General features: G+C 67.0%; 60 protein-coding genes and 1 pseudogene (2 of these 61 only partly in view). 24 read left to right on the top strand and 37 right to left on the bottom strand.

Annotated elements, in window-relative coordinates:
• Positions 1 to 456 carry the 5' portion of a hypothetical protein gene (locus VTA80_RS16665; protein ID WP_407342203.1) on the bottom strand. It extends 159 nt beyond the left edge of the window, so only the first 456 of its 615 coding nucleotides appear in the window; the start codon lies at positions 454 to 456; its stop codon lies beyond the left edge, outside the window.
• Positions 453 to 797 carry a PadR family transcriptional regulator gene (locus VTA80_RS16660; protein WP_407342202.1) on the bottom strand — a complete coding sequence of 115 codons (345 nt, stop codon included), beginning with the start codon at positions 795 to 797 and terminating at the stop codon, positions 453 to 455. The genes VTA80_RS16665 and VTA80_RS16660 overlap by 4 nt, the downstream gene beginning before the upstream one ends.
• A 300-nt stretch (positions 798 to 1097) precedes the next feature.
• Here VTA80_RS16660 and VTA80_RS16655 point away from each other — a divergent pair, with 300 nt between their 5' ends.
• Positions 1098 to 1730 carry a M15 family metallopeptidase gene (locus VTA80_RS16655; protein WP_407342201.1) on the top strand — a complete coding sequence of 211 codons (633 nt, stop codon included), beginning with the start codon at positions 1098 to 1100 and terminating at the stop codon, positions 1728 to 1730.
• A gap of 255 nt (positions 1731 to 1985) precedes the next feature.
• Here the strand turns inward: VTA80_RS16655 and VTA80_RS16650 are convergent, their stop codons facing one another.
• Entirely contained in the window at positions 1986 to 2318 is a 333-nt protein-coding gene (locus tag VTA80_RS16650; RefSeq protein WP_407342200.1) for a hypothetical protein, read from the bottom strand.
• Between the two features lie 801 nt (positions 2319 to 3119).
• On the opposite strand from VTA80_RS16650, the gene VTA80_RS16645 reads away from it, so the two are divergent.
• Positions 3120 to 4343, top strand: coding sequence for a hypothetical protein (locus tag VTA80_RS16645; RefSeq protein WP_407342199.1), 1224 nt, complete (start codon positions 3120 to 3122; stop codon positions 4341 to 4343).
• A gap of 437 nt (positions 4344 to 4780) precedes the next feature.
• On the opposite strand, the gene VTA80_RS16640 is transcribed toward VTA80_RS16645, so the two are convergent.
• The 8 genes from VTA80_RS16640 to VTA80_RS16605 form a co-directional block, all read right to left on the bottom strand.
• On the bottom strand, positions 4781 to 6148 hold the full coding sequence (locus VTA80_RS16640) for an ISL3 family transposase (protein WP_407341623.1): 1368 nt from the start codon (positions 6146 to 6148) through the stop codon (positions 4781 to 4783).
• A gap of 392 nt (positions 6149 to 6540) precedes the next feature.
• Positions 6541 to 7215, bottom strand: coding sequence for a response regulator (locus VTA80_RS16635; protein ID WP_407342198.1), 675 nt, complete (start codon positions 7213 to 7215; stop codon positions 6541 to 6543).
• Complete coding sequence (locus VTA80_RS16630) at positions 7212 to 8489, bottom strand: sensor histidine kinase (protein WP_407342197.1); 1278 nt, start codon at positions 8487 to 8489, stop codon at positions 7212 to 7214. The genes VTA80_RS16635 and VTA80_RS16630 overlap by 4 nt, the downstream gene beginning before the upstream one ends.
• A 1388-nt stretch (positions 8490 to 9877) precedes the next feature.
• Positions 9878 to 10060 (bottom strand): hypothetical protein, encoded by a 183-nt coding sequence (locus VTA80_RS16625; protein WP_407342196.1) that lies wholly within the window; start codon positions 10058 to 10060, stop codon positions 9878 to 9880.
• 571 nt (positions 10061 to 10631) lie between these two features.
• Positions 10632 to 10901: a hypothetical protein gene (locus VTA80_RS16620; protein ID WP_407342195.1), complete on the bottom strand. Its 270-nt coding sequence runs from the start codon at positions 10899 to 10901 to the stop codon at positions 10632 to 10634.
• A 66-nt stretch (positions 10902 to 10967) separates the two neighbouring features.
• The gene (locus VTA80_RS16615; protein ID WP_407342194.1) at positions 10968 to 11216 is read right to left on the bottom strand and encodes a hypothetical protein; all 249 of its coding nucleotides are present in this window, start codon (positions 11214 to 11216) and stop codon (positions 10968 to 10970) included.
• Between the two features lie 116 nt (positions 11217 to 11332).
• Positions 11333 to 11500 carry a hypothetical protein gene (locus VTA80_RS16610; protein ID WP_407342193.1) on the bottom strand — a complete coding sequence of 56 codons (168 nt, stop codon included), beginning with the start codon at positions 11498 to 11500 and terminating at the stop codon, positions 11333 to 11335.
• 98 nt (positions 11501 to 11598) lie between these two features.
• Entirely contained in the window at positions 11599 to 11955 is a 357-nt protein-coding gene (locus tag VTA80_RS16605) for an SdpI family protein (protein WP_407345796.1), read from the bottom strand.
• Positions 11956 to 12239: 284 nt separating this feature from the next.
• Here VTA80_RS16605 and VTA80_RS16600 point away from each other — a divergent pair, with 284 nt between their 5' ends.
• From VTA80_RS16600 to VTA80_RS16585, 4 genes are all read left to right on the top strand, one after another.
• Positions 12240 to 12821, top strand: coding sequence for a hypothetical protein (locus VTA80_RS16600; protein WP_407342192.1), 582 nt, complete (start codon positions 12240 to 12242; stop codon positions 12819 to 12821).
• Positions 12814 to 13158 carry a transcriptional regulator gene (locus VTA80_RS16595; protein WP_407342191.1) on the top strand — a complete coding sequence of 115 codons (345 nt, stop codon included), beginning with the start codon at positions 12814 to 12816 and terminating at the stop codon, positions 13156 to 13158. The genes VTA80_RS16600 and VTA80_RS16595 overlap by 8 nt, the downstream gene beginning before the upstream one ends.
• A 122-nt stretch (positions 13159 to 13280) precedes the next feature.
• Entirely contained in the window at positions 13281 to 13493 is a 213-nt protein-coding gene (locus tag VTA80_RS16590; RefSeq protein WP_407342190.1) for a hypothetical protein, read from the top strand.
• A 15-nt stretch (positions 13494 to 13508) separates the two neighbouring features.
• Positions 13509 to 14150: a hypothetical protein gene (locus VTA80_RS16585; RefSeq protein WP_407342189.1), complete on the top strand. Its 642-nt coding sequence runs from the start codon at positions 13509 to 13511 to the stop codon at positions 14148 to 14150.
• A gap of 49 nt (positions 14151 to 14199) precedes the next feature.
• Here VTA80_RS16585 and VTA80_RS16580 read toward each other — a convergent pair.
• The 4 genes from VTA80_RS16580 to VTA80_RS16565 all read right to left on the bottom strand — a co-directional run bounded on the left by VTA80_RS16580 (position 14200) and on the right by VTA80_RS16565 (position 17910).
• A protein-coding gene (locus tag VTA80_RS16580; protein ID WP_407342188.1) for an IS3 family transposase occupies positions 14200 to 15587 on the bottom strand; the annotation gives its coding sequence in 2 pieces (ribosomal slippage) (positions 14200 to 15257 and positions 15257 to 15587; 1389 coding nt in all).
• A gap of 226 nt (positions 15588 to 15813) precedes the next feature.
• Positions 15814 to 16125 (bottom strand): hypothetical protein, encoded by a 312-nt coding sequence (locus tag VTA80_RS16575; protein WP_407342187.1) that lies wholly within the window; start codon positions 16123 to 16125, stop codon positions 15814 to 15816.
• Positions 16126 to 16267: 142 nt separating this feature from the next.
• Positions 16268 to 17347: a SecDF P1 head subdomain-containing protein gene (locus tag VTA80_RS16570; RefSeq protein ID WP_407342186.1), complete on the bottom strand. Its 1080-nt coding sequence runs from the start codon at positions 17345 to 17347 to the stop codon at positions 16268 to 16270.
• Entirely contained in the window at positions 17344 to 17910 is a 567-nt protein-coding gene (locus VTA80_RS16565) for a SigE family RNA polymerase sigma factor (RefSeq protein WP_407342185.1), read from the bottom strand. The genes VTA80_RS16570 and VTA80_RS16565 overlap by 4 nt, the downstream gene beginning before the upstream one ends.
• A 540-nt stretch (positions 17911 to 18450) precedes the next feature.
• Between VTA80_RS16565 and VTA80_RS16560 the strand changes: the two genes are divergently transcribed.
• The 4 genes from VTA80_RS16560 to VTA80_RS16545 all read left to right on the top strand — a co-directional run bounded on the left by VTA80_RS16560 (position 18451) and on the right by VTA80_RS16545 (position 24145).
• Positions 18451 to 19800, top strand: a complete 1350-nt coding sequence (locus VTA80_RS16560; protein ID WP_407342184.1) for a DUF5956 family protein — start codon at positions 18451 to 18453, stop codon at positions 19798 to 19800.
• Between the two features lie 237 nt (positions 19801 to 20037).
• The gene (locus VTA80_RS16555) at positions 20038 to 20658 is read left to right on the top strand and encodes a PadR family transcriptional regulator (RefSeq protein WP_407342183.1); all 621 of its coding nucleotides are present in this window, start codon (positions 20038 to 20040) and stop codon (positions 20656 to 20658) included.
• A complete protein-coding gene (locus VTA80_RS16550) occupies positions 20655 to 21407 on the top strand; it encodes an ABC transporter ATP-binding protein (protein WP_407342182.1) in 753 nt (250 codons plus the stop codon). Before VTA80_RS16555 ends, VTA80_RS16550 begins: the two co-directional genes overlap by 4 nt.
• Positions 21407 to 24145 carry an FtsX-like permease family protein gene (locus VTA80_RS16545; RefSeq protein WP_407342181.1) on the top strand — a complete coding sequence of 913 codons (2739 nt, stop codon included), beginning with the start codon at positions 21407 to 21409 and terminating at the stop codon, positions 24143 to 24145. Before VTA80_RS16550 ends, VTA80_RS16545 begins: the two co-directional genes overlap by 1 nt.
• A 298-nt stretch (positions 24146 to 24443) precedes the next feature.
• On the opposite strand, the gene VTA80_RS16540 is transcribed toward VTA80_RS16545, so the two are convergent.
• The 4 genes from VTA80_RS16540 to VTA80_RS16525 all read right to left on the bottom strand — a co-directional run bounded on the left by VTA80_RS16540 (position 24444) and on the right by VTA80_RS16525 (position 27398).
• The gene (locus tag VTA80_RS16540) at positions 24444 to 25154 is read right to left on the bottom strand and encodes a UPF0158 family protein (protein WP_407342180.1); all 711 of its coding nucleotides are present in this window, start codon (positions 25152 to 25154) and stop codon (positions 24444 to 24446) included.
• A gap of 36 nt (positions 25155 to 25190) precedes the next feature.
• A complete protein-coding gene (locus tag VTA80_RS16535; RefSeq protein ID WP_407342179.1) occupies positions 25191 to 25541 on the bottom strand; it encodes a hypothetical protein in 351 nt (116 codons plus the stop codon).
• 271 nt (positions 25542 to 25812) lie between these two features.
• Positions 25813 to 26823 carry a hypothetical protein gene (locus VTA80_RS16530; RefSeq protein ID WP_407342178.1) on the bottom strand — a complete coding sequence of 337 codons (1011 nt, stop codon included), beginning with the start codon at positions 26821 to 26823 and terminating at the stop codon, positions 25813 to 25815.
• On the bottom strand, positions 26820 to 27398 hold the full coding sequence (locus VTA80_RS16525) for a SigE family RNA polymerase sigma factor (RefSeq protein WP_407342177.1): 579 nt from the start codon (positions 27396 to 27398) through the stop codon (positions 26820 to 26822). The genes VTA80_RS16530 and VTA80_RS16525 overlap by 4 nt, the downstream gene beginning before the upstream one ends.
• Before the next feature lie 376 nt (positions 27399 to 27774).
• On the opposite strand from VTA80_RS16525, the gene VTA80_RS16520 reads away from it, so the two are divergent.
• The gene (locus VTA80_RS16520; protein WP_407342176.1) at positions 27775 to 28317 is read left to right on the top strand and encodes a SigE family RNA polymerase sigma factor; all 543 of its coding nucleotides are present in this window, start codon (positions 27775 to 27777) and stop codon (positions 28315 to 28317) included.
• Entirely contained in the window at positions 28314 to 28943 is a 630-nt protein-coding gene (locus VTA80_RS16515; protein WP_407342175.1) for a hypothetical protein, read from the top strand. The genes VTA80_RS16520 and VTA80_RS16515 overlap by 4 nt, the downstream gene beginning before the upstream one ends.
• Positions 28944 to 29136: 193 nt before the next feature.
• Here VTA80_RS16515 and VTA80_RS16510 read toward each other — a convergent pair whose 3' ends face one another.
• On the bottom strand, positions 29137 to 29448 hold the full coding sequence (locus VTA80_RS16510) for a hypothetical protein (protein WP_407342174.1): 312 nt from the start codon (positions 29446 to 29448) through the stop codon (positions 29137 to 29139).
• 430 nt (positions 29449 to 29878) lie between these two features.
• Between VTA80_RS16510 and murJ the strand changes: the two genes are divergently transcribed.
• The gene (gene murJ, locus VTA80_RS16505) at positions 29879 to 31567 is read left to right on the top strand and encodes a murein biosynthesis integral membrane protein MurJ (protein ID WP_407342173.1); all 1689 of its coding nucleotides are present in this window, start codon (positions 29879 to 29881) and stop codon (positions 31565 to 31567) included.
• 507 nt (positions 31568 to 32074) lie between these two features.
• Here murJ and VTA80_RS16500 read toward each other — a convergent pair.
• Positions 32075 to 33274 (bottom strand): IS110 family transposase, encoded by a 1200-nt coding sequence (locus VTA80_RS16500; protein ID WP_407342172.1) that lies wholly within the window; start codon positions 33272 to 33274, stop codon positions 32075 to 32077.
• A 257-nt stretch (positions 33275 to 33531) separates the two neighbouring features.
• Positions 33532 to 33930, bottom strand: a complete 399-nt coding sequence (locus tag VTA80_RS16495) for a DUF6578 domain-containing protein (RefSeq protein WP_407342171.1) — start codon at positions 33928 to 33930, stop codon at positions 33532 to 33534.
• A 1567-nt stretch (positions 33931 to 35497) separates the two neighbouring features.
• On the opposite strand from VTA80_RS16495, the gene VTA80_RS16490 reads away from it, so the two are divergent.
• Positions 35498 to 35863, top strand: a complete 366-nt coding sequence (locus VTA80_RS16490; RefSeq protein WP_407342170.1) for a hypothetical protein — start codon at positions 35498 to 35500, stop codon at positions 35861 to 35863.
• 184 nt (positions 35864 to 36047) lie between these two features.
• Here the strand turns inward: VTA80_RS16490 and VTA80_RS16485 are convergent, their stop codons facing one another.
• The 3 genes from VTA80_RS16485 to VTA80_RS16475 all read right to left on the bottom strand — a co-directional run bounded on the left by VTA80_RS16485 (position 36048) and on the right by VTA80_RS16475 (position 38354).
• Positions 36048 to 36293, bottom strand: coding sequence for a hypothetical protein (locus VTA80_RS16485; RefSeq protein WP_407342169.1), 246 nt, complete (start codon positions 36291 to 36293; stop codon positions 36048 to 36050).
• 197 nt (positions 36294 to 36490) lie between these two features.
• Positions 36491 to 36817, bottom strand: a complete 327-nt coding sequence (locus VTA80_RS16480; RefSeq protein ID WP_407342168.1) for an antibiotic biosynthesis monooxygenase family protein — start codon at positions 36815 to 36817, stop codon at positions 36491 to 36493.
• Between the two features lie 149 nt (positions 36818 to 36966).
• Positions 36967 to 38354, bottom strand: a protein-coding gene (locus VTA80_RS16475) for an IS3 family transposase (RefSeq protein ID WP_407342167.1) whose coding sequence is annotated in 2 segments (ribosomal slippage) — positions 36967 to 38024 and positions 38024 to 38354 — 1389 coding nt in all. Because the reading frame shifts where the segments join, the coding sequence is not laid out codon by codon here.
• Positions 38355 to 38831: 477 nt separating this feature from the next.
• On the opposite strand from VTA80_RS16475, the gene VTA80_RS16470 reads away from it, so the two are divergent.
• The 4 genes and pseudogenes from VTA80_RS16470 to VTA80_RS16455 all read left to right on the top strand — a co-directional run bounded on the left by VTA80_RS16470 (position 38832) and on the right by VTA80_RS16455 (position 43279).
• Entirely contained in the window at positions 38832 to 40100 is a 1269-nt protein-coding gene (locus tag VTA80_RS16470) for an IS256 family transposase (RefSeq protein ID WP_407342166.1), read from the top strand.
• Between the two features lie 37 nt (positions 40101 to 40137).
• Positions 40138 to 40554, top strand: a pseudogene (locus tag VTA80_RS16465) (GNAT family N-acetyltransferase); the annotation flags it as partial.
• A gap of 244 nt (positions 40555 to 40798) precedes the next feature.
• Positions 40799 to 41866: an IS110 family transposase gene (locus VTA80_RS16460; protein WP_407342164.1), complete on the top strand. Its 1068-nt coding sequence runs from the start codon at positions 40799 to 40801 to the stop codon at positions 41864 to 41866.
• 126 nt (positions 41867 to 41992) lie between these two features.
• Positions 41993 to 43279, top strand: a complete 1287-nt coding sequence (locus VTA80_RS16455; protein WP_407342165.1) for an ISL3 family transposase — start codon at positions 41993 to 41995, stop codon at positions 43277 to 43279.
• Between the two features lie 55 nt (positions 43280 to 43334).
• On the opposite strand, the gene VTA80_RS16450 is transcribed toward VTA80_RS16455, so the two are convergent.
• From VTA80_RS16450 to VTA80_RS16435, 4 genes are all read right to left on the bottom strand, one after another.
• Entirely contained in the window at positions 43335 to 44402 is a 1068-nt protein-coding gene (locus tag VTA80_RS16450; RefSeq protein WP_407342164.1) for an IS110 family transposase, read from the bottom strand.
• A 499-nt stretch (positions 44403 to 44901) separates the two neighbouring features.
• Entirely contained in the window at positions 44902 to 45399 is a 498-nt protein-coding gene (locus VTA80_RS16445; RefSeq protein ID WP_407342163.1) for a hypothetical protein, read from the bottom strand.
• Positions 45400 to 45742: 343 nt separating this feature from the next.
• On the bottom strand, positions 45743 to 46357 hold the full coding sequence (locus VTA80_RS16440) for a hypothetical protein (protein WP_407342162.1): 615 nt from the start codon (positions 46355 to 46357) through the stop codon (positions 45743 to 45745).
• Positions 46354 to 46698, bottom strand: a complete 345-nt coding sequence (locus VTA80_RS16435; protein WP_407342161.1) for a PadR family transcriptional regulator — start codon at positions 46696 to 46698, stop codon at positions 46354 to 46356. Before VTA80_RS16435 ends, VTA80_RS16440 begins: the two co-directional genes overlap by 4 nt.
• 364 nt (positions 46699 to 47062) lie before the next feature.
• Here VTA80_RS16435 and VTA80_RS16430 point away from each other — a divergent pair, with 364 nt between their 5' ends.
• The gene (locus tag VTA80_RS16430) at positions 47063 to 47302 is read left to right on the top strand and encodes a hypothetical protein (RefSeq protein WP_407342160.1); all 240 of its coding nucleotides are present in this window, start codon (positions 47063 to 47065) and stop codon (positions 47300 to 47302) included.
• A 115-nt stretch (positions 47303 to 47417) separates the two neighbouring features.
• On the opposite strand, the gene VTA80_RS16425 is transcribed toward VTA80_RS16430, so the two are convergent.
• The 4 genes from VTA80_RS16425 to VTA80_RS16410 all read right to left on the bottom strand — a co-directional run bounded on the left by VTA80_RS16425 (position 47418) and on the right by VTA80_RS16410 (position 49630).
• On the bottom strand, positions 47418 to 48164 hold the full coding sequence (locus tag VTA80_RS16425) for a class I SAM-dependent methyltransferase (RefSeq protein WP_407342159.1): 747 nt from the start codon (positions 48162 to 48164) through the stop codon (positions 47418 to 47420).
• 121 nt (positions 48165 to 48285) lie between these two features.
• Entirely contained in the window at positions 48286 to 48939 is a 654-nt protein-coding gene (locus VTA80_RS16420) for a hypothetical protein (RefSeq protein ID WP_407342158.1), read from the bottom strand.
• Between the two features lie 59 nt (positions 48940 to 48998).
• Positions 48999 to 49319 carry a PadR family transcriptional regulator gene (locus VTA80_RS16415; RefSeq protein WP_407342157.1) on the bottom strand — a complete coding sequence of 107 codons (321 nt, stop codon included), beginning with the start codon at positions 49317 to 49319 and terminating at the stop codon, positions 48999 to 49001.
• A 131-nt stretch (positions 49320 to 49450) separates the two neighbouring features.
• Positions 49451 to 49630, bottom strand: a complete 180-nt coding sequence (locus tag VTA80_RS16410) for a heme biosynthesis protein HemY (protein ID WP_407342156.1) — start codon at positions 49628 to 49630, stop codon at positions 49451 to 49453.
• A 438-nt stretch (positions 49631 to 50068) separates the two neighbouring features.
• Here VTA80_RS16410 and VTA80_RS16405 point away from each other — a divergent pair, with 438 nt between their 5' ends.
• Complete coding sequence (locus VTA80_RS16405) at positions 50069 to 50479, top strand: hypothetical protein (RefSeq protein ID WP_407342155.1); 411 nt, start codon at positions 50069 to 50071, stop codon at positions 50477 to 50479.
• A gap of 220 nt (positions 50480 to 50699) precedes the next feature.
• Positions 50700 to 50933, top strand: coding sequence for a hypothetical protein (locus VTA80_RS16400; protein WP_407342154.1), 234 nt, complete (start codon positions 50700 to 50702; stop codon positions 50931 to 50933).
• 279 nt (positions 50934 to 51212) lie between these two features.
• Here VTA80_RS16400 and VTA80_RS16395 read toward each other — a convergent pair whose 3' ends face one another.
• On the bottom strand, positions 51213 to 51587 hold the full coding sequence (locus tag VTA80_RS16395; protein ID WP_407342153.1) for a VOC family protein: 375 nt from the start codon (positions 51585 to 51587) through the stop codon (positions 51213 to 51215).
• 120 nt (positions 51588 to 51707) lie between these two features.
• Positions 51708 to 52304 (bottom strand): TetR/AcrR family transcriptional regulator, encoded by a 597-nt coding sequence (locus VTA80_RS16390; RefSeq protein ID WP_407342152.1) that lies wholly within the window; start codon positions 52302 to 52304, stop codon positions 51708 to 51710.
• 65 nt (positions 52305 to 52369) lie between these two features.
• Here VTA80_RS16390 and VTA80_RS16385 point away from each other — a divergent pair, with 65 nt between their 5' ends.
• Entirely contained in the window at positions 52370 to 52633 is a 264-nt protein-coding gene (locus VTA80_RS16385) for a hypothetical protein (RefSeq protein ID WP_407342151.1), read from the top strand.
• An 81-nt stretch (positions 52634 to 52714) separates the two neighbouring features.
• Positions 52715 to 52945 (top strand): hypothetical protein, encoded by a 231-nt coding sequence (locus VTA80_RS16380; RefSeq protein WP_407342150.1) that lies wholly within the window; start codon positions 52715 to 52717, stop codon positions 52943 to 52945.
• 158 nt (positions 52946 to 53103) lie between these two features.
• Here VTA80_RS16380 and VTA80_RS16375 read toward each other — a convergent pair whose 3' ends face one another.
• The gene (locus VTA80_RS16375; RefSeq protein WP_407342149.1) at positions 53104 to 53544 is read right to left on the bottom strand and encodes a VOC family protein; all 441 of its coding nucleotides are present in this window, start codon (positions 53542 to 53544) and stop codon (positions 53104 to 53106) included.
• A gap of 313 nt (positions 53545 to 53857) precedes the next feature.
• Complete coding sequence (locus tag VTA80_RS16370; protein WP_407342148.1) at positions 53858 to 54220, bottom strand: hypothetical protein; 363 nt, start codon at positions 54218 to 54220, stop codon at positions 53858 to 53860.
• A 243-nt stretch (positions 54221 to 54463) separates the two neighbouring features.
• On the opposite strand from VTA80_RS16370, the gene VTA80_RS16365 reads away from it, so the two are divergent.
• Positions 54464 to 55437 carry the 5' portion of a serine hydrolase domain-containing protein gene (locus VTA80_RS16365; protein WP_407342147.1) on the top strand. Its footprint extends 85 nt past the window's final position, so the window shows 974 of its 1059 coding nt (coding positions 1–974); the start codon lies at positions 54464 to 54466; the stop codon falls past the right edge of the window.

Below are 55437 nucleotides of genomic sequence, written 5' to 3'. Positions count from 1 at the left end.
CGAAGTCACCAGGACGAGGACGACGGTGCGGGTCGCGAGGGTGTCGTGGGCGAACCGCAGGTAGAGACCGACTGCCACGAGGACGGGGAGCAGGAGCCACGTCGCGTCGTCAGCCAGCAGTGGCAGCCAGAGTGCAGGCGAGTCCGGCGGGGATGCCACCGAGTACCCACGCCCGATGAACATCAGCACGAAGAACGTGAGCGAGGCGTAGCCCACGACGAGGGCCGTGAGGAGGGAGCCGGCGACCAGCCAACGTGACCGGACCAAGCCCCGTGCCACGGCCCACTCTCGGGCGAGGCCGTCCGGGTCGCCGCCGACGAACGTCGTTGCGTCCAACCCGTCGAAGGCTGCCGCGTCCAGGTTGGTGCGCAGCTCGAACTCGAGGTCGGCCCGTGCCTGCGCGGGCACGCCCAGCCGCTTCCACGTGGATCGGCAGGTCGATACGACGTCCGTCATTTCGTCTCCTCTTGCCCCAGGACCACTGTCACGGCCCGGCTGAAGTCCTTCCACTGGTGGCGTCGGTGCCCCAGCAGTTCGGTCCCTGCCTCGCTCAGTCGGTAGTACTTGCGCGGCGGACCCTCAGTGCTCGGCTCCCGGAAGGACGTCACGAGGGCGGCCTTCTCCATCCGCGCCAGGGCCGGGTAGATCGAGCCCTCCGCGACCACATCCAGGCCGCTGTCGGCGAGGTACCGCGTCATCTGGTACCCGTACAACGGACCGTGTTCCAGCGCGGCCAGCAGGCACACATCCAGCAGTCCGCGCAGCCACAATGCGGTGGGACTCTCGGGTGCTGCCATGCAATGCATGATAGTCCCAAAAAGCCGGTACCTGTCAATGCAAGGTTGTGGACCCGCAGGCGAGCACTCCTGGCGAGCGGGTGTCGACCTAGGACACCTCTCAGCGCCAGGAATTGGAGGTCACGGCCGACGAACACGTGGCTGCCTGTACACGCGGGTCGTCGGCCGGGCCATCTCGTGGCGGCGCACGAACGTTCCCGCGGGAACGTCCTGCTCGTGCGGACGCCAGATACCGGTCGCCAAGGCGCAGCAGCGGCTCGAGGCGCTGGCAGTCGTTCGGCACGGTCGTAGGGTGTCGACGTGCTTCTGCTATCCGATCCCTCCGTTGCCGCCGTGCCAGTGCTCGAGTGCGGGGAGGTCTTGCTCGACCTCCAGGTGCACGGCGGTCTGCTGATCGACTCACGCAAGCAGGACGTCGACGGTGCCTGGTCTCACCTGCGGTCCGGAGTCCTCGAACGCCTGCTCGTGGCGCAGACAGCTCTACCCGACGACATGAAGCTCCTCATCATCGAATGCCACCGGCCGGCGGCACTCCAGCGGCACTACTTCGAGAGCTACCGATCGGAACTCAACGAGCTCAACCCCGGTTGGCCTGCGTCGCGCCTTGACGACGAGGCGAGCAAGCACGTCTCCCCGGTGTCCGTCGCGCCGCATCCGTGCGGTGCGGCCGTGGACCTGACGTTGTGGCAGGACGGCGTCGAGCTCGACATGGGGACCCGGGTCAACGCCACGCCGGCCGCCAGCGCGAACGCGTGCTTCACCGCTGCGACGAACATCCCGGAGTCGGCGCGGTACCGGCGCCACGTGCTCGGCGAAGCGCTCACCGGAGCGGGCTTGGTCAACTACCCGCCCGAGTGGTGGCACTGGTCCTACGGCGATCGATACTGGGCCGCAGCGACAGGCGCCGCGGCCGCCCTCTACAGCCCGGTGTGAACCGGGACGACTCCGAGCCGGGATTGGGCACCGGGTCAGGGTCGCCGCCAATCGGCTTGTGAGTTTCGCCAGTCGGCGCTTGACTGTCGCTCAGCACCGACTACTGGTGCCGCGCGCTCACTCTCGTTCAGTGACGAACGCGTCGGCACCTGCGTGGTGATGTTTGGCGGCCCGGTCAGCTCAAACGTCCGCGCATGATGGTGGCTTGCATCCAGCACGTGCGGATGCTGCCACCCAGGTGGCTTCCACTCCTGCTCACTCGACGACGTTGTCCCGGTTGACGTAGAAGACACGTTCCAGACCGTGAGCGATCTCCTCATCCGAGGAGTATTGACGCCGGTCAGCAAGGAGTCGTTCGGCATCATCTAGTTGCACCTGGCGCGGCTCCGGGTCGTTCCACGCGCCGACGAGAACTCGGATCTCGCCAGTGCGTGCGAGTTGTGCAAGGGCCCGCGCCAGCGCATCGATACCCGCCGGTCCGTCTCCGATCAGGCCAGCTGCTCGGCAGTCGCCTGCGAGTTCCGAGAGCGGTATGTCGTCCTCCAGGCCAAGCTCTAGGATCTCCCGGCGAAGGCGGTCATCAATCACATTGGGAAGCCTTGCACAGGTACGCGCCCCTGCCACGAAGTGGGCGACGCCTACCTGTCGTTCAGCGCCGGGTAGGCCAGCGCCATGCGTGGCGACCGCGCCAACGCCAGCGCCGACCCGAGTCGTCCCTGGCGGGCGCCGGTCGTATCCGAATCCAACGCTTGTGCAATCGAGCGTTTGGGCAACTTGTGATGCAACTGTCGGGACGCAACTCCGACGGGTGTCCAGGTTCGTGGCCACCGTTGGCTGCTGCTCGGACGCAGCACGCCTTCAGTGCGCCTCCAGGTTGTGGAGTACTACTTCGAGTCATCCTCAGTTCGACCCCAATGACCCCCGGAGAGTCTGCGCCTCAGCTCTGGGGAAGTGAGCAGCATGGCGCCTGTGAGCAGTATTGCGGGGATGACATAGACAGGCTCGCCATAGGACAGCACGCCAAAGGCCGAAGCAGCCGCGCCAAGAAAGAAAGTCACCGCAATGCTTATCTTCTTCGAACCAATTCTATTTCGCACCTTGGCACGGCCTCCTTGCGCGACTCGTTGAGAGGGATCGCACCTTGGTCCGGGTCGCGAACGTAACAGTGTGGTCATTATGCACGATGTTGACCTTGCGCGTGGTGGACCAATTCCAGCAAGGTGCTCGAGACGTCATCAGCTGTCGCTCAGCGGTGACCAAGCCGGCATCTGCGTGAAAGAAGTGATGGTCGGCGGCCCGGCGCTACTGATCGGAGAGACCGTTGAACTCGCACGAACACATGGGTCCGGTTCGATCGAGCGGCAGCTGGCGTCTGGCTAGGCTCGGGCCGTGAGGATGGTCCAGCCCCGGCAGCCGTGGCAGATCCTCATACCCGCCGACGCCCTGGTGTGCAGCGCCTTGGCGCACAGTCGTCAGGCGAGCCTCGGCGCCCAGGGACCGGCTCTCCGATCCGCCCTCGTCGATCGGGTCGTGGCGCTCGACGCGGACCGCGACGCCGCAGAACGCCTTGCGCGCCTTGACGCGTTGCCTGATGACGTGGGCTGGTCGCGCTGGCAGACGGTCGTCTTCGCCGGCAGGGCCTGGGACGACGACCAAGCGATCGACCTGGCGTTCGCCCTCTGGAATGTCATCGGCGAAGCGACGTACCGCGAGGTGATCCGCGACGAGCACCGGCGCCCAACGGCCGCCGAGCGGTACGCATGGCCGCGCGCGACGCGCCCGACCCCGAACGATGACCCGGGCGGCAAGCACTCGCGCGTCAGGGCCGTGGCCGTGGGCGTATGGGGCGTCCGAGATCTTCCATTGGCCCTCTACGCCGATCTGGACACCGGTTCGATGGGTGCGCGGACGAGGTTGATCGGAGCGGTGGTCCTGCTCCTCGGCATTGGAGCGGGAGTCGGAGCGGGAATCGCCGCACTCCTCGGCCGCTCTGTCGAGACCGGTGCCGGGGTCGGTGTGATTGTCGGAGTCGTCGTGGTCGTCCTCTACATGCTTCTCATGCTCAGCCTCATCGCGGGCGCGGGCTTGATGTCAATGTCGCGGACCCAGATGAAGACCGACATCGACGAGCAGACCAATTCACGCGGGAGTGCGACCGTCGCGACGCTTTGGGTATGTGCAGCGTTCGTCGGCATCGCCACCGCTTTGGCGGCCAGCACTCTGGCGGTGATGTGGTTTCAGGAACGGCCCTACCAAGGCGCAATGGCGCAGACCACCGGGACGGTCTTGTCCTGGGATGACGGCCACCGCTACCGCGTATTCCAGCTGGAGTATCAGGCGAATGACACGGTCCGAACTGGCCAGGCGAGCGTCGACCAACTAGACCTCAGGATCGACTCGAAGGTGGGCGACGAAGTCGCACTGGAGTACCCCGTCGGCAACCCGGACCGCATCCGCGGGGCTGGCCGCGCAGACGAGGGGCGCGAGACGAACACCGTCGTCGCTTGGATCAGCGCCGTCGGCGCAGGCGTCGCGCTTGGCTGCGCTGCGACGGCAGTCGCTCTCGACCGCCGGCGGCCGCGCTCGCCCGGACATGCCGCGAAGTACTGGTAGTGGCCGTTGATCGGGTGGTCTGTGTTCCCCGGATTCTGAACCGGCTTGTCCTACTTTGTCGTGGTGGCCGACTCTGATCTGGGCTGCCCTCGCGGTTCCGTCGGGGCGGACGTGCGCACCGACTCCGGGCGCCTGCCCTCCTGGGCCGCCGTGCCACGAACACACGGCCCGAGGTCCTCGCGGACCGTGCAACGAACACCTCCACCAAGAAGGCCAGGCATGGGAGGAATTGGGCCGTCACCTGGGCCGCTGTTGCGTGGAGCACTCGCCCGCTCGTGCACTTTTCCCCGGCCGCGCGGGCGTCCGCGCCCAGCTGACCGAAGGGGCCGTCCTGGTTGATCCTGGTGACGTCCGCCGGCCTGGTCGCACGCCGACGAACTGGGAGCCGCTGCGGCTGTTCCTGACTGTCAGGAGCCGTCCTTCGTGGCTCTTCGAAGTTAGCCGGGCAGCGGGGTTTTCACGGCTGCCGCCCGTCGGTGCTGACGGGTGCATGCCCAGCGTATGCGGCGGCGTTGGTTGACCGGGTTTCTGAACCCGAAAGCGTCTCTTCCCACGTGTTTGGCCAGGCGGTTGTAGCCCTCCGACCGTGAATTCGAGTACCCCGTCTCGAGGCCCGCCAGCACGGCCGGCCACCACCGGTCGACGGTCGCGGCGAGTCGGTGGACCTCGGGTGCGCTCGACGCGGCGGCGTGCTCGTAGAACGTGGTCAGCCGCCGACAGATCACGGCCCGCTCGGGATGGGTCCCGGCCAGAGCGAGCAACGCACGAAGGTCCTCCTTGACGATGTAGGCGCCCAGGATCTCCACGCCCGCCTCGCCGGTGTCGAGCAGCGCGTTCCACATCGTGGCGAACTTCGCCGGACGCAGCCGCTCGTGTGCGGTGAGCAGCTGGCGCCGGACCTGCCAGGCCGGGTCGATCTTGCGGCCCCGACGCCCGGTGGCCTCCCGCACGGTGCGTTGACGGACCGCGGTCGTGGTGTCGTTGGCGAGCTGGACCAGGTGATACCTGTCGGCGACCTGGATGGCGCCCGGCAGGCCGTCGCGGGCACCCTTGGCGAACGACGCGGACAAGTCGATGGTCACGTGCGTGATCGCGGCCCGCCACGACGCCGGCTGAGCGAGCAACCACCCCGACACGCAGGCTGCTGAGCGGCCCTCGACCTGCGCGAGGAGCCCGCCGGTGCCGTCCGCGTCCACGAACCCGGTATGCCACCGGTCGCAGGCCAGCACCCACCGGCCGGTGTCGGGGTCGTGGGCCCAGACCGGTCTGCCACGTCGGGTCTCGTCGATGCCCAGTACCCGCACGAGGGGCAGGGGCTTCGCCAGGACCGGGTCGACGCGGGCGACGAACGCGTCGTGGACCGTGGACCACCCCACCTTGTAGAACTCCGCGGCCTCGGCCACGCACCGGTGCTGGACTGCGACCGCGTCGGCGAGCTCGGCCCGCAACCGCCGCGTCAGGCGCGCCCCGGGCCGCGCGGCGGGGACCTGTTCGGTGAACGAGCCCCGCGCGCACCGCTGGTCCACGCACCGCCACCGCTGCTTGTGCCACACCAGGCGCAGCGGCCTGGTCCCATACGGGATGTCCCGCGGCCTCGTGGTCACATGGCCCTTGAGTGCGGTGGAGAACTCCCCGCACGACGGGCACGCCGACGCCGCCAGGTCCGCCGTGACCACGTGCACGACCCGACCACCGCACCCGTCCGCCGTGATCTCCCGGACCGCCAACCCCTCCAGGTCCAACAACCGCGACACCCCCGAAACCACGACCGGAGGGACCCCCTGCACATGCGTACCCTGAACCAAGCCCGTGACCTCGCTCTATGACCATGTCCTGCTCGATACAGCCATGATCACCGAGGTCACGGGCCCACTACGTCCACGACCCACCCCACCGTTGCCCGGTTAACTTCGTAGAGCCTCCTTCGTTGCTTTCATCAGACGAAAGAACCTTTCATCAGATGAAGGCCATTCGTAAACGCGCAGTTCAGAAGCCCTTCCACGGGCGCGGGAGCCCTGAGTCGAGGGCGGATCCCGTGGCTGAGTTCCGGGCCCTCCAGCGCCCTGACCTGCGGCGATGGGCCACATCGTCCGCCATGTTCCGACTGACCGCAGTAGTACATCCGGTGAAACTGCGGCTAGATCGGCCAGACAGCGCAAAGCTGTCGCTAGGTTGGGTCCGCTGGGATTGGCGAGGGTCATTTGAGGGCGGGGCGCGGTTGGGGTGGCGCACCCATGAGTCCCGATTCGTAGGCATCGATTACGAGTTGGACGCGATCGCGGCGGTTAAGTTTGCGGAGCACCTCGGAGACGTGGGTTTTGACGGTTTGCTCGGTGATGAACAGCTCGGTGGCGATCTCGGCGTTCGACAGTCCGCGCGCCACCGTCATGAGTACTTCGCGTTCGCGCGGGGTCAGGTCGCCCAGACCGGGGACTCCACGGTTTGGCGTGTGTTCGGCGAAGTCACTGATGAGGCGGCGGGTCACGGTCGGGCCTAGGAGCATCGATCCGGACGCGACCAGTCGCACGCCCTCGACGAGTCGCTCAGCGGGGGTGTCCTTGAGGAGGAACCCACTGGCTCCGGCTCGTAGCGCCTGGTAGACGTACTCGTCGAGGTCGAACGTCGTCAGGATCAGCACGCGCGTCAAGGGATACGCGGCGCAGATGCGCGCCGTGGCACTGATTCCATCGAGGACCGGCATCCGGATATCGACCACGGCAACGTCTGGATTGTGGATAGCGACGAGCTCGACGAGTGCTCCACCATCGGGTGCTGTCCCGACCACTTCGAGGTCCGGGGCGGCCGCGAGGATCGCACCGAACCCTCGAAGGACGACCGGCTGGTCGTCGGCGATGACGACGGTGGTCGTCATCGCGTCGCAACGGGCAGGGTGACCACGAGGATGAACGTACCGTCTTCGATCCCGGCGGTGAGTGTGCCGCCGAGGGAGGCGACTCGCTCTTGCATGCCGAGAAGACCCCGGCCAGAGTCGCTGTCTCTGCTGGGCATCGGCACCAGATTCGTCAACCGGAAGCCGACGAGACTCTCGCCCTGTTCAAGGGTGAGGGTCGCGAACGCTCCGGGCGCGTGACGGCGTGCATTCGTCAAACCTTCCTGGGCCGCCCGGTAGAGCACGTACCCCTGCGCGGCCGGCACACGGGACCACGTCCCGACGACGGTGACCTGCTGGCCTGCCGCCTGGGCCTCGCCAACGAGAGCTCCGACGTCGTCAGCTCCGGGCTGAGGTCCGAGCTCGGCTCCCTCGGCGCGTTGCAGGATCGTCAGGACCTGACGGAGCTCACCCAAGGCGCTCCGCGCGTCGACCGCAATTTCCCGCAGCACCTCACGGGCTTCGGCGCCCATGCCCGGGTGCAGGTACGGCGCGCTCTCTGCGCGGACCGCGACGAGGGAGACATGGTGAGCGACGACATCATGCAGATCGCGGGCCAGGCGCGCTCGCTCCGCCGCCGTGGACTCCACGACCAGCGCTCGACGCTCGGTGCGGCGGGCGTACTCGGCGCGGGTCCGCGCTCGGAACGCGATCCCAATTGCCGCACTCACCGCGACCGCGCCCCCGGAGTACGCGGAATAGCCCACCACGTATCCCCACCCTCCCGGGCCTCCGAGGGACCCTTCACCAGACGGGAACAGGGCGATGAGGTTTGCTCCGTTGAAGACCACGCTCACCGCCACCGCGAACGCGTAGGGAACCAGAGCCCACCACGGGCGGGTCAGCGCCACGCACACGGCCACCGCCGCCAGACCCAACCACCACGCCCACAAGAACGTCCCATAGACCGCAATCAGGGCGAACGGCCACGTGGTGAGAACGATGCCCAATGCCGCCGAGCGCCGCGCGAGCACGATCCCAACGATGACACTCACGTTCGCGACCAGGGCTACGGGCACGAACGCGCCATCAAGACGCGAACCAACCTCGCGCGCCACGAGAGGCCAGACACCGAACGCCGACTCTGGCAGTTCGAGCGGCGTGATCAGGAGCAACATGGCGACCATCGCGGCAAAGCCGAGGGAAAGCACCCACCCGGCCGCCCGCACGTAGTCCACAGCGCGCCAAAACACGCTCAGCCTCGTTCTCATCGAAGTGAGGGCAGGGGCAACGGTGACCGGCTCGACGACGTCCATACCCGCAATCCTGGTGGCGACACGGTGGCCGAACCACCATCGTCGGGACGACTCACCCTCCCTCTCAAGAGGGACCAGCTGAAACCCGACCAAATCCGCCAGCAGCACGTACCCAGACATCGAAATTCTCGGCTCAGTCACGACGAGCACGGCCACCAGATAACTGTCGCGAAGCGCCGGGTCGCCAGCGAGCTGAGTGGCAGTTAGTGATGTTCGTGCCGGGACACCAAACGCCTGAGCGTCGTCGACATCTTCACCTAGTCGACGGCGGCACGGTTATGCGTCAGCGATCAGTACGCACCGGACCTATGCGTCAGCGATCAGTACGCACCGGACCTATGCGTCAGCGATCAGTACGCACCGGACCTCCCCGGCATGAGGCCGCTGGATCCGTTCGATGACGGAGCCTTCCGTCCTGCGGATACGAGTCCTAGGCTGGCCGCACGCCAACTCCGAGCACGACGCCGATTTCGGATGGAACTATGAGGTCGGTCGCTCAGTAGTTTCTGCACCTCTGGCTAACAGTTCTTTGTTTCGGCGAGTTCGACTATTGCGCCAAAGCCGCACGAGAGCCTTCAATGAAAACCCGGCAATGAAGACTACAACGAGCGCCGAAAAAAGGGATCCATCAGTCAACCGAGTGACTGCTGCAGCGATCAGTACCAGCATTCCGCTGAAGAGTAGGCCGGCTATTAGATCGCGTGCCTCTTGCTTCATTCTATCCTCCCATTGCGCTATAATCACAGCGCACAGATCGCTCAGAGCTAGGGCAAATCTGGGCGGACGACCATAGGTGAGGTCATCGCCCGGGGTGCCCGCAATCGAGGCGGCGACCAACGACGCGGAGGCAGAAAACTAGCCCGCGGTTCGGAGCAGCCAGGCGAGATCGGCGTCGCGCCCCATTGTCGGGTCGGGCGGTGGGTCCGTGACTTGTGTTGCGATGGTGTCTTCAAGTTTCACGTGCTCCGGGAGGACTTGAAAACGCGTGGGGTCCTGATTGTTCGAACCAAGGGGCGGTATTGCGGTATTCGCCACGATCTTCGCTCCTTTGCGATAATTGCCCGGATGTTGCGATCCCGTGCACCAAGTTCTTCAAGTCCTTGATCCGCCACCGTACTCCGAATTCGGTGGACTCGAAGCAATTGGCAACGGCCGCCGCCCAGATACTGCCGCGGGCCCAAGCGGAACCATCACCGCCCCCGAACGCCCAGCGCAAAGCTGTCGTTCAGTGACGAGCGCGTCGGCACCTACGTGGCGATATGCGGCGGGTGGTTGGCCACCGCTGGCGTGGATCGACCTGAGACGAATGCGCGAGGCTGACCGCAGAGCGCGATCATCCAAGCGTGATCGCCAGTTCGCAGTTGCCCCGCGGCGCGCGCCTGACTCGGCTACTCCTCACATGCGATGGTGATTTCGGTTGAGAAGTCGCCGGACGAGACATGGGCATGCCAATCGGGGCCCCCCTCGGCAAGAAGGTCAACAAGAGCGTCGCGCAACTCGCTGGCCTCCTCCTTCGTCAGCCACAGGTAGGCGGCAGGGAGGGACTGACCGGGCTCACCCTCAATGCGCATGAATCCATCATGCCGCGGTGCTCCCCTTGATCGCACGCGCGCTCATCCCTCGTTGAAGGTGGCCGCCGCGAAGCGGGCAACACCACTTTGCTGTCGCTTAGCGACGATCGCGGCCGCGCCGGCATGAAGGTCACCGTGTAAACAGTCGCTGTTCGGCGAACCTGCGTCAGATTGCGCACACGTCATCTCGGAAACGCGCGGGCCCGGGTCCTTTGCCCGGGCGAGGCGTCCACGGCCTTCTGTCCGCCACCGGTTGGGCAGATTGCTGTCGGGGTGCACGGCGACTCGATGGTCAGCGTGGGTCGGTGCCCCGCCCTCCAAACCGGGAGGCGAAGCATCGGCTGACTACGTGTTCTGATCGACCGGCCGACCCGTAGCCATATTCGCTTCTCTGTGCCAGCGGAGGTTGGCGACCGTCAGCGCTACGAACGGAACCCAGGCGACCGTGGCCTGCCATCCAATCGGCGGGGCACCGGCCGTGCCCACGAGCCACAGCGCCACTCCACTCCCCAGCCCGACGACCTGGGCCAGCGTGCGGTGCCACGGAACGAACTTGGCCTTCAAGGATGTGCTAGCCATCGATCCCCCCGTTTGCTACCTGCAGCGGCCGCCGAACATGCCGCTTGTACTGGCTTACGACGGCCATCGCTACAAGGCCGAGAGCGCCGGCGCCGATCATCCATGACGTCAGGTTCAACTCCGCCGCGACGCTGCCGAGCGCGACAGCGAGGATCCGCTCAAGCCAGGGACGCATGCGCTGCCAGAACGAACGCGAAGAATCAGACTCCTCAGGACCGAGGTAGGCGTGCGCATCTACGGGCGAAGCTCTGGGCGCGTCCACGCAGTCACCGTACAGGGACACTTGGTTCGCATCCCCGCGGCGCTGCCCCGCTCCTCCACAGGGGGATCACTGTGCGAGCAGTCTTGCGAGATGCGTCGCCGGGCGCAGGCTCAACTGGGGTTCGCCGTGACGAAGAGTCTTGATGGTCAGCAGCCCGTCCTGCGCCGAGACACCCTTCGAATCGAGCACTTCCCGACCCCAGGTCATAGCCGTGTCAAGCGCGACCCGTCCGGTGGCTCCGTTGCCGAATACCTTCTCGAGCTCCAGGCTCACGTTGTCGTGGTCACCGAGGAGCAACTTCTTGATCTCTGGCATCTTCTGGTCTTACTCATCACCAAGACGGTGGGTCTATCGCAAGGTCTCGGCGTCGACACATGCCGATGAGCGAGCGCCTCTGCCTTGCTTCCTTGGCTTGCTCGCTCGTGAGGACGCTATCCCTGCGCTTGGGTTCGGTTGGCGGCCAGGAAGTCGAGCAGCTTCCAGAACGGCAGGCCGAGCGTGGTCTCGTCGATCAGTACCCCATAGTGCGACTCCAGAATCGCTGCCAGGTCGGCGACATCGAGGTAGTCGAAGTCGTGCCAAGTCGCTTCGTCGCTCACGAACGGGATGACCTCTGCATGAGTGACCTCGAAGAACTCGTTCGCTGTGACTGCACGGCGGTCCATCCTCCAGTGCTCGGCCCGAGGCGTGTCCCCGCTCATTCGGCACGCCGGGCGAGAGCCGAACTGCCGATCGTCGCGTCTCGGTCCATTGCCGCGAGCCGTCGCTCGATAGGTAGGCAGGTGCCGGCCATGACGCCAAGGCCCACCACTGCGAGGAGGAACGCGACGTTCTGCCAGGTGCTGATGTCTCGATTGCCAGAGAAGTAGAGCCCCGCGTACGTCAGGACGCACACGACCCCGAGTCGGGCGCCATACCGCAACCAGTAGCGCCCAGCCAGGAGGTTTGCCTCGCGCCAATTCCGCGTGCTCGCTATCGCCCGAGCGGTCCGGTACCCAGACCAGGGATTCGGCTCGCCCCGCGCTACGTGCTTGAAGACCGGGCTGCACGCCATCATCGCGAGCGGAATCAGCATCCCTGACAAGAACGCCCACATCATCATCTGGCCTTCGACCCCGATTCTTCGGTGACCGACGGTGGCTGGCGCCACCAGCAGGGCGGCGCCAGATGTCGCGTCCGATGACCTGACCCTAGCCAGCGGAAGCCGACATCGACTCCGCGGCCGACCTGGGTACGGCCTAGGTTTCGACGCTTGACTGTCGCGAAGGTGCTCCAGGAACCGGCGCGAGGCTGAGTAGACCCTTGACGTGGGTCACTCTGCAGAGCAGAGTTACGACCATGTCCACCGATGGCACCGTCCTGGAGCTCGCCGAGCACACACGCGAGCGCACCAGGGCCGGTCGGCACGCCCGGTCGTTGCCGCTGGTTTTCGTCGCGTGTGGGTTGCTCGTCCTGGCCTGGCTCCGGGCTGCTGTCAGCGTGGCGTTCGTCGTTGAGATCTTCGTGCCGCTAGCGGTGTTCTTAGTGCTCTATCTGGTCATGGTCGTGCGCCGTTTGGTGACGGGGCTCGGGACGGGCACGGATGGCTACGGTGTGGTCTTGGTGATCAGTGCACTCATGGCGATGATGGTCCCGATCGCGGGGTTCTTTCTCGGTGCGCTGTTCTTCCTCGGCGTCGGCTTGGCGATTCTCGGGTGGCGCGGTCAGGATCGCATGCTGTGGATCCCGGGCATCCTTCTCGCGGCCACCTCGCCACTGGTCACCTACTTTGTGCTCGACAACCACCTTCGATTCCTCGGCCCGCAACCCAGCGTCGTTGTCCTCGTTGCCGCGGCCGTCATCCTGATCGGGCTCGGCGTCCGTGCCTTCATCGCGGAACGGGCACTGACACCACCAAGCCCCGTCGCTGGCGATGAGTGAAGCGAACGTCGGCGCGATCCACCCAGCGGCCGCGCTCGACGAGGTCGTCCACCAACGGGCCCGGCTCGGTGTCTTGAGCATCCTCGCCGAGGCGGAGGATGCCGACTTCACCTACCTGCGCCGCACGCTAGGCCTCACCGACGGCAATCTCGGGCGCCACCTCGAGGTGCTCGTCGACGCCGACTACGTCAACCTCCGCAAGGGCTACGACGGCCGACGGAACCGGACCTGGGCATCGATCACGCCACGCGGTCGTCAGGCGCTACTCGCCGAGCTCACCGTCCTGCGAGCGCTAGTCGCGCAACTGGATGCAGGCGACGAGACTACTGAGCGCTAGCCGGATCGCTGCGGGTTGGGCGTTCGCAACGCCACCACGCAGCTGTCGTCATGTACTGGTCGGGTCGTTGTCTTCGTAACAGAAAGACCACGCCGCGGGTAGACGTGTGGGAGAGTCGCCGAATGGAAAACCTGCAAATCCGTGACCTTGATGTATTTGCTAATGGAATGTTTCCCGTCGAGATCTCAGCTGGCAAGCGCGTCAATGGCCGACACCGGGTGCCGGTTCGGGCGTCCGTGGATGTCTCGACCGGTGAGGTCCGCTTCTCCGTAGCTCCCGAGGCGATCAAGATCCTGGTCGACGACACCAAGAAGAGCCGACCCGCCCAGGTCTAGGGGCAGGATTGCATTGTGGCACTCGTACCGTGCACGGATCTGTCCGCGGCGGGCTGGATCGCCGACAACGACCAGCCCTGGGACAAGCTCGTCAGCTTCGGGCCCTCGGGGTTCTCGGCGTACGCGCGACTGCGGTTCATACCCGACCCGGAGCACGAAGGACAAAGCGAGAACGACGTCGACCACGACGTCGAACGGTCGCCGGAAGCACACGTGCTGTGCATGGCTGTTGACGGGTTGGCGGGCTGGACCAGCACGCCCGACGACTGTTACTTCCTCCTCTGGGATGGGTGGTACTCAGACCTCTACGGCAGCGACGGCCCTGCCCGACCGAGCCGGGCGCCCGCCTTTCCCCGGTCCGTCTTGGACGGACCGAAAGTCGTCCTACCCAATCGGGCGTTCCTTCTCTTTCGCGGGCCGCTGTCCGACTTCGGCAACTGGGGCGCGGCCGTGCAGTGGCCAGGTCAGCCCCGGTCGCACATGCCAGGTCCAGCATTCGTGTGGCCGGCCGACCATGCGTGGTGCGTCACCAAGGACGTCGACCCACATTGGGCTGGCATCGGAGCCGACGCTCTCGCGATCACCAGCTTGATGGCCGACGACCGCCTCGATGTCGTGTACGCCGACCCCTCCGAGCAGCCACCCCGTTACCGATAGGCGTCCCCGGACGGCGGAATTTGTCAAGGTGAATGAGGCCGGTGAGTGTTTAGGCGGCTAGCTCGATGCCGGTGTTGTCGGCGGGCTGGTTGATCCACGCCGTGGTCGGGATGGACAGGATCTTGGGGTCCTGGGTCGTGGCGAACCGCTCGGGGTGCCGGCCGCGTGCATCAGCCAGGACGACGGCCCGTTCGGCGGCCTTGGCCGTGGCGAGGCCGTAGTGGACGTCTGCGGGGGTGTTCAGCCCGATGCCGGTGTGATGGTGGTGATGGTTGTAGCCGTCGACGAAGTCGGCCATGAACGCTCTCGCGTCGCCCAGGGAGGCGAAGCGCTCGGGGAACACCGGGGCGAACTTCAACGTCTTGAACCACGACTCCGAGTACGGGTTGTCGTTGCTCACCCGCGGTCGGGAGTGTGACTTGGTGACCTCCAGGTCGGAGAGCAACGCCGCGACGGTCTTGGACGTCATCGACGTGCCCCGGTCGGCGTGCACCACGTTCGGGATGCCGTGGACCCCGAAGATCTCCCGCATCATCTCCGCGGCCAGGACGGCGGACTCGTGGGCATGCACGTGCGCCCCGACGATGTAGCGGGAGTAGATGTCGATCATCACGTAGGCGTCGAAGTACTTGCCCTTGACCGGACCCGCCAGCTTGGTGATATCCCACGAGTACACCTGCCCCGGACCCGTCGCCACGAGCTCAGGGATGGCCCGGGCTGGGTGCCGAGCCAGGCGTCGGCGCTCTTTGACCTGCGCGTTCGCGGTCAGGATGCGGTAGATCGTCGAGATCGACGCCAAGTACACGTGCTCGTCGAGCAGGTGCGCGTAGATCTGGATCGGAGGCAGGTCCACGAACCGGGGACAGTTCACCACCGCCAGGACCTCGGCCCGCTCGGCGTCGGTCAGCTTGTTCGCCGGCACCCTCACCTCGGTCACCGTCGGCGTGCGGGGCTTGCGGGTCGCGGTCGCGCGCGGCACCCCGACCAGCACGGCCGCGGCCCGGGTCGGGACCCCGACGCCGGTCAGTTCACGGTATGTGGCCATCAGGGCTTGGTGTGCTCGGCGTCGTCCTGCGAGCTCTTGGTAAGCACTTCCAAGAGCTCGTGCGTTTTTCCCATGATGACCAGAGCAGCCTCGGTGGTCACCAACCTCCGCTCGGTCTTGTCGAGCTGGCGGCGCAACCGAGCGATCTCGGCCTGCTCGGCCGACAGCAGCCCGATCTTCTCCCCGGGCGCCTTGCCCGCCAGGACCCCCGCATCACGGAAGCGGCGCCACTCGCTGATCAGCGACGAGTACAACCCGTGCTGGCGCAGATACGCCCCGCCCTGGCCGTTGGCGGCGGCCGCCTCGTACGCGGCCAGGTGGTCAAGCTTCTGCGCGGCGGTGAACGACCTCCTCGAGGTCGGGCCCCCCGAGCGAGGTCCGGGGCTGCTCATACGACCATCGTCGCGTACCGCGATCAAAGACGAACTCATGCTGATGGACTCCTGGTTCACGCCCCACGCTGGCGGACTTGCTATGAACCACCGGCCTCAACTCATCCTGACCCGTAGGGCGGGGCCGGTCAGGCAGCCAAGGGCGATCAGCGCCGACCGGCACCAAGCTGTCGCTTAGCGTCATCAGCTTTGAGTTTCGTTGCCGGCGGGTTGCCTCGATCTCGGGCTAGCCCTCGCGGGGCGAGCTACGAAGGTCGCCCGGATCTGGTTCGGTGCGATCGAGCGTGAGTTCCGTCGTGGGCGGGCCTGTTGAGCCGTAGACCGTCGGGCCGACGTCGGGGCGCCCCAGGTACATGTTCTGGACTTCGTCCATTCCCTGTACCGCCGGGCCTGCACCCGACTGCAACCGGTGTCCTTGTGCCCTCGGGCGCATCGCCCGCACCACGATCGAGATGAACACCACCCCCCAGAAGCCGTAGACGATCCAAGCCCCGAGCGGGCTCCGGTTCCACGAGGACCACGTCAGCAGCCCAAACACGACTGCCACCGTGTAGCCGAGCCACCACCGACGAATTCGCATCGCACCCTTTCCCGTGGAACATCCTTCAGTTTCCCGACCGCGCTGGTCCGTCGGGCCAGCGTCACAAGTGCCGGGCTGAGTTTCGTCGGTTCGACTCCCGTCAGCCGGTGGCACCCGCATTGGCGATCTGGAATGTCGCTGCCAGTGCGCCCAGGGCCAGTTCGCCGGTGAGGTTGGTCGCGTCGCTCCCGCTCGCGTCGCCGGAGATCTGGAACTCGCCGTTGGTGAGGATGGTGCCCGGTGCCAACGTTGGGGCGGTGATGACAACACCATCAAGAACCATCGCGACGCGGTTCTGCGGTGACGTGAGCCCTTGGATTCGGGCGGTCATCTCGCCGAACGCCGCAGTACCGGCCGTCGCGAACTGCAGGCGAACTGATTGAGCTTGCGGGTCCTGCGGCAGTGGGACGCCCATGGTGGTGCCGGGGACCTCGACAGGTCCGAGGATGTACTTCTCCGTTCCGGTGGCGTCACACGCGACCAAGGCAGAGTCGGTCGCTGCGTGCTTGACGGTCCGGCTCGTCGCAAGTGTGCAGTCGAGCTGCGCGTAGGCGGCTAGAACGTCGGCGGTGGCGTAGTAGGCGAGGTCGCTGGGTGAGTCGGGTGCGCCCTTCGCCGCGGGCGTGTCCCCGCCGCCGTCGCCCGGGCCCGGGGCGCCTGCGGCCAACACGGGGCGGATCGCGAGCTCGACCGGGCGTCCGACGAGGTCGACGACCCGCTGGTCGAGCTTCGTGACCAGCTCCACCCCGATGGTGCCGTCACCGTTGTCGCTCACCCGTGCGTCGGTGATGCCGGCACTGCTCAGTCGTTGCTCGGTGAGCGCGACGGCGCCGGGGAGCGCACCGACAGGCACGCCCGCCCCGGTGCTCGAGGTCGGCGTGATGGTCAGGCTCAGGCCGAGGGTGTCGCTGGCCACCTGGGGCGTCGGATCATCCTCACCCGCCACGCGCAACTGGCTGTGGCCCGCTGGCGCGACAGAGGCGGATTGCCAAATCTGTTCGTTGAGCGCCCAACCGCTCCCGCCCAGCACCACCGTCAGGGCCAGTGCGCCGGCGGTGCGGGCCATCGCGCGGCGCCTGCGCGCGTTGGAGATCACCCGGGTGGTGTCGACGGTGATGGTGGGAGCCACCGCGTCGGCCCGGGCAAGCAGGTCGCGCGAGAAGTCGTCGTCGTGCGTCATGACTTGCTCCTCGGGCCGGATGTCGGGGTCGCGTTCCAGTTGTCGTGGTCGTCCGTCAGTTGCAGCTCGGCGCGTAGGTGCGCGATCCCGCGCGACGCGGTCGACTTCACCGTGCCAATGGACACGCCTAGGTCCTCGGCGACCTCACGCTCGGAGAGCCCGTCGAGGTGGCGCAGCACGACGATGCGCCGCTGGCGGGTGCTCAGCGTCGCCAATGCCCGCACGAGCTGGTCGCGGTCAGCGTGCACCTGCGCGGGGCTGGCGCCCGCATGCTCAGGGACGTCGCGGGGGTCCATCAGAACTTCCCGTCGACGTTTACGCCACGTGTCGATCCGCAGGTTCGCCAACGTCCGGCGCGTGTAGGCCAACGGATCGCGCTGACGTGCCACCGACCACGACAGGTACGTCCGCGTGAGTGCCTGCTGCACGAGTTCCTCGGCCCGGTGCTCATCCCCGCACAGCAACCACGCCGTGCGAGCCAGCCCCGGTGCGCACTGCTCCATGAAAGCGGTGAACTCAACGTCCCGGTCGCCCGGGACCGGGGAGACCGCGATGACCTCCACGCCGCCCCCCGCCCTCGGTTCATCTTGCGGAGGTAGCCCCCCGACCATCAACACGCTCATGACCAGTACACGATCGAGCAGGCCCAAAGGTTGAGTGCCAAAGTGAACGGGTTTTCAGTTCCCCCGACGAAAAAACGCAATACCCACAAACCGGACACGGAAATTCGAGCCAGGACCTCCCGCAGTTTATGGCGCCCCCGCGCCAGCATTCGTCAACGTCAACGTCAACGTCAACGGCGCCCAGGCGCCTCACCGCCTACTTGGTGCGAAGTGCTGGGTCTGCCCGACCCGCGCGTTAACTGTCGTTATGCGCGGTTGGCGGAGCCCGGTTGGGCTTGAGGTCTTTGGAGGATGCTGCTGACCGCTTCTGTGATGTTCAGGGCCTTGGCGTGCCAGGATCGTCTGGTGCCATCAACGAGGGCTGGCGATGATGGGGCCGGACCCCGCTGGGCTCATGACCCTTGGGGTGTGGACGTACCGCCTGCTGTGGATGCCGCAGCCGAACGCGACCTCCCGCCTCGGTTGGTCGAGCTGGCATCGTTGACCGGTCCGCGGCCCGGGCGGGACAGCGACGCGTTCCCCGCCCCGTCCGAGCTTCCCGAGGTAGCTGTGCTGGAGGCGCAGGGGTGGGTCGGTCTCGACGACGCGCCGGGGCTGTGGGCGCTGCCGGCCGTGTGGCCGGCGCAGCTGAGGTGCTGGGTGCCCGATCGACGTCCGCGGATCGTCCGCATGTCTGTTCGCTCGGCTCGAGGCACGGTGGTGGACTCGACCCGTCCAGCGACAAGTGAGGAGATCGACGACCTCGAGTCCGAACGTGACGCCTTCGTGGCCGAGCTCGAGTTGCCGGCGCCGCCGCGCGGTCGGATCTGGCTGGTGCGCTCTCCCTGGCCACGCGAGCTGCCCACGGTCGCGCTGCTCGCGGTGATCAAGTCGCTGGCCTGGGGACCACGGGCGATCAGGCCGGGGCGCGGGAGCGACCCGGTGGCGCAAGCGGCGGTCGCGCTGCTGCAGGACACCTCAACGCAGGGGCTCAGTCGCGTGCGGGCCGTGGTGGTGAGCGAGCCGGTAGGTCATGCTGCCCTGGCGTGGGCCGATGGCGGTGCCGACGTCGGCGAGCACCTCGGTCCGGTCCTGGCTGGCGCCACCCCGCAGGACGTCGAGGAGGTCGAGACGGCGCTGACCACGGCGGGCCTGCCGTCGCCGTGGGGCCGCGAGATCGTCAGCGCATTCGGCGCGGACGACGCGAGGGAGTGGATCCAGTTGCTCGTCGAGCATCTCTTCTCGATCGCGGACCTGCGTGCGGTGAGCGCGGCGAACGAGGTGGCCGACCCGCACGAGGTCGAGCCACTGCTGCGTGCGGGGTGGTCCCTGCTGGACGCGCTCCTGCTTTGGCACGGGCCTGACATGCCATGGCCCGCAGCAGCGGCCTGGCATCACACCGGTCTACCCGCGGCGCAGGTCCACGCCTTGCTGAAGCAGAACCTGGCGTTGCTCCCGAGTGACCTCGAGGGCTGGACCGACAGTGGCGTCGATGTCGACGAGCTGCCGTGGATTCTGCGTGCGGACCCGCAGGTGACGCCGTCTGAGTGGGTGGCCTTCGCTCGCGCGGATCTCAGCTCCGACATCGCGCTGGACTGGCTTGCGCACGGATTCACCGCGCGCCAGGCCCTTGCTTGGGAGTCCGTCGACGTCGTGCCGGCTGAAGCAAGGTTCTGGCGGTCGCAAGGCCTCGGACCGGCGGACCTGCCACCCTCCGTCTCGGGCCAGCCCGTGCTGCCCCAGGGTGACTGGAGCTCGATGCGTGGCACGGACCGCCGATCCCGGACCTGGGCGTGCCAGGACCCGCCCGGAACTCGCGGCAGCGTTGCCCGCGACCTACGCGCGCACTGAGCATCACAGTTGAGTGAGCTCAAAGCCCACGGGGTCGGCGACCCCGACCGGCGTCATCGGAGTTCGTTGCGACGCCGCATGACTGTCGCTACCTGCCGCCTGGGGTCGGGGCGGGATCGTGGGCATCTGCGGCGCCGACACAGCCGGATTGATGGTCGGATGTCCTTGACAGCATCTGCTTACTGAGTAACCCTGTGGCTCAACAGTTACTCAGTAAGTACTCGGTCGGGGGTTGACGTGTCGGTTCGTCAGGGGATGCTTGCGCTGCTGTCGGAGCAGCCGATGCACGGGTATCAGTTGCGGCAGCAGTTCGAGCAGCGCACCGGCGGGACCTGGCCGTTGAACATCGGGCAGGTCTACACGACGGTGCAGCGCCTGGTGCGCGACGGCCTGGTCGAGCCGGTCCCGGACTCGGTCGCCTCCGAGGTGGACCAGTTCCGGCTGACGAACGAGGGTCGCGTCGCGGCCAGCGCGTGGTGGTCCACGCCGGTGACCCGGGGGGCGCCGGCCCGCGACGAGCTGGTGATCAAGTTGGCTCTGGCCGTGACTGCGCACGGGGTCGACGTCCGCCAGGTCGTCCAGGGGCAGCGGACCGAAACGATGCGCGCCCTGCGCGACTACACCCGGCTCAAGGCCACTGGGAATGGACCGCGGTCGGGAGAGCTCGGGGGCAGCGCACCGGACCTCGCGTGGTCGCTGGTGCTGGACAACTTGATCTTCACCGCGGAGGCGGAGATCCGGTGGCTCGACCATGTAGAGGCCCGCGTCGCCCGGGCGGCCTCGGAGCACACTCCAGGGGTCACCCGCGAGCCCGTCGAGACCGCTCCAGCTGGTTCGGCGCGCAAGGCTCGACGATGACCGGCGCGGTCGGGCCGGTGCTGCTGTCGATCCGTGGAGTCGGCCGAGTGCATGGCAAGGGAGACCTTGCGGTGCATGCCCTGCGTGCGGTCGATCTTGACGTGCGCCTGGGCGAGCTCGTCGCAGTGATGGGGGCGTCCGGTTCGGGCAAGTCGACTCTGCTCAACATTGCCGGCGGCCTGGACACCCCCACGTCGGGGACGGTCACCCTGGCCGGAGTTGAGCTGTCGGGCCTGGACCAGCGGGGTCGGGCGCGGTTGCGCCGGCGCAGCGTCGGGTACGTCTTTCAGGACTTCAACCTCATCCCCGCGCTGACCGCCGGCGAGAACGTGTCCCTGCCGCGCGAGCTCGATGGTGTCTCGACGCGGGTGGCCCGCCGCGAGGCACTCGCCGCCCTGACCGAGGTCGGCGTCGCCGCGCTCGCCGACCGGTTCCCCGACGAGCTGTCTGGCGGTGAGCAGCAGCGCGTTGCGATCGCCCGGGCGCTGATCGGGCCGCGCCGACTGGTGCTTGCCGACGAGCCGACCGGGGCGCTGGATTCGCTGACCGGTGAGGATGTCATGCGGGTGCTGCGCGCGCGGGTCGACGCGGGGGCGGCCGGGTTGCTCGTCACGCACGAGGCCCGGTTCGCGGCCTGGGCGGACCGGACGATCTTCCTGCGCGACGGCGTCGTGGTGGACAGCACCGGCGAGGCGTCCGGACCCGAGTCGCTCCTGGCCGCAGCCGCGCCCGGACCGGACGGACGCTGATGCGCACCTGGGGGGCTGGGATGCGCGCGGCCGGGCGGATCGCGCGTCGCGACGCGCTGCGGTCGAAGGGGCGCACCGCGCTGGTCGCGGCGATGATCGGGTTGCCGGTGCTCGCAGCTTCGACGGGGGCGGTCCTGCTCCTGTCTGGCCAGCCGACGTCCGCCCGCTACGCCCAGATGCGCCTCGGCGATCAGACCCGGGCCCGCATCGACTCGTTCGTGGCCCCCGGACTGACCCAGGATGCCCGGGGTGGCTTCTGGAGTTCGAGCGCGACCGGCACCCCCGAACCACCCACCCTGGCCGACTACCAGGACGACCTCGCGGCCGCGATACCGGCGGGCGGCGCGCTGATCCGGACCGTTCACGGCAACGCGACCGTGGCCACCGCTGACGTCGCGCCGACCGCCGCCCTGGAGATCGCGGAGCTGCCGACCGACGTGTCCGCCATCGCCTCGCTGGCCCCGGTGGTCGACGGCGTCCTGCCTGCCGGAAGCGGCCAGGTCGCCTTGAGTAGATCGTGGGCGACGCGCCTGTCGCTCGGCCTGGGCGACACCGTCGAGGTCACCCCGGTGCTGGGCGACCCGATCACGATGACCGTCACCGGGGTACTGGCCAATACCGGGACCGGCCCGGCCCTGGTTGCCACGCCCGGTTCCCTGCTCTCGCTCCCGCAGACGGCCGCGACGGGCCCGACCTGGATCCAGTGGTACGTCACCGGTCCCGCCGCGGTCACCTGGGCCGAGGTGTCCGCGATCAACGAGATCGGCTCGGTGGTGGTCAGTAGGGCTGTGATCCTCGATCCGCCGGCCGAAGCCCTGAGCAGCACCTCGCCCGTCGGCGGTGGAACGCTCGCCCTGATCGCGGCTGTGGCTGCCATGGCCCTGCTCGAGGTCGTGCTCCTGATCGGCCCCGCCTTCGCGGTTGGAACCCGCCGCAGCGAACGCCAGCTCGCCTTGATCGCCGCCAGCGGTGGTGAGCGGCGGACCCTGCGCCACGTCGTCCTGCTCGGCGCCGCAGGGATCGGCGCCACCGCGTCCCTCGCTGCAATCGTGGCCGGCATCGCTCTGGCCGCCGCGATCCGCGCCGTCGTCCTGCTTCGCGGAAGCGTCGCGTTCCCGGACTTGCGCATCCCATGGGCCTTACCGCTGCTCATCGTCCTGGGCACGGCGATCGCCGCCGCGGCCGCGTGGATCCCGGCCCGCCGGGCCGCCCGGGTCGACGTCGTCGCGGCCCTGGCTGGTCGTCGCCCCCAGACCCGCACTCGCCACGGCGTCCCGATCATCGGCCTGGTGCTCTTCGCCCTCGGTGCGGCCGCCGCGCTCCTGGGTGCGATCCGCTCCGACCGCGTCCTGCTGGTCGGCGGGGTCCTCGCCCTCGAGATCGGCCTGATCGCCGCCTCAGGCGGGCTCGTGACCCTGGTGGGCCTGCTCGCCCCGCACGCCGGGGTCGCGGGACGGATCGCGATGCGAGACGCCGCGCGGCAGCGCGGGCGCACCGCCCCGGCGATCGCTGCAGTGATCGCCGCCATTGCCGGCGTCGTGGCAGGCGCGGTCTACACCCAGTCCGGAGAGTCCCAGCGCGAAGCGCAGTACACCCCGTTCTCCGCCGTCGGCGTAGTGGCACTGGGCTTCACCTGGAACGGTGCATCGATCGACGCCATTGCCAGGCAGTACGACGCCGCCGAGCAGGCTGTGCGTGCGGGGATGCCGGTCACCGCCGTCCACCCCGTCTACGTCGCCGCGCCCTCCGACCCCTCCGAGCCGGGTTCCCTGCTTGCTGACCTTCCCCCCGAAAACTGGTGCCCGGACTCCCTAGGTGCCAATCTCAGTGCGGCGGAGCGTCGCGCGGCAGGAAACGACCCCCGATGCCAGACCGGTCGTGGCGGTCAGGTTCTGTGGGTCCAGCCCGAGAACTTCAACCCCGTGCTCGTCGACGACGGGACGGTGCTGGAGTCGCTCGAATTGCCCGCGTCAGCCACCGCCACCGAGGCCCTACGCGCCGGAAACGTGGTGGTCTCCTCACGGTACGACCTGTGGCCCGACGGGACAGTCCACCTGACCCCAAGTTCCCAGGACCCGGTGACCGGCGAAGCGGTGACCGGAAAGACGTTCATCCTTCCGGCCGTCGCCGTGGATCTACCAGCTTCCGCGCAGTACAGCGTCGTCCTGCCACCCCAGGTGCTCCCTGAGATGGGACGACAAGCCCAGCTCGCCGGGCTCGTGGCGCCGACCTCACGAATCCCCACCCAGCGCGAGCAGGACCTCACCGCACGGACCCTGTCGACCGCGGCGCCCGCCGCGTACCTCAACGTCGAACGCGGATTCACCGACCAGCAACCACTCGTGCTATGGGTCCTGCTTGCCGCAGCAGTCGTCGTCGGCCTCGGCGCGACCGGCCTGTCGGTCGCACTCGCCGCAGCAGAGTCGCGACCCGACCTGGCCACGCTCAGCGCCGTCGGTGCCAGCCCGACCGTGCGCCGACGGGTCGCGGCCGCCCAGGCCGGCGTGATCGCCATCGGCGGCGTCGGACTCGGCGGCCTCACCGGCCTGCTGCTCGGGTGGGTCCTCGTGCTGGCCGAGCGGTACCGGTACGACAACAGGGTGGATCTCGACTGGCAGGTCATCGTGCCCTGGCCCGCCATCGCGGCCATCGTCGTCGGCGTCCCTGTGCTCGCGATCGCCGGCAGCTACCTCCTGACCCGATCGCAACTGCCCATCGGCCGACGGATCGCGCGCTGACATGACCACCGACGTCGACCGCGAGCTACGGTGCGCGACCCTGCTGTACCGACTGAAACTCGCCGCCCAACTCAAGCGCCGCACCCCACGGACCGTCCCCCAGCAGGTCAGGCGAGACCGACCCTCAGCAGGCTCCCTGGAGCTGCTCGCAGCTGAATCGCGCGCCCCCGGTACAGCGCTCGCGATCGTGGCACCGTGCCTGACCGGGGCCGATAACCCCACCCGTTAGCTGTCGCGAAGTGTCGGCTGGCTCATCGTCTACTTGGTGCGCTTGCGTCGCGAGTCGCCAGAGGCTCGGTCACGATTCTTGCGGGGGCGGCGCGGGAGCGTATCCCTCTGCTGCTAACCAGGCCCGAGCCCGACCGCGTTGGCGGTCCTCGCTGAAGGCGTGCCACCGGTCGAGCAGTTCGGGCCTTGTCGACAGCTGGTCCTTGAAACGACGGAACGCACCTCGTCCGCCAATGGCACGACCGAGCTGGTCCACCTGGTCTGTGTCGTTGAGTGTGGCGATGAAGAGCTCCATGTCGCGGTACCCCGCGCGAGAGCCCTCGCACTCGACCCACAGCCACCGCTCCGCATCGTCATCGTCCTCGATGTCTCCCAGTTCCTCGGCGTACTCGATCGCCGGCTGGGGCCACACCTGTCCGGTCCGTCGATCGATGCGCCCGCCGCCGTTGACCGGGTCGCCTTCCAACACGCCCGCGAGCTCCTCGAGGTCGACCGGCAATGGGCGCAGCATCGGTATCGGCCCGGACCCCAGGGCCGCCTCGAGACTGGCCGCGAGGTCGGCGTCGCCCTCCCACCCCCGGCCCTGCAACGCGGCCACGCACCGGTGCGCCGCTTCGTCGATGCCGCCGGTCGGCGCGGGGAGCACGCGGAGCAGTCCGTCACCGATGAGTTGGAGGGCGTCTTCTGGCCATTCCTGGCGTTTGAGAATGCCAACCAAGGAGTCGGCGTCCCCGCGGTAGATCGCGACCCGCAACTCGGCCCGTTCCTCGCCGTGGTTCATGCGCACATTCTGCCGCCGCACGCTGGCGTCGGCCGCTCAACGCTCTATCGCACCGACCCCGGGTCCGTGGGCCGGTGGTCGCACCAAATGGACGATCGCCGTCAGGATTAGCAGGGCGACGGTCGTGGCGAAAACGGTGGCCATGTTGAGCAGCGACGTCGCCATACCTGGCGGGAAGAGGCCGTCACTGCCGCCCGACTGGCTCCCTGCGTGGCCCATAAACAACCCTCCGAAGAAGGTCACGCACGCGAGAATCTCGCACAGCCCCGGCGCAATCAGGAGGTACCACCACGTCATGCGTCGCCGGATGATCATCACCGCGAGCCAACCGGCGACCAGCAGCGCGGGCAGTTTCCATGCGTAGGCAAGTACGAACTGCCCAAACATGGTCATAGTCGTGCCTCTCGACAACGCGTCGACCCGGCGGCATTCCAGGATGCTGACGTCGTCGGAAGGCGGACTCTATCGCCGCCGGTCAGATACGCCGTGCCTGGCGCTCAGCATCGATCGACAGCGACTTGATGGCGCCGTGCTGTATGGCGGGTCGCCAGGGGGCACTTCGTGGTCACGACCTGGACTGGCGTGCCACGAGACTGCCAACGCCTCGGCGATCCGCAGGGCCGTCAGGTGCGTCGACGGCTGTGCGGTAGGGCGTGAACTACGGCATGTCGATACCGGCGTTGGCCAGGTATGCCCGCGACGTCACCAGCGCCAGTTTGGCCGTTGTCTGGTACGCCGCCACGAACTCAGGCGCCGAGTCGAGGTACGCCTGCTGGTCGCCCGCATCGATATCCGCCAACCTCTGCCGCAAGTCCGTCGACTCCTTGCAGTCGATGTCGATCAGGCCGATCCGCACCTGCTCCGGCAGGCTCATGCTCAACACGCCGGCCGGCTGAAGAGAGCCCTCCTCGTCCGGCGCTGCCACCTCGTGAGCTTCCAGACAAGCGGTCCACTCGGCGATCACGGCCTGGCCCTCGGGCCTGTAGATAGCGGACTCGGCCCCCACGGCCGGCTTGATGTCGTCGAACGAAGTGGGCTCAAAGATGAACCCCATCGGCCGCACCTGGTCCACGCACGACTGCATCGCCGCCTCGACCGCAGGCGAGGAGACGTGAATCTCGCTGCCCTCCCCGTCGTAGGGGTCGAGCGCCGGCTCCGCGTAGCCGCGCTGCCTGAGGTCGTCCCGGTTCCAGATCCCGTAGAGCCTCGAGGTGTCCCGTAGTGCGGTTCGCGTGACCGCGAAGACGAAGCTGTCGGCGTATCCAGCGTCGGCCATGCACCGCGACCGGGCGAGGTCCCACGCGCTCATCATGATGTCGAGGTCGTTCTGGCTGACCTGAAAGCTCGTAAAGGGCGTGGTCACCACACCGGTCACCGGGTCGATCACGGCGTGCGCGGAGCGTGGCGATGGCCCGGGGGCTGGCGCAGTCGTCGCTGTACTCGTCGCCGTCGTGGCTGGCGCAACGGCGTAGTGCGTACCCGGCAGCACGGCCACGGCCGCAGTGACCAGGCCCGCGACCGCGACCGTACTGATGACGGAGACAGCGGCCACCCGCGTCCCACGGCGACGTCGTCCGACCGCCAGGACGCGACGATGATCGACGGGCAGGGGCGGCGTCGGCCCCTCAAGGTTCTTCAGGTGAGCGACGAAGGCGTCGTCGTTGTTCATCGGGACTCCTCAGTGACCGCAGAACCAGACAGGATCGTGCGCAGCTGGTCGAGACCGCGCGACGCAGTGGACTTCACGGTGCCCACCGAGATATTCAGGTCGTCGGCGACCTCGCGCTCTGACAGGTCCAGCAGGTACCGCAACACGACCACCCGGCGCCGGCGCGGGCTGAGTTGCAGGAGGGCGCGGACCAGGACGTCCCGGTCGGCGTGCGCGTGGGTGCCCGACCCGCCGGCCGCGAGCTCAGGCATCGCCTCGGGCGACGTCAGGAACTCCCGTCGGCGCCTACGCCAGGTGTCGATGCGCAAGTTCGTGAGCGTCCTGCGGGCGTAGGCCAGCGGGTCGCCCGACCTGGCGCGAGGCCACGCCATGTACGTGCGCACAAGCGCCTGCTGAACCAGTTCCTCGGCACGGTGCACGTCGCCGCACAGCAGCCACGCCATACGGCCCAGCAGTGGCTCCGCCTCGACCATGAACGCCGTGAACTCCGCCGCCCGATCGTGCAGCGCATGGTCGACGATCACATCGACCGTGCCATCCGGCTCCACCGCCAGCCCCTCAAACAACGTCGTCATGCCCAGAACACGCAGCGGGTGGTCGAAAGGTTGCTCAGTCTGCCGCACGCCCCGGTCAGAAGGCGCCGAACTCGAGGAGTCACTCGGGCTCCACTACATAGCTCGCTACGTTCTCAGCCCCTAAGTCCACGTAGGGGCCCAAACAGCAGTGGGCCGCTGGCCTCATCCATCACTTCTCAGACAGCCCGTCGCTTTGCGGCTATCGACTCGTTGGAGAATGACTAACTTCATCAAGGATGGCCTACCCCTTTTGTGTCGAAATCGCATCCTTGCGGACCGGCACGGAAGATACGTCACTCGATCCGTGCAACCTTTTCCGGGTGCGATGCCTCTAAGTAGGTGACAGGTACTCCACCACCACCGGAGGATACGAACCGTGGCTCAAGGCAATGAGCAGTTCGAGGAGCTGGTCAGGCTGCACGGGCCCGCCCTGTTCCGCACGGCCGTGCTCTTGGCCGGCGATCGGGACAACGGCCAGGACCTGCTCCACGACGCGTTGGAGCGTGTCCTGCGGCGCGCTCCCGGAGGCGGGGTCGAGTTCCCGGCGGCGTACGTGCGGACCACGATGGTCCGGCTCGTTCAGCGGCGCCGGCTCGACCGTGTCTTGCACGGGGCGGCCCTCAACGCCCAGGCGCACCCTGCCTCGGCGACCTCGTTTGACGGTGTGGACCAGCGGGACGTGCTCCTTCCCGCGCTGCGGCGCTTACCACCGAGACAGCGCAGCGCCGTGGTGCTGCGCTACTGGGAGGGCTGCAGTGAAGCCGAAGCAGCCGAAATCCTGCGGTGCTCAGTGGGGACCGTCAAGAGTCAGGCCTCGCGCGGGCTGGCGAAGTTGCGCGTGTCCTGCGCGACTGCCTTTCCCGAACGAGGCGCTGCACCTACCCGCTTGATATCCGCGACCACAGGAGAGCCCACATGAACGGCACGCAGTTCCGCAGTGTGGCCGACGCAGCCACCACGGCCATCCCGTTCGACGCCCAGTCAGTGATCGACGGGGTGTATGCCAAGAACCGCACCAGGACGCGCGGCCGTCGGGTGCTGCTCGGGCTACCGGTCGCTGCCCTGCTCGCTGTTGGCGGGGTGACCTTGCCGTCCATCGTCTCGCCCGACCTGGCGCCGACGGCAGTTGCGGCGTACCAGTTCGCCACCGTGCCCGCCGATGCTGCCGTCGTGGCGGAGGTCGACGGCATCAAACTCCACTACCTGCCGGCGGGGATCGAGGTCATGCCCGTCTCGTTGAATACCTACCCCTACTTGGGAGGCACCTCGACCCAGGCGTGCTTCGAAGACGACTGCAGCTCCGGGCTCGGGGTGTCGGTGACCCGCAGGCCGGGTCTGACCTTGGACGAGCACGTCAAGGTGAACTGGTTTGGTGGCTCGATCACCACGACCGTTGGCGGCAAGCCCGCCCTGGCGAACGGCATCAAAGCCGATGACGCCGCCGGCCTGGTGTGGTCCCCGGAGGTCGGGGTGGTCGTCGAGGTCCACTTCGGCAAGGGCCGAGCCGCCGAACTCCGCGAGGTCGTCGAACAAATGAGCCTCTAAACATCAACAACCGGGCGGTCGCGATCACGGTGCCACCGCGTCCGGCCTCGCCGGTCAGGACGAAACGAAACTCACTCCCGGCACCCATCACGGACTCCCGCGACAGAGCTAGATCCACCGCAAAGCTGTCGCTACCTGGCGGCGATGGACGTTTCTCGCTTCTGAAGAACTTCTAGATCCCCACCTCGACCCTTCATGTACTCCATCCCCCGACCACAGAAACGGCAACAAGAAAAAACGTCGGCAAGAGTGTCGCCCCCGCACTCGCGAGCCAGTACCGCCACCTGGCCAGCACTACTCGACGCCCCAGGATGTCGTTGACGAGCCACCAGACCAGAGCGAACAGCGCCACCACAGGCCCCCCGATCAGGAACCACGGCAACATCCCGTCGTTCTCCGTTGGTTCCCCCTGTGTCCAGCCCAGGGCCGCGAGCGGCCAATTCGAGGCGAAATACCACAATAGCCAGATTGGAATGACACCAGGGATTCCCAGCAGGAGGTTCACGCTCAGGGCTGTCAGCAACCGGATCTGCCAGCGCCCCCTACTCACGCCCGCAGTCGATGTCACTTGTTGCACGAGAGCAGGTTGCAGTTCTTTAGCACGTTGAACAGGTCGATCAACTCGCGGGTTCTCCTTGCGCGCATGCGGCGACCCTACCGGCCGACGCCCCTGGAAGAGCGACGCCCTCCTCCAGCCAGGTCCGAAACGCAGACACCGGATAACTGTCGCTCAGTTGTGGCACGGTGCGCGCGACTGGTCGGTTGAGAGCCTGCAAACGAACCCGCCACTTCTGATTCGAGCGCGCACGCCTGCTGCAGCTTCAGTAGCGAGTAGCCTCGCAGGCGCCGGACTGCCGGGATGTCAGCAAGGAGTAGACGTCGTCAAGGACGAGTCCGAGAGTGCCGATCGAGATTTTCACGATAGCGGGGGCCGCATGAGCGCATTGGTGCCCGACGCGGTGGATCCGAACGTCGCGATTCCTGTAGTGCGGGCGGGGCTCGGTCGAAACACCTCGCTCATGGCGTCCGGCACGGCCCTTTCGCGGGTTCTCGGCTTGGCCCGTATCGCGCTGCTGGTGTACGCGATCGGTCCGACCGGTATTGCCGCGGACTCCTTCGCGATCGGGAACAGTCTGCCGAATGTCCTCTTCCTGTTGATCGCGGGCGGGGTGCTCAACGCGGTGCTCGTCCCGCAGGTGGTTCGGGCCTACCAGCGCCCTGGGTCCGACGGCGAGGAGTACGTCAACCGGCTGCTCACCCTTGGAACGGCTTTGCTCGTGGGGTGCGCCGCGTTGCTGACCCTTGCGGCCCCGCTGATCGTCCCGGTGTTCTCGAGCTTCAGGGATCCGCACGTGACGGGTCTTGCGGTGTTGTTCGCGTATTGGTGCTTGCCGCAGATCTTCTTCTACGGGCTCTACTCGCTCCTGGGCCAGGTCCTGAACGCGCGCGGCAGCTTCGGCCCGTTGATGTGGGCGCCAGTCGTGAACAACGTCGTCGCGATCGCCGGTCTGGGCGTGTTCATCGGCGTGTTCGGGATCTACCACGACCACAACGTCGCCCTCGGCGACCCCGGCGCCTGGACAGCAACGAAGGTTGCTCTGCTCGCAGGTACGGCGACCCTGGGTGTGGTCGCGCAAGCGTTGGTGCTGCTCGTCCCGCTGCACCGCAGCGGGTTCCGGTACCGGCCGCGGTGGGGGCTGCGGGGCGTCGGACTCGCCACGGCCGGCCGGGTCGCGCTGTGGACCTTCGCCGGGCTCGCCGTCGGGCAGGTCGGAGTAGTGGTGGTGTACAACGTGTCCAGCGCGGTGGGGAACACCACCGACGGTGGCGCGGGCTTGGCGGGCACCGCCATGTACGGCTATGCGTTCCTAGTCTTCATGCTGCCGCACTCCCTGGTCACGGTGTCCTTGCTGACCGCGCTGTTCACCGGCTTGTCCGCACGAGCCGCCGCCGGGGATCTCCCCGCGGTGCGAGCGGACCTGTCGTTCGGGCTGCGAACTGTCGGGCTATTCACCGTGATCGCTGCTGCGGTGCTCATGGTGCTCGCTTCGCCGGTCGCCCGGGTGCTGCAGCCCGGCGCGAGCGCACAGGAGGTCACCGCGCTCGCCGGGGTGATCGTCGCAATGCTCGTCGGCTTGCCCGCCTTCGGGGCGTGGTCCATGGCCCAGCGCGTGTTCTACGCCTACGCGGACGCTCGCGCCATGTTCCCGATCCAAGTCGTCATGGCAGCCGTTGTCGTCGTCGGAGCGCTGTTGGCCCAGGCCTTGACCGCTCCGCGCTACTGGGTCGTGGGCGCGGGCATCGCCATGAGCAGCTCGTACGTCGTCGGCGCGACTGTCGCTCTTTGGATGCTGGCCTACAGACTCAAAGGCATCGACGCGCGTCGGATCGCGCGTCCGCACCTCCTGGCGGGCACCGCCGCCGCCGTGGCGGCCGGGACAGGGTGGGGCATGGCCCGCCTCCTGGGTGGCTTCGACGGCGGACTCGCACACGCCGTGCTCATCAGCATTGCCATTGGGTTGGTCATGTTGGGCGTGTACGTCGCGCTCCTGAAGGTCATGCGCGTCGCCGAACTCGACGACCTACTGCGACCCCTGCTTCGACAGATGAGGCGCAGGACTTAACTGGCTGTACTACCTGTCAAGTGCGTGCTTGGGCGTGCGGGATCGTCCCGGGTCGCGGGGGCGGGTTGCGCTGTCGCCGGCGGTGCCTTCTCGCGGATCGGTGCCGGACGCCCACGCTGACTTATGCGACCTCGCCAGGCTGAGCGCGGGGCGGGTCATCTGGCGTCGTTCGGGCTGCCACATGGCGAAGGACCGGGCACCAAGCTAAAGATCCGGCATCACCTCGGGAGGTGTGCCATAGCTGTCACGGTGTCTGGTCCGGCCCTTCGTCCGGTCCAGCGTCGCACCGCCGGTGGAGGTTGTGAAGAGGGTCGTGCTCCCTTCGTTCGAGAACCAGTGCGTGGGGGGCTCGGTCGTCCTCGCCGGCCGGTCAGGGTGCGTCCAGTCGCGGTCGCCGTCAACGTCGTTCGTCCTCGCTGCGCTGCGGGCGCTCCACGTTGACCGCTCGCGCGTCTGGACGGGTGGGCCGGGACGCGGGGACGGCCTCGCTCGGGGCAAGGTGTTCGGTCAGCCCCAGCGGGCGGGGTCGTAGACGTCGTGGTCGCGGACCAGGGCGTAGGCGATCCGGTTCGCGCGGTGCGCCATCGCGCAGGCGACGATCCCGCCGGGCTTACCGCGGGCTTTGAGGCTGGCCGCGTAGGCGCGGGACGGTTTGTCGAACTGCCACAGGCCGATGCCGAGGTCGATCAGCGACCGGCGCAGTGGCACGGACCCTTCGCGGGTGATGGACCCGTCGCGGCGTTTACCCGCGGACTCGTACTGCGTCGGGGTCAGGCCCGACGCCCGGTAGAGCTCGCGGTGACCAGGCCACCGGGCCGGGTCACCCACGGCCGCCCCGTAGGTCCCGGCGCGCACCACGCCCCACCCGGGCACGGTCGTCAACGGTGCGAACGGGCTCGCCGGCACGAGCCGGGCGAGCTCGACGTCGGCCTTGTTGACCTGCACGTTCAGGTTGGCCAGCAAGGTCAGGTCCGCGGCCAGCATGCCCCGAGCCACGTCGGCGTCCGGGGTGGGCAGGGCGTCTTTGGCGGCCTGCACCAGCCGGTCGGCCATGGGCCGGTGCACCCGCAGACCGCGGCGGCCCGCCGCGAACCGGATAAACCGGGTAGCGCCCAACGCCGCCAACCGGGCCGGGTCGGCGAACTCCGCGATGATCAGATACCCGACCTGGGTGGACAACACGTCCGGCAGCGCCAACGTCAACCCGGGGAACGTCCGGTCGAGCTGACCGAGGAGTTGGTTCTTCGTCGCGGTGCGCGTCGCGATCCGGCGCCCGCGCATCCCGGCCCACGCTGCGAGCTCACCAAAGACGTGGTCCCTCGCGGTGAGGGGTATCCCGCGTCCGGCCAGGACGAGCTCGGTGATCGCCTCGAGGTCGATCGCGTCGGTCTTGACCCGACGCCGCCCCGCGACCCGGCGCTGCTCGGCGACGTGGGCCGGGTTGAGCTCGAGCACCTCCCACCCTGCCGGCCACGTCGAGGGTGCGGTCAACGGCCGGTGGTAGTGGCCGGCCGCCTCGATCCCGACCTTGACCAACCCCGCTCCGGGCACAACCTGCTGGACCCGGGTCAGAACACCGGCCAGACCGGGCCGGGTCATCGGAAAGACGACCGGGCCGAGCAACCGAGAACGTGCCGAGTCGGTCACCGACAATGCGACCGAAGTCTTGCCGACGTCGACCGCGACGACGACAGTGGAAGACGTCACAGGAGCAGCATGCTGAACGGACACGACCCACCTCCGGGGGTGCCGGAAGGCCGACGCGTCAACGTCAGACCTTCGGTTGAGGAACCTGACAGGTCCCTTCCTGGCACCTCCGGAGGTGTCCTGTGAAGGACTCCTCGAGATATATCAGCTGTCGTGAAGCGCCGGGTCCGCAGCGACCTCGCCGTCGACGATACCGGTGCAGCCCGACCGGATCCCGGGTGGGTCGAGCGCTGTGTGACAGCCAGTGGCTCGGTCGATCAAGCGCGACTTGGCAGCAGCTCCACTTCGACCACGTAGCCGTTGAAGCGTTCGCCTGACTCGTCCCGAACATCGCCGTCAGCGCGAGACACCTCTCTCAGGACGGCTGAGCCAGCGACGGGGTACAGCGTCCGCTCGTCGAGACTGGTCGGGGCGTACCGGCAGAAGGCGCCCTGGATCGCGACGACCGTCCCCTGGCGCAGCGGATGGTCGCCTGGCGGGTCGTCGTGGTGTTCCTCTGAATACGAGATTCGACGGGCGATCACGGGATCGAGCGCGGTCTCAAGCCAGTCGACGTCTGGGGCGTCGTTCAGCCGCCACTCGACGTGCGTGCCCACAGCAAAGGGCTGGCCGCAGCACTGCATCTGCCACCCGTCGACCCAGATCAGCTCCGCCATGGATCGAGTCTCTCAACACATCGCGCGCTGCCTCCCGTGAATACCCGCAGGAGAACCCGACCCATGCTCATGCGGCTTACCTGTCGTGAAGCGGTAGGTCGCTGGCGACCTTTGCGGCATCAAGCGAAACTCGGGCGGGTGCCGCTTGACCGCAATGCGGCTATGGACGACGTCGTGAGCGCCCGGCGAGATCCAGACCCACCCGGCCGAGGAATGTGGTCGGGACGCCCCCACCGTCAAGTTCATAGAACCCCGATGTCCCGCTCAAGTTCAGCCTAACTCCGACGCCGAAGGCCAAGGCCAGCACCAAGGCCGCCACCGCAGGTGGTCCGACCGCGAACAAGACCACTCCGACGATCACACCACGGCCACGATGAGCATGCTCAGGTGGCGGCGCGATCTGTCTGACGCCCAGCCAATCGGCGTATCGGTCGGCACACCTGTTTGCCGAACGGGTTCAAGGGGCTGCTCTGAGTAGATGCCTCTACCCGAGCGCTACCCAGGCGGTTCCGTCTTCTCGGAACTTGAAGTACTTGCGTTTAGCCTCATACGCTCAGCACGCACGAGATACAAACCACCAATTACTACAAATGGGATGCCTGGCCAGGGTCGATCACTCGTGATGAATATCAGACTCGACAGGCCCCAAAGCAGGGCCAGGATCGCATTGCCCTTTGGGCCAAGGCGCGTAGCCACACGGGAAAACAATCTACTTGCGATCATTCTCCACCTTCTCTCGCGCAGATCAGGTTCAGGAAGGCGACTATGGGTACGGTGGCTCGGTGCCCGACGAGATGCCGGTTCTGGACGCCCAGCGCACCTCGATCACTAGCGATCAAGATTCCGAGGCTGGACGCCAGCCGTGATGACATCCATCAAACGGTTGAGCCATTTCATGACCTGGACGATATGTCTCACGAGCAGGATCCCCATCTCTAGTTCGGTAGACCGTTTACAATCACGCCAAGGCATTCCGCGCGAATCGGGTCAATATCCCCACGCGGCGTTTCGACGGTGTGCCGAACCTCGCAGACCCAGTCTCTACCTATTATTTGGTCATGACCGGCGGCTCCTAGGACCGTCGGACTTGCGCGGCGCGGCACCGGCGCTTTTCGGCAACCCACAGCACGAAACTGGGACCGCCGAGGATCGCTCATGTCCCTCGTCTGTCCCGAACCCGCTCGGTTGTCTTTCACCTCGTTCGCGCCCTGACGAACGACGTACTCGAACACGCCGAGCAGTTCCCCGAGAGGGTCCTGACGGCGATTCACGCGGTTGGCCGAACGAACGCCAAGTAGTTGGTGCGACCCGATGTTCGCGAGTCGCCGCTTACCTGTCGTCATGCCGCGAGTTCCCTCGGGTCCGAGCCGTCGTTGCCAGCCCCACTTTCGGACGCGGACGTGAGGTCAACAGGGGAAAGCCACGGCCAGAAGCGACACGGGCCGTAGCCTGCAGGACGTGCTCAACGACGACTACAACGAACTTCGTGGACTCGGCCTGCGCTTCGAAATCGAGTCGAGCATCGATCAACTTCAGACGTCCTGGCAGCGGGCAGGAGAGTTGTCCAATGGGTGACATTCGGCCCGAAGTGGAGCGGTTGGCGCAGTGGGCGCCGCTGCCGGAGGACGACAACGACTGGACGGAGTACGACCTCGAGCGGTACACGGCGGACGCCTTCGCGATAGAGGAACCGATCACTACCGCTGAGCGACTTGCACTTATGCCGCTTCTCGATATGGCAACGGAAGAGAACGCCTTCGGGGCGACAAACGTCGTCCGCCATCTCATCGAATCCGCTCCGCATCCACCGTACTGGTGGCGAGATCTCGACGAGACTAGGCCCTGGTTTGCCTTCATCAAGATGCGGGGCTTGAACTGGGAACGGAGCAACCCGGACGAGATGCATGAGCCCGACGTAGCGGTGTCGCCGTAGACAGAGGACTTGCGCAGGGAGGCACCGCCCGCGCTCCTCGCGCCGACCCGGAGCGCGATCAGGCGACGGAGCTTTCGACGTCAACTAGGCGCCTCATGGCTGTCGCGAAGTGCTGGTTCTTGATGGCGGTCTTATGCCCGTCGATAGGCGGCGCAATACTCGGGCCAGCAGGTGGGAGCGGGGCTCATATACCCGAGCTTGGCCGCCGCACCTGGTGCTTGTGCCAATCCAAGACCTGGAAGACGAAGAGGCCAATCGCGAAGGCGCCGAGCGCCCACCACGTCAGGTGCAACGAGGCCGCGACGGCGCCGAGCGCGAACGGAACTATCGAACCGAGCCAGGAACGCGCACGCTGCCCGACCGAGCGCGCGGGCTCGTCAGGGCCGAGGTAGGCGTGCGGATCGACGGGCCGAGCCTTCGGAGTCTCCACCGAGCCACGGTAGTCGCGCCGGCGACTTGAAGGGCACGCAAACCAATGTCAAGAAGTTCGCGAGACTCCGCAACAAGGCCGCCCCTCGAGTACGGGCCCGTCGTACAGCGGTCGTCAAGTGCCGATCCGGCCGGCGGGTTGGACCTGCAGCAGTCGTCTTCGGCGCACCGAGAGAGCGAAGCCTTTCTGGCTGCGAGTCAGCGCGTCGAACCGCCGGCGATCTCGTAGGACCACAGTTCGCTGCTCATACCCGCCCGCGAAGCCGGAGCTGGCTCCTGATCTGCAGCCGCGCTGCGGTGCCCGTGTGCGAACGCCGGCGAGTTCGTCCATGCCTGGAACGACTCGTCGTCGACCCAGCGGGTCAAGACCAACCAGGTGGTGCGTTCATCGGTCGGCTTGAGCAGCTCGAAACCTTCGAAGCCCGGCTGGTCGTCGACCGCGCCGACGCGCGCGGCGAACCGGCTTGCGAGCTCGTCGCCACCTTCGGCCGGCACGGTGATCGCGTTGATCTTGATGATGGTCATCGAGTGACTCCTCCTCATGGGGCGCCGGACGGATAGCGCTTGGGAGTGCTCAACCTACGGGCCGCATTCGATCGACGCGAAACGCCCGACCTGCCAGGTCATCTGTACGAGAGGCCGGAATTTGTCAAGGTAGTTGAGGCCGGTGGGTGTTAAGCGGCTAAGCCGATGCCGGTGTTGTCGGCGGGCTGGTTGATCCACGCGGTGGTCGGGATGGCGAGGATCTTGGGGTCCTCGGTGGTGGCGAATCGTTCGGGGTGCCGGCTGCGTGCGGCGGCCAGGACGACGGCCCGTTCGGCGGCCTTGGCGGTCGCCAGGCCGTAGTGGACGTCGGCAGGGGTGTTCAGCCCGATGCCGGTGTGGTGGTGGTGATGGTTGTAGCCCTCGACGAAGTCGGCCATGAATGCCCTGGCGTCGCCCAGCGAGGCGAACCGCTCGGGGAACACCGGGGCGAACTTCAACGTCTTGAACCACGACTCCGAGTACGGGTTGTCGTTGCTCACCCGGGGCCGGCTGTGGGACTTGGTGACCTCCAGGTCGGACAACAGCGCCGCGACGGTTTTGGACGTCATGGACGTGCCCCGGTCGGCGTGGACCACGTTCGGGATCCCGTGGACCCCGAAGATCTCCCGCATCATCTCCGCGGCCAGGACCGCGGACTCGTGGGCGTGCACGTGCGCCCCCACGATGTATCTCGAGTAGATGTCGATCATCACGTAGGCGTCGAAGTACTTGCCCTTGACCGGACCCGCCAGCTTGGTGATGTCCCACGAGTACACCTGCCCCGGCCCCGTCGCGACGAGCTCAGGGATGGCCCGGGCCGGGTGCCGCGCGAGGCGGCGGCGCTCTTTGACCTGCATTTTCGCGGTCAGGATGCGGTAGATCGTTGAGATCGACCCCAAGTACACGCCCTCGTCGAGCAGGTGCGCGTAGATCTGGATCGGAGGCAGGTCCACGAACCGGACCGAGTTCACGACCGCCAGGATCTCGGCCCGCTCGACGTCGGACAGCTTGTTCGCGGGCACCCTGGCCTGGGCCAACGTCGGCGTGCGGGGCTTGCGGGTCGCGGTCGCGCGCGGCACCCCGACCAGGACGGCCGCGGCCCGGGTCGCGACCCCCACGACGGTCAGGTCACGGTAGATGTCCATCAGGGCTTGGTGTGCTCGGCGTCGTCCTGCGAGCTCTTGGTAAGCACTTCCAAGAGCTCGTGCGTTTTTCCCATGATGACCAGAGCAGCCTCGGTGGTCACCAACCTCCGCTCGGTCTTGTCGAGCTGGCGGCGCAACCGGGCGATCTCGGCCTGCTCGGCCGACAGCCGCCCGATCTTCTCCCCGGGCGCCTTGCCCGCCAGGACCCCCGCGTCGCGGAACCGGCGCCACTCGCTGATCAGCGACGAGTACAACCCGTTCTCGCGCAGATACGCACCGCCCTGCCCGTTGGCGAGTGCCGCCTCGTACGCGGCCAGGTGGTCAAGCTTCTGCGCGGCGGTGAACGACCTCCTCGAGGTCGGGCCCCCCGAGCGAGGTCCGGGGCTGCTCATACGACCATCGTCGCGTACCGCGATCAAAGACGAACTCATGCTGATGGACTCCTGGTTCACGCCCCACGCTGGCGGACTTGCTATGAACCACCGGCCTCAACTCATCCTGACCCGTAGGGGGCCGCCGCCTTACAGGTCATCCACCTGGCGACCCAGCGGGAATCGTGACGCCTTGGCGGGGCACCATCTCTGAGCACCGTCGTCGAAACTGCACTCGCCGCATCGGAGCAAAACAGTATTTGGCAGGCGCCATGTCGGAAAACGTGTTGCTCGTCCGAGCGTCGAAGCGGGACCCTCAACCGGTGATCCTTCGCACAGAGCACTTGATCCTTCGCCCGTTCACCACACACGACGGGCCAGGGCTGCATTCCTACCTGTCCCAAGAAGGTGCGGTGCACTACGGGGACTGTCCGGGTAACGGTGTAACTGCTGGTCTGGCCCGACACGCCGGGCGTTGCCTGGCGGGAAGGCGCCACCATGACGGACACGATCGAGTCCATGGTGAAACTCGATGAGGTCGAGCGGCATCGGTTCGCTCAGCAGCTGGTCGACCAGGCCAAGTCCGAAGGGGTCGATCTGATCGGCCCGGGTGGGCTTTTGACCGGGCTGACCAAGACAGTGCTCGAGACGACACTGGAACAGGAGGTCTCCGAGCACCTCGGCTACGACAAACACGACCCGGCCGGGCGCAACGGCGACAACTCCCGCAACGGCACCAGGTCCAAGACGGTGCTGACCGAGATCGGTCCGGTCGAGATCGACGTGCCCCGGGACCGGGACGGCACCTTCGAGCCCACGATCGTCCGCAAGCGGCAACGCCGCCTGGACGGCGTCGACCAGCTGGTGCTCTCGCTCACGGCGCGGGGCCTGACGACCGGTGAGGTCGCCGCGCACTTCGCCGACGTCTACGGGGCCACGGTCTCCAAAGACACGATCAGCCGGATCACCGAGAAGGTGTCCGCGGAGATGGTCGAGTGGCAGCACCGGCCCCTGGATCAGGTCTATCCGGTGATCTTCATCGACGCGATCATCGTGAAGGTCCGCGACGGGCAGGTGATGAACAAACCGTTCTACGTGGTCATCGGTGTGACCACGGCCGGAGAGCGGGACATCTTGGGGATCTGGGCCGGCGACGGCGGCGAGGGCGCGAAGTTCTGGCTCGCCGTGCTCACCGAGATCAAGAACCGCGGCGTCAATGACGTGTGCATCGTGGTCTGCGACGGGCTCAAGGGTCTGCCCGACGCGATCACCACCACGTGGGAGCTTGCCCTGGTGCAGACGTGTGTGATCCACCTGATTCGGAACACGTTTCGGTACGCCTCCCGCAAGGACTGGGACGCGATGGCTAAGGATCTGCGTCCGATCTACACCGCCCCCAACGCCGAGCACGCCGAAGCGCGGCTGGGTGAGTTCGCCGAGAAGTGGCAGGTCAAGTACCCGGCCGCGATCAGGCTCTGGCGCTCGGCCTGGGCGGAGTTCATCCCGTTCCTGGACTACGACGTAGAGATCCGCAGGATCATCTGCACCACGAACGCGATCGAATCCCTCAACGCCCGCTACCGGCGCGCGGTCCGGGCCCGGGGACACTTCCCGACCGATCAAGCAGCCCTGAAGTGCTTGTATCTGGTCACCCGGTCCCTGGACCCGACCGGGCGCGGCCGGGCACGATGGGTCATGCGCTGGAAGGCGGCGTTGAACGCCTTCGCGATCACCTTCGACGGACGCATCAACCCGTCGATGAACTAAACCGCCAGACGGCAGTTACACCGTCTATCGGACACTCCCGCACTACGAGCCGTACGGCGTGCAGGACGAGCAGGCCGCAGAGCAACTCGCCGCCGAACGAGCACAAGACGACTCGTACTGGGCTGTTTGTCTGGAACCGGGCGGGGATTTGATCGGCAACCTCTACCTGGCAGCGAGCGGTCCCGAGCAATGGCGCACCTGGGAGCTTGGGTACGTTTTCAACCCCGACCGCTGGGGGCGGGGCTACGCGACAGAATCATGCCGAGGCGTCCTCGAGCACGTGTTCCGGGACCTTCGGGGCCACCGGGTGCTCGCCGAGTGCAGCCCCGAGAACACGCGCTCGTGGGCACTGCTCGACCGGCTTGGCTTCCGCCGCGAGGGGCACATTCGCGCCGGTGCGAGCTTTGCGGGCTCTTCACTATGGATTCGTGGACCAGTTGGTCCGACTCCTTGAGGGACGTGGCGGTCCGGTGCCGCCGGGGCCAGGATGGCTCGGTGGGGCGGGTCTGACTCACGGCTCTTCTGACGTCGCCCGGTTGGCGGCTGTCCTTCCCGCGACGTGTCGACCGGCCTGGCTCACTACCGGTGCAGCCGAGCCGGGCCGTCATGTCCTGATAGGGGTTTGACAAGGGTCCCGATAGTGAACTGACTGACGCCCGGCCGGCTGCGCACCCGACACAACAGAGGGGCGCATCTCCATGGTGAAGCACGAAGGCGGGCCGGTCTACGGCGGGATCGACACCCACGCCGACACTCATCACGTCGCGGTGATCGACGTCCACGGAAGGCCGCTGGGCGACGTGCGGGTTCCGGCCACCGCGGCCGGCTACCGCCAGGCGGCACGGTTCATCGGCCGGTGGCCACAGGTGGTCAAGGTCGGGGTCGAGTGCACCGGCAGCTACGGGGCCGCGGTGACCCGCGAGCTGACCGCGGCTGGTCATACGGTCATCGAGGTCAACCGGCCCAACCGGTTCGATCGTCGCGCTCGAGGCAAGACCGACGTGTACGACGCGTACTCCGCGGCCGAGGCTGTGATGACCGGACGGGCAGACGCAGCCCCCAAGGGCGCCGATGGGCTGGTCGAGGCGCTGCGTGTACTGCGCAAGACTCGGACCTCGGCGCTGCGGGATCGGACCGCGACGATCAACCAGATCAAGGCGATGCTCATCGCCGGGCCAGAGGCTCTACGGGCCCGCTACCGCGGGCTGTCCACCACCCGACTGACCGCGACACTGGCCGCGACACGTCCCACCTGCACCCCGGTCACCTCCGCCGAGGCCACCGCCTACGCCCTGCGCGTCTTAGCCCGCCGTTACCTGCTGCTCTCCGAGCAGATCGCCGATCTGACCGGCCACCTGCACCGGCTCCTGGACGACCATGCCCCAGCGTTGATGGCTGTCTTCGGTGCAGGCCCGGACACTGTCGCCCAGCTGCTGATCACTGCCGGCGACAACCCGGACCGGCTGCGCTCAGAGGCTCACTTCGCCGCACTAGCCGGTGCGTGTCCGATCCCCGCGTCTTCGGGCAAGACCAACCGGCACCGCCTCAACCGAGCCGGCGACCGGCAGGCCAACTCCGCGCTCTACCACGTCGTGATCGTGCGCATGCGCTACGACCCCACCACCCGCGCCTACGTCGTACGCCGCACTGCCGAAGGCCGGACGAAGATGGAAATCATCCGCTGCCTCAAGCGCTACCTCGCCCGCCAGCTCTACCCACTGATCCGCGACGTCCTCCAACAACCCGCCAGGTCCGCGGCCGCTTGACGAATCTCTATAGGAGTGTCGCGGTTCGTGGTGAAACGGGTGCGGTGCCTCGTGTGACGTAGAGGGCTCGTGGACCTGCTGGGATGGGTGTTGTCGAGACATCCAAAGACCAGAGGACCACGAGCCGTGTTCGAGCCTACGGGTTCGCAGCGTGATGCTGCGAGCACGATCTTCAACCTGTCCGACTACCGCGTGATCGACGCGCTCGAGGTTCCCGGCCATGCCCGGCGGGTCGAGGTCGAGTCCACCTCCCCGCCTGGGTGCCCTACCTGCGGGGTGATCTCGGTGCGGGTCCACTCTCGGCGCCGTCAGCGGGTCCGCGACATCCCGGTGGCTGGCGCGCTCGAGGTCATCTGGTGCAAGCGGCGCTGGTTCTGTGACGAGTGGAGATGTGGGCGGGGCACGTTCTCGGAGTCCACGATCGAGGTGCCGCCCCGGGCGAGGTCCACGGCGCGGCTGCGTGTGGCGGTCGTGGCCGCGGTGATCGACTCGGGGCGTGCGATCAGCGAGACGGCGCGCGCTCACGGGGTGTCGTGGTGGATGGTTCAGACTGCGGTGACGATGGCCGCGCTGATGCTGCCGAGGGTCGGCGCGGTGGCCGTCAAGAAGCTGGGCGTGGACGAACATCGGTACCGCAGTGTGCGGTTCTACCGGACCGAGAGCGGCGCGTGGGCGCGGTACGAGCCGTGGATGTCCACCATCGTGGACGTCACCACCGGGCAGGTGCTCGCCGTGGTGGACGGGCGCGGGTCTGCCGGCGTCGGCGCGTGGCTGGCGGCGCGGCCCATCGAGTGGCTCGCGCAGGTGGAGGTCGTCGCGATCGACCCGTCCGCGGCGTTCCGCAAGGCGATCCGCACCCACCTGCCCTGCGCTGCCGTGTCCGTCGACCCGTTCCACCTCGTGATGTTGGCCAACGCGGCCATGACCGCGGTCCGCCAGCGCCTGGTGCGCGACCACAAGGGACGCCGTGGGCGGCTGGTGGACCCGGCCTGGGCGAACCGGCGCCTGCTGCTGCGCGGCGCGGACACGTTGTCTCCGGGCGGGTGGGCCCGGTTGGAGAAGGTGTTCCGCTGCGACGACCCGACCGACGAGCTCGGCGCCGCGTGGGGCATCAAGGAACAGGTCCGACGGCTGCTCAACACGACGTCACTGGCCGACGCGCACGAGGCCAAGATGCTGCTCGGCCACTACGTGATGGTCGCGAACATGCCCGAGACCGACCGGCTGTGGAACACGATCTGCGAGTGGTGGACCGAGATCGAAGTGCTCATCATCACCGGCGTCACGAACGCGAGGACCGAAGCCGCGAACACCTCGATCAAAAACATCAAGCGCACCGGACGAGGGTTCCGGAACCCCGCCAACTACAAAGCCCGTATCCTCCTGCGCAGCGCAGCGAAGAGAGCGGCGTGAACACCTACCCAGTAGGACCGTTCACCACGAACCGCGACACTCCTATAGAGATTCGTCAAGCGGCCGCGGACCTGGCGGGTTGTTGGAGGACGTCGCGGATCAGTGGGTAGAGCTGGCGGGCGAGGTAGCGCTTGAGGCAGCGGATGATTTCCATCTTCGTCCGGCCTTCGGCAGTGCGGCGTACGACGTAGGCGCGGGTGGTGGGGTCGTAGCGCATGCGCACGATCACGACGTGGTAGAGCGCGGAGTTGGCCTGCCGGTCGCCGGCTCGGTTGAGGCGGTGCCGGTTGGTCTTGCCCGAAGACGCGGGGATCGGACACGCACCGGCTAGTGCGGCGAAGTGAGCCTCTGAGCGCAGCCGGTCCGGGTTGTCGCCGGCAGTGATCAGCAGCTGGGCGACAGTGTCCGGGCCTGCACCGAAGACAGCCATCAACGCTGGGGCATGGTCGTCCAGGAGCCGGTGCAGGTGGCCGGTCAGATCGGCGATCTGCTCGGAGAGCAGCAGGTAACGGCGGGCTAAGACGCGCAGGGCGTAGGCGGTGGCCTCGGCGGAGGTGACCGGGGTGCAGGTGGGACGTGTCGCGGCCAGTGTCGCGGTCAGTCGGGTGGTGGACAGCCCGCGGTAGCGGGCCCGTAGAGCCTCTGGCCCGGCGATGAGCATCGCCTTGATCTGGTTGATCGTCGCGGTCCGATCCCGCAGCGCCGAGGTCCGAGTCTTGCGCAGTACACGCAGCGCCTCGACCAGCCCATCGGCGCCCTTGGGGGCTGCGTCTGCCCGTCCGGTCATCACAGCCTCGGCCGCGGAGTACGCGTCGTACACGTCGGTCTTGCCTCGAGCGCGACGATCGAACCGGTTGGGCCGGTTGACCTCGATGACCGTATGACCAGCCGCGGTCAGCTCGCGGGTCACCGCGGCCCCGTAGCTGCCGGTGCACTCGACCCCGACCTTGACCACCTGTGGCCACCGGCCGATGAACCGTGCCGCCTGGCGGTAGCCGGCCGCGGTGGCCGGAACCCGCACGTCGCCCAGCGGCCTTCCGTGGACGTCGATCACCGCGACGTGATGAGTGTCGGCGTGGGTGTCGATCCCGCCGTAGACCGGCCCGCCTTCGTGCTTCACCATGGAGATGCGCCCCTCTGTTGTGTCGGGTGCGCAGCCGGCCGGGCGTCAGTCAGTTCACTATCGGGACCCTTGTCAAACCCCTATCAGGACATGACGGCCCGGCTCGGCTGCACCGGTAGTGAGCCAGGCCGGTCGACACGTCGCGGGAAGGACAGCCGCCAACCGGGCGACGTCAGAAGAGCCGTGAGTCAGACCCGCCCCACCGAGCCATCCTGGCCCCGGCGGCACCGGACCGCCACGTCCCTCAAGGAGTCGGACCAACTGGTCCACGAATCCATAGTGAAGAGCCGCTTTGCGTGCGGCACTGACGGCGAACCCGTCTGGCACGACAACTACCTCTACGCGGTGCTCGACACGGAGTGGGAATCTCGCGCCGAGAGCGACCCAATCGGGTAGGTCGTCCAAGTTCACCTACCCAGGACTTGGCTGTCGTGAAGCGGCGGTCTCGTCGGCGTCTTCGCGGCAGCATGTGATGTTCGATTGCCGGGTAGGGGTCCGCTCACCGCTCGGGGAAGCTCGCGATGTCGGCTTGCCATTCCTCCGCAGCGTGGAGGAGGTCCGTTCGGCTCATCGAGAGGGAAACGCTGTACGCATATATGTCCCTGTCTGCGTCGGACTCTGTTTCTGGCCAGCTCGGCGCAGACTCCAGGGAAAGGTGCACGCGGAGCACGAGGTTGTGGTTCTCGATAGTCGCGAGGCTAAAACCGAGGTTGGGCTCAGTAAAGGCGAGGAGACCTTCGGAGTCCTCAATCGGAGCGTCTGTGGGTGGGACCTTCCCCTGGCCTGCAGCCCGAAGCCAAGCCAGGAGTTCGACGGCGTCCCAGGTCGTGAGGCACGGGTCGTCGAATGACCAACTTGCGCCCGTCGAGGTGCGGACTTCACCGTGCACCCATAGCCAGTTCGCGTCCCAGTCGCCGCGGGGAAGCGAACCGCGCCCGAACTGATATCCGGTGGGCCGCAGCGCCACGCAAGCCCCATCACTCGAGGAGAGCCTCATGCGCGAAGTGTGCCAGGCACCGGTAGCCCGAACTCCGCAATCGACGCGACGCCGCCGCCTAGCTGTCGCTACGTGCTGAGTCGGCGGCGACCTGAATGGCAGAAAGGAAGTCCGTGCCGCTGGCGCCTCTGTGGCCGCCGGAGCCCACGCACCTCGCGAATGCAGCCGGTGGGGCCTGCGCGCGAACCGGGTGTCGTGGTCGATCCGCCTGCGGAGCGAGCAACCACTTCCCCTGGTTCGCCGCCGAGCTGCACGATGCCAGCAGCCGCGGTCGGTCCTGCAACAGCTGGGGCGTCCGATTGCGGACCGTGCTGCACGGCCTCAGCCACACACTTGCGTCGAGTCAGCTGTGCGTCGGACGGCGGTCGGCGGCGACGATCACTGCTCTGATGGCGGCGAGGAACAGTGCGAAGGCCAGCGAAACCCACAACGACCGTGCGGGCGCTCCACCGGGACCCTGGAGGGCGAATGCCATGAGTTCGCTCAGCCACAAGGTGACCGGCGACGTCACCAGGACGAGGACGACGGTGCGGGTCACGAGGGTGTCGTGGGAGAACCGCAGGTAGAGACCGACTGCCACGAGGACGGGGAGCAGGAGCCACGTGGCGTCGTCAGCCAGCAGTGGCAGCCAGAGTGCTGGCGAGTCCGGCGGGGATGCCACCGAGTACCCGCGCCCGATGAACATCAGCACGAAGAACGTGAGCGAGGCGTAGCCCACGACGAGGGCCGTGATGAGGGAGCCGGCGACCAGCCACCGTGACCGGACCAAGCCCCGTGCCACGGCCCACTCCCGGGCGAGGCCGTCCGGGTCGCCGCCGACGAACGTCGTTGCGTCCAGCCCGTCGAAGGCTGCCGCGTCCAGGTTGGTGCGCAGCTCGAACTCGAGGTCGGCCCGTGCGTGTGCAGGCACGCCCAGCCGCTTCCACGTGGATCGGCAGGTCGATACGACGTCCGTCATTTCGTCTCCTCTTGCCCAAGGACCACTGTCACGGCCCGGCTGAAGTCCTTCCACTGGTGGCGTCGGTGCCCCAGCAGTTCGGTCCCTGCCTCGCTCAGTCGGTAGTACTTGCGCGGCGGACCCTCCGTGCTCGGCTCACGGAAGGACGTCACGAGCGCGGCCTTCTCCATCCGAGCCAGGGCCGGGTAGATCGATCCCTCAGCGACCACATCCAGGCCACTTTCGGCGAGGTACCGCGTCATCTGGTACCCGTACAGCGGGCCGTGTTCCAGCGCGGCCAGCAGGCACACATCCAGCAGTCCGCGCAGCCACAATGCGGTTGGACTCTCGGGCGCTGCCATGCAATGCATGATAGTCCCGCGAGGCCGGTACCTGTCAATGCAAGGTTGTAGACCCGCAGGCGAGCACGCCTTGAGAGCAGGTGTCGACCAAGGACACCTCGCAGCGCCAGAGATTGGAGGTCACGGCCGGCGAACACATGGCTGTCGTTCAGCATCGATCGCGAGGTCTACGCGGCGCTGATGTCCGACGACCAGCACGTCTGGTTGTCGCCCATGACGTCTCCTGCGACGTGCTGGCTGAACTTCGCTCAGGCCGCATGTGTCATGCCGTAGTTACGCCGCCCGGCCGGTCAGCACAAAAGGCTCGATCCGCCGATGAACGGACGCTTGGACTTGATCCGACCACGCCAACTACAGTGCAGAGATGTTCAACGAAGGGGCATTGCCTAGCACGACTCCGCGGCGCATTTCCAGCTCGGCGGTGATCGGCTTTGTCTTCGCACTCCTCGGCGTCTTCCCGCTTGGCATCGCCTTCTCGATCGGCGGCCTGCTGCAGACGCAGGATGGCGAGAAGAGCGGCCGTGGGCTCGCCATTGCGGGCGTAGTGATCAGCGTTCTGACGGTCATCCCCCTGCTCTGGTGGTACTACTTCGCCCGGGGGTGACTGCGACCCTCCAAGTTCACCGCAAGCCCCTCAACCCGGCCCGCGCGAAACCACCACATGACTGTCGCCAAGGTGCATTCGGTGCCGACCTGCGTTGCGGTCTTGGCTGCTCGGCTCAGAGCAGGTTCGCCCGGGAGCATCGTGCGATGTAGGGCAGGTGGATGTTCTGCGCGCCGGCGAGCGAGGGGTGCGTGTCGATGAGATGCCTGACTCGGGTGAGTAGGTCGTGGCGTTCGTCCGCGGGGAGGGTGATGACGTAGCTCCGGGATGCGACCAGGTCGAGCAGGTCGTGGGGGGTGAGGTGGTGCGTCCATTCGACGTCGAACCGCTCGACGGGCCCGAACGGGGCCCCGATGCGCGGGTTCATGGCGCCCATGTCTTGTTCAATGCCTTGGTGCATGAGGCGTCCGAGCTCGGCGACCCAGTCCTCGCGTTCGTCGCGGATATTCCAGACCAGGCCGAGCCGGCCGCCGGGCGTGAGCACGCGGGCAACCTCGGGGACCGCCATCTCGACGTCGACCCAGTGCCACGCCTGGGCAACCAGCACGACGTCGACCGAGTGGTCGGGCAGGGGGATCTGCTCGGCGCTTCCTGCCAGTGCCCGCACGGCGGGAAGTGCGCGAGTCAGCTCGTCTCGCATCCCGTCGGAGGGCTCCACGGCCACCACGTCCAGGTGCCGCGTCAGGAGTGGTCGGGTGAGTTGGCCGGTGCCGGCCCCGAGGTCGAGGACCGTGCGCGCACCGTCCGGGAGCAGCCAATCGATCGCGACCTCGGGATAGCTCGGTCGGCCGGTGTCGTACTGGCGCGCCGCCGCGCCGAAGGAACGGGCCTGGACCGCGCGCTCGGAATCGCTGATCGGCATGGTCACAGTCCCGCGCCGGACGGCCGACCGCCGGTCACCCCTGTGGCGACGCATGCGGGCGCCGCATCGGAGCGGCTGAAGAGATTGGCTTGTGCTCGCGCGGGTGATCGTTGCGGTCGGGTCATGACTCACGCAAAGAGAGAGCGGCTCGTCGGCGATTCCGTCGGCGCAGCCAGGCAACGGCAGCAACCCCGCCGAGCAGCGTCATCGCGGGCATCGCGACCGCCATCGTCGGAAGCTGCCAGAACACGGGAATGACCAACTGGTCGGACGTTGGCGAGAGATCGACGACGTACTCATCGGCGCTGACCTGCACCGCTGAGCCGTAAACCGCGTAGAACGGTCCCTGCCACGCCCACAGCGACCAGAAGGCCGCCACCAAGACCACGGGCACCAGCCGCGCGCCTCTCGCCAGCCGTGCGGCGATCGCGCCACCCACCGCGCCGGCCAGCAGCAGGGCCGCTCCGCGCAGGATCGTCCCCGCCAGCACGTCCCGGGGTTCTGGGGAGATCCGGCTGTCGTAAAACCCGCCCATCCCGCCGCCCAATGAGACAACGGCCGTGACCGTGCACGCACTCAGCACACCGAGCATCACGAACCCAAAGTGGGTCGCCAGTCCGTGCCAGATCAAGGACGGCAGCGCGCGCAGAACCTGACTCAGGTACCAGCGCCGGGCAGAGCGTTCACCGTGCACTGCGGCCCACCTCGCGCGGCCCTCGGCGAGGTCGCCGAGCAGTTCGTCCTCGTCCGCGCGCGGGACGAGGCCTGCCAGCACGAGCTCGGTCAGACCGTCGCGTTCGCGTGCGTCGTCGTGCCGCGCGCTTGGGTGAGGGTTCATGCATGGGCCCACCCCGGCTCGCCGGTCCACCGTTGCAGCGTGCGGGCGCGCTCGACGGCCAGGACGGTTCGCGCGGCCGCGGTAAGCCGGTACTGACGCCGCGATCGTCCACCACGCATCGCCAGGGGCTCCGTGGTCCGTGAGGACAGCAGCCCTTTGGCCTCGAGCCGCGACAGGGTCGTATAGATCGCGCCGACGGAGTACTGCCGGCCCCGCGCCTCACTCACCTCGTCAAGAACGAGCAGGCCATACGCCTCGTCGTCGTGCCGCCCGACGGCGAGCAGCACGTCAACCTCCAGTGCCCCTGGTGCTTTCATACTTCTACTCTGTCAAACAAATCGCTGACCTGCAAGAAGGCATGGTGCCTTGACGAGTCGGACGTGCGCCGCCATCACACCCGCACCGCACTCCTGGACACGTCGGTGCCCACGGTGACGATCCGTGCTGGCTAGCCCGCGGTTCGGAGCAGCCACGCGAGGTCGGCGTCGCGACCCATCGTCGGGTCCGGTGGTGGGTCGGTGTCTTGTGTAGCGATGGTGTCTTCAAGCTTCACGTGCTCCGGCAGGACTCGAAAGCGCTCCGAGTCCTCGTCTTTCGAGCCGAGGGGCGGTATTGCGGTCGTCGCCATATTGCCGCTCCTTCGCGAGAATCTCTCGGCTGAAAATCCAGAGTAGCGACATTCAGCAGCTCAAGACCCTGACCCGCACTGTGCACCCGTCCGATGGACTCGGAGTGATTGGCAACTCCTGGGCGAAGTCGGCACAGATCCTGATTTGCCCACCAGCGCTTGGCTGTCGCTTGGTGCCGTTACATGTCTGTCCAGCCGCCTCGCGCTCCCCTTGTCGTTCTTACGGTTCTACGAGAATGCCCAGGAGGTCTTTCTCAATGCGGCGGGACTTCGGCAGCAAGGCGTGACGTATGTGACTGTCCGTGGTGATCTTCCGCACTCGAGCAGGTCCCTCGACAGGAGTTGGGTGCGAAGCGGCGACTGCCGGGTGCCGGGTGCGGCACGATGAGCGACACGTCTCGATCTGGTATCCGACCCGCACGAACCCGAAGGATCCTTATGCCCAAGCGCCCCAAGCACATCCTGGCCGGAGTGTTGCTCTCCCTCGCGGCGGTTTCCCTCATCGTGTCGTTCCTGTTTGTCCAGCCTCGAATGGTGGAAGCGTCGTTCAGTGCGAGGGAGGTCGGGACGGCGTCTGAGAGCCAGCGGCGGGTCTTGGCAGACGGCATAGTCACCCTTGCCGAGATGAACGCTGCGTGGGAGAGCGTGCGGGGCTGCCTGCAGGACGCGAGCTACTCGCCGGGGCCAATCGGCGCCGAAGGACCGGGCACCGGCTTCACCATCGAAGTGGACTACACCGACGAGGCGGACCCAGAGGCCGCGGACCGAGCGTTCCTGCGAACCCATGCGGAATGCGAAGACGAGTACGTGACTCTGGTCGGGCGGGCCTACAACGACCCGGAACGCTGACCACCGCGGCGGGTGTCCGGGCGCTCTGCTCGCAGATGCAAAGGTCGTTGGGCACGAGCTTGAGGTGCCCGAGTGCCGCGGTGTACAACCAACGTCAGGCGTTGCCATACGGTGAGATTAGGAATCAGATCACGCCCGCGACAGCCATTCGCAAAATGCCCGCCATACGCGAGATGCTTGATCTGAGGCGGGACTCTTTGACTACCGGGGGAACGAAACGATGAATCAACCGCTCGTCCCGAACGGGTACGACGTCGTGTGGGCGATCGTGGCGCTCATCTCGGTCGTCGTGCTCATACTCGCCCTCACGGCCTGGAGCCGCGCACGGCGCGGAGGCGGCGGTTCCGTCGTTGAGGTTCTGATGATTGTCCTGATCCCGATAATCGGTCCGGCGGCGTACCTGATTGGCCACTCAAAGCTTGGCCGTCGCGCCAGCGGAACTCCGCAAACCTGAGCGGTCCCACCTCCACCCAGGTACCGCGACAGCCGCCGTTGCCTCCCTTTGGCGACGGCGGTCACTGGCAGTCCGAGCGAGCAGCGCACCTCGGTTCACCGGTCCGCGCCTTACCTGTCGCTACGCGCTGGCCGGCCGGGCCCTCTCGTGGCGGCGGACGGACGTTCCCGCGGGAACGTCCTGCTCGCGCGGACGCCGGGTAGCGGTCGCCAAGGGCCGATCCGGCTGCCGACTTGCGTGACAACAAGTGACTTTCAGCGGGACCCTGCGGCCGTGCGGTCAGGCCCAGTCGGCGGGTAAGCACGCACAGAAGGGGTGCCCGGCCGGGTCGAAAAACACGCGGTACTGGTCGGGATGCGGCTGGTCATTGGCGAGCCGCGCCCCGGCCGCGAGGCACTCAACCTCCGCCTCATCCAGGGATAGAGACGTCACTCGCAGGTCCAGGTGGACCTGCTTGGGCACAGTGTTCTGGGGCCAGGTCGGTGGTAGGTAGCCGGCAACCCGGCTGGAAGTCACCGAGATGCCAGCCAGTCGCAGCACCACGAAGTCCGCGCTCACCACCGACACCTCGCCACCGAGCACCCGCTGATAGAAGCGGATCAACGCCTCAGGGTCGGAGGAGTCGAGGCTGACTTCAGCAAGTATCGCGATCACGCCGCGACGCTACGCCACCCGGACGACATCCCGCGCTGGTCACACGGCGCTAGCAACCCAACTTCGTCCGCCGACCATCTCTTAACTGGCTCGTTCAGAGACGTTTGCGACGGGGGTGAGCTATTGCTGGGTGCCCAGGCTGGTGAGGTGAGCGCCGATGACGCCACGCATGACATCGGGAGTTACTCGCTCGGGCATGGTCAACGCATGCAGGGCGATGCCGTCAAGGACGGCATGGAGCCGTTCTGCCTCGAGTTCGAGATCGAGGCCGGGGTCGACATCTCCCGAGGTGATCAGCTCAGCGAGTAGCCGGTGGCAGACCCCCAGCATGAGCTGGGCGCTCTCCGCGCGCAGTGTCCGCAGCGTGGGGTCGATGAGGCCTTGTCCGGTGAACGCGAGCCAGATCTCCATCTCAGACAACCTCTCGGCGTCGAGCGGGAGCAGTTCCGCCAGCACGGCTTCGACGTAGGCGCGGACGTCGGACGAGGGTGCGATCGCCTGGATTCGGGTGCGGACGCGATCCGTGACGAGCTGCATGGTGAACGCGAGCAGCTCGTTCTGGGTGGCGAAGTAGTGGCGCAACGATCCCGACGACAGACCCGCCTCGCGGGCGACCGCACGGACCGATGCGCCGTCGACCCCGTCGCGATGGATCACACGCCAGACCGCTTCGGCTATGTCCTTGCGGCGGGCGACCGGGTCGACGTAACGTGGCATCCACCCGTTCTAGCACACTCGTGCCAGTAAGACGAGGCCGCACGTTGAACCCGAAGGAGCTGGCCGTGCTCGTTGCCGTGATCGCTGCCTGTGAGGTGGGGTTCTGGGTTCTGCTCGGCGCCGGGTTGGTGGCGCGCTACGCCCTGCGTCGACCGCGGTTGGGTGCAGCGCTGCTCGTTGGCGTGCCTCTGGTCGACCTGGTGCTGTTGGCCGCAACCGTCCTTGATCTGAGAGCCGGCAGCACCGCGACGTTCGTCCACGGTCTGGCAGCGGCCTACATCGGGTTCTCGGTCGCCTTCGGGCACAGCACGATCCGCTGGGCCGATTAGCGGGTCGCGCATCGATTCGCCGGTGGGCCGAAGCCGGTCAAGCCCCCGCGTTACGGCGCGGCTCGAACCAGGTACGAATGGATGGAATGGAGAAAGGCCTTCCTCGGCTGGCTGATCGCGTGCAGCCTGCTTGCAGTAGCGATCGCGCTGATCGGCGACCCCGACCGCACCATGGAACTGCAGGGATGGATTGCGCGCCTGACGATCCCCCTCGTCATCTGGCTGGTCGGCTGGCCCATCTACTACACGCTCCGGCCGAAGCGTGCACCGCAGGCTGTTCGCGGTGGCTCACACGGCGCTGACGACACGTAGCGGTCGCCAAGTGCCGGTGGTCGCTTGTTCAGCCCAACCCCATGAGATCTAACTGCCGTCTCTCAGCCTCGCGAGCGAGTCAGGGCCGAGGGCGTCTGGAAGGGTCGCCAGGCCGGCTTGTAGGGGGCTGGTCAGCCTTGGTCTCCCCTGACGCGAGTTCAATTCTCTTGTAGGTAGTCGCCAGTAATTTCAACCGTGTTTCCATCCGGGTCTTCAACCAAAAAGAGGTAATAGGGCGAAGATATGTTCAAGTACATGATCTCGGTCGTCTTGCCGATTCGCCGATCTCTGATTCGCAAATACTCAGCATTGAGGTCATCTGTATTGAGATTGAGAACGATATTGTTTCCATACTTGATCTGCCTTTCATCAAGGTATGCCAGATAGCCACTGCTGTAGTGCGCTCCAAGATCGCTCCCCTGCGCGATCTGTCGTCGGTCATAATCTGGATTCAATAGCGCAATTGTCTTCCCAAAGTCAAACTGAGCCCATCTATCATAGCGGCGCACTGAGACCTTCATCTCTAGCAACTCCTCGTAGAAGGCGATGGATTTATCCATATCCTTCACGATGAGGTACGTGCAACCCAAGTTGAGCATCGATCAACCCTTCACTAATCGGAATCTGATCCTCTGCGAGAACCGCGATCGCACGCCGACGCTACTCCCGCAATCTTGTCGATCCGCGCAGTGCCGGGCACACCGATCATGGACGACTGGACCCACAACACGTTGGCGGGCGTTAGTTGGCGCCAAGTGCTGGGTCCGCCCGACCCGGGCGTTAACTGTCAGTTCAGTACCGGTCGCGCCAGTGAATACGTGGCGATCGTGCTCGGCGTCCAGTTTGACGGGTTGCGCGGTAGCCGCGTTGAGAGCGACACGGCCGTGCCCGCGCATGACGTGGAAGCCCGCATCAGTACGAGACGACGAAACCAGTCGAGCCCTGCACGGCGCCGAAGCTGACCACAGCGATGACCACGAGCGTCGTCATCGCCGCGTGCGTCGCCCACTGTCGGCGGCGCCCAACGGTCAGGGCAACGGCGACGGTCAACACGTAGCCCACCGCCACGACGATCGTCCACGTCACCCCCGCAGACTGCCGGTCCGCGGCGGTGCACCCGCCAGGAGCCGGATAGACCGTAGGGCAGACAGCCTCCATCGGAACAGCTAGCCACCAGATGGCCGCGCAGGTCGCAAGCGACACAATCGTCGCAAGAATCACCGCACGCCACGCCCGACTGGTAGCCGTCAGTGCCGACTTGCCGTCAACGGTCATGCCGCGAAGGCTACTCAGCGGTCTCAATGACAGGTAGCAGAATTGCTGCTCATCAGTCGCTCATCATCGGGTCGCGCCTGCGTCCGCCTAGCACGACGAAGTTGCCCGATGACGCGAAGCTCCTCGCCCGGGCGAATCACACGAGTTGTAGGTTTGGCCCCGGGTTCAGGACGCCTGGCCCAAGCCACGTCATTTTGTCTCCGCGACTGGCTTATGGCGTCACCCGCTTTCTGAGGAAACGTGATGTCTCTCGTTGACGAGTTCCACGCCTACTTCACCGACCTCGACATCGGTGACGGCTTTCCTGGTGTCGTTCTGGTCACCGAGGGCGCCAGGACCCTCTACGAGGGGGCGTTCGGCCTGGCAAGCCGCGCATGGGGTGTGCCCAACGGGATCGACACCCGGTTCGACACGGCCTCGATCACCAAGCTGTTCACCGCTGCCGCTGTCCTGCAGATGATCGACGCGCGCCTGCTGGAGTTCGACACCCCGGTCGTGGCGTACCTCGGCCTGACCGAGACCACGATCTCTTCTCGCGTCACGGTCCGCCACCTGCTCACCCACACCTCCGGCATCGGCGACGACGCCGACGAGGAGGCAGGCGAGCAGTACGAGGACCTGTGGCGGGACAAGCCGAACTACTCCGTGATCGACACCGCCGACTTCCTCCCACAGTTCGCCACCAAGCCCGCGAACTTTGCCCCCGGGGCCGGCTGCCGGTACAACAACGTCGGCTACGTGCTGCTCGGGCTGTGCGTCGAACGCGCCAGCGGCTCGAGCTACCGCGACTACGTGCGCTCCCGCGTCTTCGCGCCCGCAGGGATGGACCGGTCCGACTTCTTCCGGATGGATGACGTCGCGCCCGAGGTGGCCGAGGGAGCCGACCCCGTCCGGGACCCGGACGGGAACATCACCGCCTGGCGCCGGAACATCTACTCCTACCCACCCATCGGCTCGCCCGACGGCGGCGCGCACGTCACCGCCCACGACCTCGACAAGTTCCTGCGCGCCGCCCGAACCGGCCGCCTGTTCTCGCCAGCCCTGACCCAGCAGTTCCTCAAACCCCACGTCCTGCACTCGACCACTGAGGACGCCATCCGCAGGATCGGGCTCGGGCTGGAGTTCGTCTCCGACTCGAACGACGACCTCATGTACATCCAGAAGGAGGGAATGAACCCCGGCACCAGCGCACTCCTGCGGTACTACCCGGGCGCGAA

The organism is Pengzhenrongella phosphoraccumulans (genome assembly GCF_045689905.1).
In the GTDB taxonomy this organism is placed as follows: Bacteria; Actinomycetota; Actinomycetes; order Actinomycetales; family Cellulomonadaceae; genus Pengzhenrongella; species Pengzhenrongella phosphoraccumulans.
The sequence above is the reverse complement of the archived record's forward strand: the minus strand, read 5'-3'. Positions and strand labels throughout refer to the sequence as shown.

Bases quoted from the DNA above. Each gene is read 5' to 3' on its own strand.
- VTA80_RS16660 (WP_407342202.1), bottom strand. From the start codon at position 797: ATGGCAGCACCCGAGAGTCCCACCGCATTGTGGCTGCGCGGACTGCTG.
- VTA80_RS16635 (WP_407342198.1), bottom strand. From the start codon at position 7,215: ATGACGACCACCGTCGTCATCGCCGACGACCAGCCGGTCGTCCTTCGA.
- VTA80_RS16630 (WP_407342197.1), bottom strand. From the start codon at position 8,489: ATGGACGTCGTCGAGCCGGTCACCGTTGCCCCTGCCCTCACTTCGATG.
- VTA80_RS16625 (WP_407342196.1), bottom strand. From the start codon at position 10,060: ATGCGCATTGAGGGTGAGCCCGGTCAGTCCCTCCCTGCCGCCTACCTG.
- VTA80_RS16615 (WP_407342194.1), bottom strand. From the start codon at position 11,216: ATGCCAGAGATCAAGAAGTTGCTCCTCGGTGACCACGACAACGTGAGC.
- VTA80_RS16605 (WP_407345796.1), bottom strand. From the start codon at position 11,955: ATGGCGTGCAGCCCGGTCTTCAAGCACGTAGCGCGGGGCGAGCCGAAT.
- VTA80_RS16600 (WP_407342192.1), top strand. From the start codon at position 12,240: ATGTCCACCGATGGCACCGTCCTGGAGCTCGCCGAGCACACACGCGAG.
- VTA80_RS16595 (WP_407342191.1), top strand. From the start codon at position 12,814: ATGAGTGAAGCGAACGTCGGCGCGATCCACCCAGCGGCCGCGCTCGAC.
- VTA80_RS16590 (WP_407342190.1), top strand. From the start codon at position 13,281: ATGGAAAACCTGCAAATCCGTGACCTTGATGTATTTGCTAATGGAATG.
- VTA80_RS16570 (WP_407342186.1), bottom strand. From the start codon at position 17,347: ATGACGCACGACGACGACTTCTCGCGCGACCTGCTTGCCCGGGCCGAC.
- VTA80_RS16550 (WP_407342182.1), top strand. From the start codon at position 20,655: ATGACCGGCGCGGTCGGGCCGGTGCTGCTGTCGATCCGTGGAGTCGGC.
- VTA80_RS16545 (WP_407342181.1), top strand. From the start codon at position 21,407: ATGCGCACCTGGGGGGCTGGGATGCGCGCGGCCGGGCGGATCGCGCGT.
- VTA80_RS16540 (WP_407342180.1), bottom strand. From the start codon at position 25,154: ATGAACCACGGCGAGGAACGGGCCGAGTTGCGGGTCGCGATCTACCGC.
- VTA80_RS16535 (WP_407342179.1), bottom strand. From the start codon at position 25,541: ATGTTTGGGCAGTTCGTACTTGCCTACGCATGGAAACTGCCCGCGCTG.
- VTA80_RS16530 (WP_407342178.1), bottom strand. From the start codon at position 26,823: ATGAACAACGACGACGCCTTCGTCGCTCACCTGAAGAACCTTGAGGGG.
- VTA80_RS16525 (WP_407342177.1), bottom strand. From the start codon at position 27,398: ATGACGACGTTGTTTGAGGGGCTGGCGGTGGAGCCGGATGGCACGGTC.
- VTA80_RS16515 (WP_407342175.1), top strand. From the start codon at position 28,314: ATGAACGGCACGCAGTTCCGCAGTGTGGCCGACGCAGCCACCACGGCC.
- murJ (WP_407342173.1), top strand. From the start codon at position 29,879: ATGAGCGCATTGGTGCCCGACGCGGTGGATCCGAACGTCGCGATTCCT.
- VTA80_RS16495 (WP_407342171.1), bottom strand. From the start codon at position 33,930: ATGGCGGAGCTGATCTGGGTCGACGGGTGGCAGATGCAGTGCTGCGGC.
- VTA80_RS16490 (WP_407342170.1), top strand. From the start codon at position 35,498: ATGGGTGACATTCGGCCCGAAGTGGAGCGGTTGGCGCAGTGGGCGCCG.
- VTA80_RS16480 (WP_407342168.1), bottom strand. From the start codon at position 36,817: ATGACCATCATCAAGATCAACGCGATCACCGTGCCGGCCGAAGGTGGC.
- VTA80_RS16470 (WP_407342166.1), top strand. From the start codon at position 38,832: ATGACGGACACGATCGAGTCCATGGTGAAACTCGATGAGGTCGAGCGG.
- VTA80_RS16460 (WP_407342164.1), top strand. From the start codon at position 40,799: ATGGTGAAGCACGAAGGCGGGCCGGTCTACGGCGGGATCGACACCCAC.
- VTA80_RS16450 (WP_407342164.1), bottom strand. From the start codon at position 44,402: ATGGTGAAGCACGAAGGCGGGCCGGTCTACGGCGGGATCGACACCCAC.
- VTA80_RS16445 (WP_407342163.1), bottom strand. From the start codon at position 45,399: ATGAGGCTCTCCTCGAGTGATGGGGCTTGCGTGGCGCTGCGGCCCACC.
- VTA80_RS16440 (WP_407342162.1), bottom strand. From the start codon at position 46,357: ATGACGGACGTCGTATCGACCTGCCGATCCACGTGGAAGCGGCTGGGC.
- VTA80_RS16435 (WP_407342161.1), bottom strand. From the start codon at position 46,698: ATGGCAGCGCCCGAGAGTCCAACCGCATTGTGGCTGCGCGGACTGCTG.
- VTA80_RS16430 (WP_407342160.1), top strand. From the start codon at position 47,063: ATGTTCAACGAAGGGGCATTGCCTAGCACGACTCCGCGGCGCATTTCC.
- VTA80_RS16425 (WP_407342159.1), bottom strand. From the start codon at position 48,164: ATGCCGATCAGCGATTCCGAGCGCGCGGTCCAGGCCCGTTCCTTCGGC.
- VTA80_RS16415 (WP_407342157.1), bottom strand. From the start codon at position 49,319: ATGAAAGCACCAGGGGCACTGGAGGTTGACGTGCTGCTCGCCGTCGGG.
- VTA80_RS16410 (WP_407342156.1), bottom strand. From the start codon at position 49,630: ATGGCGACGACCGCAATACCGCCCCTCGGCTCGAAAGACGAGGACTCG.
- VTA80_RS16405 (WP_407342155.1), top strand. From the start codon at position 50,069: ATGCCCAAGCGCCCCAAGCACATCCTGGCCGGAGTGTTGCTCTCCCTC.
- VTA80_RS16400 (WP_407342154.1), top strand. From the start codon at position 50,700: ATGAATCAACCGCTCGTCCCGAACGGGTACGACGTCGTGTGGGCGATC.
- VTA80_RS16390 (WP_407342152.1), bottom strand. From the start codon at position 52,304: ATGCCACGTTACGTCGACCCGGTCGCCCGCCGCAAGGACATAGCCGAA.
- VTA80_RS16380 (WP_407342150.1), top strand. From the start codon at position 52,715: ATGGAATGGAGAAAGGCCTTCCTCGGCTGGCTGATCGCGTGCAGCCTG.
- VTA80_RS16375 (WP_407342149.1), bottom strand. From the start codon at position 53,544: ATGCTCAACTTGGGTTGCACGTACCTCATCGTGAAGGATATGGATAAA.
- VTA80_RS16370 (WP_407342148.1), bottom strand. From the start codon at position 54,220: ATGACCGTTGACGGCAAGTCGGCACTGACGGCTACCAGTCGGGCGTGG.